52 protein-coding genes and 1 tRNA gene (1 of these 53 only partly in view) are annotated in these 57,027 nt (G+C 62.7%); 20 read left to right on the top strand and 33 right to left on the bottom strand.

Annotated features, from left to right (window positions below; all coding sequences use genetic code 11):
- On the top strand, positions 1-1,078 hold the 3' portion of the coding sequence (locus QRN42_RS16025; RefSeq protein ID WP_284980133.1) for an alpha-hydroxy acid oxidase. 254 nt of this gene lie to the left of the window's left edge; only the last 1,078 of its 1,332 coding nucleotides appear in the window; its start codon lies off the left edge, out of view; it ends in the stop codon at positions 1,076-1,078.
- Between the two features lie 166 nt (positions 1,079-1,244).
- Here QRN42_RS16025 and gdhA read toward each other — a convergent pair whose 3' ends face one another.
- The 3 genes from gdhA to QRN42_RS16010 all read right to left on the bottom strand — a co-directional run bounded on the left by gdhA (position 1,245) and on the right by QRN42_RS16010 (position 4,579).
- On the bottom strand, positions 1,245-2,582 hold the full coding sequence (gene gdhA / locus QRN42_RS16020) for an NADP-specific glutamate dehydrogenase (protein WP_284980132.1): 1,338 nt from the start codon (positions 2,580-2,582) through the stop codon (positions 1,245-1,247).
- A 115-nt stretch (positions 2,583-2,697) separates the two neighbouring features.
- Entirely contained in the window at positions 2,698-3,285 is a 588-nt protein-coding gene (locus QRN42_RS16015) for a metalloregulator ArsR/SmtB family transcription factor (RefSeq protein WP_284980131.1), read from the bottom strand.
- 67 nt (positions 3,286-3,352) lie between these two features.
- Complete coding sequence (locus QRN42_RS16010; protein WP_284980130.1) at positions 3,353-4,579, bottom strand: acetoin utilization protein AcuC; 1,227 nt, start codon at positions 4,577-4,579, stop codon at positions 3,353-3,355.
- Between the two features lie 101 nt (positions 4,580-4,680).
- On the opposite strand from QRN42_RS16010, the gene QRN42_RS16005 reads away from it, so the two are divergent.
- Positions 4,681-6,114 carry a TrkH family potassium uptake protein gene (locus QRN42_RS16005; RefSeq protein WP_284980129.1) on the top strand — a complete coding sequence of 478 codons (1,434 nt, stop codon included), beginning with the start codon at positions 4,681-4,683 and terminating at the stop codon, positions 6,112-6,114.
- Between the two features lie 40 nt (positions 6,115-6,154).
- On the top strand, positions 6,155-6,793 hold the full coding sequence (locus QRN42_RS16000; RefSeq protein ID WP_410550918.1) for a potassium channel family protein: 639 nt from the start codon (positions 6,155-6,157) through the stop codon (positions 6,791-6,793).
- Between the two features lie 26 nt (positions 6,794-6,819).
- On the opposite strand, the gene proC is transcribed toward QRN42_RS16000, so the two are convergent.
- The 7 genes from proC to QRN42_RS15965 form a co-directional block, all read right to left on the bottom strand.
- Complete coding sequence (proC, locus tag QRN42_RS15995; protein ID WP_284980128.1) at positions 6,820-7,650, bottom strand: pyrroline-5-carboxylate reductase; 831 nt, start codon at positions 7,648-7,650, stop codon at positions 6,820-6,822.
- A gap of 338 nt (positions 7,651-7,988) precedes the next feature.
- On the bottom strand, positions 7,989-8,822 hold the full coding sequence (locus tag QRN42_RS15990; protein ID WP_284980127.1) for a sugar phosphate isomerase/epimerase family protein: 834 nt from the start codon (positions 8,820-8,822) through the stop codon (positions 7,989-7,991).
- Position 8,823: 1 nt separating this feature from the next.
- Positions 8,824-9,942 carry a Ppx/GppA phosphatase family protein gene (locus QRN42_RS15985; protein ID WP_284980126.1) on the bottom strand — a complete coding sequence of 373 codons (1,119 nt, stop codon included), beginning with the start codon at positions 9,940-9,942 and terminating at the stop codon, positions 8,824-8,826.
- A gap of 110 nt (positions 9,943-10,052) precedes the next feature.
- Positions 10,053-10,535 (bottom strand): SseB family protein, encoded by a 483-nt coding sequence (locus tag QRN42_RS15980; RefSeq protein ID WP_284980125.1) that lies wholly within the window; start codon positions 10,533-10,535, stop codon positions 10,053-10,055.
- Positions 10,536-10,611: 76 nt separating this feature from the next.
- Positions 10,612-13,335 carry a type I DNA topoisomerase gene (topA, locus tag QRN42_RS15975; RefSeq protein ID WP_284980124.1) on the bottom strand — a complete coding sequence of 908 codons (2,724 nt, stop codon included), beginning with the start codon at positions 13,333-13,335 and terminating at the stop codon, positions 10,612-10,614.
- A 125-nt stretch (positions 13,336-13,460) separates the two neighbouring features.
- Positions 13,461-14,171, bottom strand: coding sequence for an ArsR/SmtB family transcription factor (locus QRN42_RS15970; RefSeq protein ID WP_284980123.1), 711 nt, complete (start codon positions 14,169-14,171; stop codon positions 13,461-13,463).
- Positions 14,168-15,856: a DUF7059 domain-containing protein gene (locus QRN42_RS15965; protein WP_284980122.1), complete on the bottom strand. Its 1,689-nt coding sequence runs from the start codon at positions 15,854-15,856 to the stop codon at positions 14,168-14,170. Before QRN42_RS15965 ends, QRN42_RS15970 begins: the two co-directional genes overlap by 4 nt.
- A gap of 92 nt (positions 15,857-15,948) precedes the next feature.
- Between QRN42_RS15965 and QRN42_RS15960 the strand changes: the two genes are divergently transcribed.
- A complete protein-coding gene (locus QRN42_RS15960; protein ID WP_284980121.1) occupies positions 15,949-16,392 on the top strand; it encodes a DUF6023 family protein in 444 nt (147 codons plus the stop codon).
- A gap of 48 nt (positions 16,393-16,440) precedes the next feature.
- Positions 16,441-16,968: a DUF6023 family protein gene (locus tag QRN42_RS15955; protein ID WP_284980120.1), complete on the top strand. Its 528-nt coding sequence runs from the start codon at positions 16,441-16,443 to the stop codon at positions 16,966-16,968.
- Here QRN42_RS15955 and trhO read toward each other — a convergent pair.
- Positions 16,965-17,873, bottom strand: a complete 909-nt coding sequence (trhO, locus tag QRN42_RS15950) for an oxygen-dependent tRNA uridine(34) hydroxylase TrhO (RefSeq protein ID WP_284980119.1) — start codon at positions 17,871-17,873, stop codon at positions 16,965-16,967. The genes QRN42_RS15955 and trhO overlap by 4 nt on opposite strands.
- Before the next feature lie 159 nt (positions 17,874-18,032).
- On the opposite strand from trhO, the gene QRN42_RS15945 reads away from it, so the two are divergent.
- Both QRN42_RS15945 and QRN42_RS15940 read left to right on the top strand, forming a co-directional pair.
- Positions 18,033-18,728, top strand: coding sequence for a GNAT family N-acetyltransferase (locus tag QRN42_RS15945; RefSeq protein WP_284980118.1), 696 nt, complete (start codon positions 18,033-18,035; stop codon positions 18,726-18,728).
- 115 nt (positions 18,729-18,843) lie between these two features.
- Entirely contained in the window at positions 18,844-21,186 is a 2,343-nt protein-coding gene (locus QRN42_RS15940) for a DEAD/DEAH box helicase (protein ID WP_284980117.1), read from the top strand.
- 17 nt (positions 21,187-21,203) lie between these two features.
- Here QRN42_RS15940 and QRN42_RS15935 read toward each other — a convergent pair whose 3' ends face one another.
- The 7 genes from QRN42_RS15935 to ssd all read right to left on the bottom strand — a co-directional run bounded on the left by QRN42_RS15935 (position 21,204) and on the right by ssd (position 26,355).
- On the bottom strand, positions 21,204-21,578 hold the full coding sequence (locus tag QRN42_RS15935; protein ID WP_284980116.1) for an Rv3654c family TadE-like protein: 375 nt from the start codon (positions 21,576-21,578) through the stop codon (positions 21,204-21,206).
- On the bottom strand, positions 21,575-22,012 hold the full coding sequence (locus QRN42_RS15930; RefSeq protein ID WP_284980115.1) for a TadE family protein: 438 nt from the start codon (positions 22,010-22,012) through the stop codon (positions 21,575-21,577). The genes QRN42_RS15935 and QRN42_RS15930 overlap by 4 nt, the downstream gene beginning before the upstream one ends.
- A complete protein-coding gene (locus QRN42_RS15925; RefSeq protein WP_284980114.1) occupies positions 22,009-22,323 on the bottom strand; it encodes a DUF4244 domain-containing protein in 315 nt (104 codons plus the stop codon). Before QRN42_RS15925 ends, QRN42_RS15930 begins: the two co-directional genes overlap by 4 nt.
- A gap of 183 nt (positions 22,324-22,506) precedes the next feature.
- On the bottom strand, positions 22,507-23,133 hold the full coding sequence (locus QRN42_RS15920; protein ID WP_502869523.1) for a type II secretion system F family protein: 627 nt from the start codon (positions 23,131-23,133) through the stop codon (positions 22,507-22,509).
- Positions 23,133-23,921: a hypothetical protein gene (locus QRN42_RS15915; protein WP_284980112.1), complete on the bottom strand. Its 789-nt coding sequence runs from the start codon at positions 23,919-23,921 to the stop codon at positions 23,133-23,135. The genes QRN42_RS15920 and QRN42_RS15915 overlap by 1 nt, the downstream gene beginning before the upstream one ends.
- Positions 23,918-25,162 carry a TadA family conjugal transfer-associated ATPase gene (locus QRN42_RS15910; protein ID WP_284980304.1) on the bottom strand — a complete coding sequence of 415 codons (1,245 nt, stop codon included), beginning with the start codon at positions 25,160-25,162 and terminating at the stop codon, positions 23,918-23,920. Before QRN42_RS15910 ends, QRN42_RS15915 begins: the two co-directional genes overlap by 4 nt.
- A 74-nt stretch (positions 25,163-25,236) precedes the next feature.
- Positions 25,237-26,355: a septum site-determining protein Ssd gene (gene ssd / locus QRN42_RS15905; protein ID WP_284980111.1), complete on the bottom strand. Its 1,119-nt coding sequence runs from the start codon at positions 26,353-26,355 to the stop codon at positions 25,237-25,239.
- A 206-nt stretch (positions 26,356-26,561) separates the two neighbouring features.
- Here ssd and QRN42_RS15900 point away from each other — a divergent pair, with 206 nt between their 5' ends.
- A complete protein-coding gene (locus QRN42_RS15900; RefSeq protein WP_284980303.1) occupies positions 26,562-28,250 on the top strand; it encodes a bifunctional 3'-5' exonuclease/DNA polymerase in 1,689 nt (562 codons plus the stop codon).
- 8 nt (positions 28,251-28,258) lie between these two features.
- On the opposite strand, the gene QRN42_RS15895 is transcribed toward QRN42_RS15900, so the two are convergent.
- The 3 genes from QRN42_RS15895 to QRN42_RS15885 are packed head-to-tail and all read right to left on the bottom strand — an operon-like array spanning position 28,259 to position 30,920.
- On the bottom strand, positions 28,259-28,936 hold the full coding sequence (locus QRN42_RS15895) for an NUDIX hydrolase (protein WP_284980110.1): 678 nt from the start codon (positions 28,934-28,936) through the stop codon (positions 28,259-28,261).
- Positions 28,933-29,727 (bottom strand): endonuclease III, encoded by a 795-nt coding sequence (gene nth, locus QRN42_RS15890; RefSeq protein ID WP_284980109.1) that lies wholly within the window; start codon positions 29,725-29,727, stop codon positions 28,933-28,935. The genes QRN42_RS15895 and nth overlap by 4 nt, the downstream gene beginning before the upstream one ends.
- A gap of 11 nt (positions 29,728-29,738) precedes the next feature.
- On the bottom strand, positions 29,739-30,920 hold the full coding sequence (locus tag QRN42_RS15885; RefSeq protein ID WP_284980108.1) for a hypothetical protein: 1,182 nt from the start codon (positions 30,918-30,920) through the stop codon (positions 29,739-29,741).
- 387 nt (positions 30,921-31,307) lie between these two features.
- On the opposite strand from QRN42_RS15885, the gene acs reads away from it, so the two are divergent.
- Positions 31,308-33,362 carry an acetate--CoA ligase gene (gene acs, locus QRN42_RS15880; RefSeq protein WP_284980107.1) on the top strand — a complete coding sequence of 685 codons (2,055 nt, stop codon included), beginning with the start codon at positions 31,308-31,310 and terminating at the stop codon, positions 33,360-33,362.
- A gap of 141 nt (positions 33,363-33,503) precedes the next feature.
- The gene (locus QRN42_RS15875; RefSeq protein ID WP_284980302.1) at positions 33,504-34,331 is read left to right on the top strand and encodes a DeoR/GlpR family DNA-binding transcription regulator; all 828 of its coding nucleotides are present in this window, start codon (positions 33,504-33,506) and stop codon (positions 34,329-34,331) included.
- Here QRN42_RS15875 and aroQ read toward each other — a convergent pair.
- Both aroQ and QRN42_RS15865 read right to left on the bottom strand, forming a co-directional pair.
- Entirely contained in the window at positions 34,310-34,774 is a 465-nt protein-coding gene (gene aroQ / locus QRN42_RS15870; RefSeq protein WP_284980106.1) for a type II 3-dehydroquinate dehydratase, read from the bottom strand. The two genes, QRN42_RS15875 and aroQ, sit on opposite strands and share 22 nt — an antisense overlap.
- A gap of 48 nt (positions 34,775-34,822) precedes the next feature.
- Entirely contained in the window at positions 34,823-36,007 is a 1,185-nt protein-coding gene (locus tag QRN42_RS15865) for a MarP family serine protease (protein ID WP_284975579.1), read from the bottom strand.
- A gap of 269 nt (positions 36,008-36,276) precedes the next feature.
- Here QRN42_RS15865 and QRN42_RS15860 point away from each other — a divergent pair, with 269 nt between their 5' ends.
- Positions 36,277-36,954 (top strand): Crp/Fnr family transcriptional regulator, encoded by a 678-nt coding sequence (locus tag QRN42_RS15860; RefSeq protein WP_011775987.1) that lies wholly within the window; start codon positions 36,277-36,279, stop codon positions 36,952-36,954.
- A 72-nt stretch (positions 36,955-37,026) separates the two neighbouring features.
- Here the strand turns inward: QRN42_RS15860 and QRN42_RS15855 are convergent, their stop codons facing one another.
- From QRN42_RS15855 to sp36, 3 genes are read right to left on the bottom strand one after another with little or no spacing between them, the layout of a single operon-like run.
- A complete protein-coding gene (locus QRN42_RS15855; RefSeq protein WP_284980105.1) occupies positions 37,027-37,938 on the bottom strand; it encodes an NUDIX hydrolase in 912 nt (303 codons plus the stop codon).
- 17 nt (positions 37,939-37,955) lie between these two features.
- Positions 37,956-38,492, bottom strand: a complete 537-nt coding sequence (locus QRN42_RS15850; protein WP_284980104.1) for a RidA family protein — start codon at positions 38,490-38,492, stop codon at positions 37,956-37,958.
- Positions 38,493-38,494: 2 nt separating this feature from the next.
- Positions 38,495-38,650 carry a Sp36 family protein gene (gene sp36, locus QRN42_RS15845; protein WP_011775990.1) on the bottom strand — a complete coding sequence of 52 codons (156 nt, stop codon included), beginning with the start codon at positions 38,648-38,650 and terminating at the stop codon, positions 38,495-38,497.
- 37 nt (positions 38,651-38,687) lie between these two features.
- Here sp36 and QRN42_RS15840 point away from each other — a divergent pair, with 37 nt between their 5' ends.
- From QRN42_RS15840 to QRN42_RS15820, 5 genes are all read left to right on the top strand, one after another.
- A complete protein-coding gene (locus tag QRN42_RS15840; protein WP_284980103.1) occupies positions 38,688-40,940 on the top strand; it encodes a transglycosylase domain-containing protein in 2,253 nt (750 codons plus the stop codon).
- Positions 40,941-40,948: 8 nt separating this feature from the next.
- On the top strand, positions 40,949-41,890 hold the full coding sequence (locus QRN42_RS15835; RefSeq protein ID WP_284980102.1) for a metallophosphoesterase: 942 nt from the start codon (positions 40,949-40,951) through the stop codon (positions 41,888-41,890).
- Positions 41,891-41,986: 96 nt separating this feature from the next.
- Positions 41,987-43,786, top strand: coding sequence for an ABC transporter ATP-binding protein (locus tag QRN42_RS15830; RefSeq protein WP_284980101.1), 1,800 nt, complete (start codon positions 41,987-41,989; stop codon positions 43,784-43,786).
- The gene (locus QRN42_RS15825; RefSeq protein ID WP_284980100.1) at positions 43,783-45,615 is read left to right on the top strand and encodes an ABC transporter ATP-binding protein; all 1,833 of its coding nucleotides are present in this window, start codon (positions 43,783-43,785) and stop codon (positions 45,613-45,615) included. The genes QRN42_RS15830 and QRN42_RS15825 overlap by 4 nt, the downstream gene beginning before the upstream one ends.
- 99 nt (positions 45,616-45,714) lie before the next feature.
- Positions 45,715-45,791, top strand: a tRNA-Pro gene (locus tag QRN42_RS15820).
- A gap of 86 nt (positions 45,792-45,877) precedes the next feature.
- On the opposite strand, the gene QRN42_RS15815 is transcribed toward QRN42_RS15820, so the two are convergent.
- Complete coding sequence (locus QRN42_RS15815) at positions 45,878-46,096, bottom strand: hypothetical protein (protein WP_502868775.1); 219 nt, start codon at positions 46,094-46,096, stop codon at positions 45,878-45,880.
- A gap of 122 nt (positions 46,097-46,218) precedes the next feature.
- On the opposite strand from QRN42_RS15815, the gene QRN42_RS15810 reads away from it, so the two are divergent.
- A complete protein-coding gene (locus tag QRN42_RS15810) occupies positions 46,219-47,484 on the top strand; it encodes a helix-turn-helix domain-containing protein (RefSeq protein ID WP_284980099.1) in 1,266 nt (421 codons plus the stop codon).
- Positions 47,485-47,511: 27 nt separating this feature from the next.
- Here QRN42_RS15810 and QRN42_RS15805 read toward each other — a convergent pair whose 3' ends face one another.
- Complete coding sequence (locus QRN42_RS15805) at positions 47,512-48,450, bottom strand: phosphoribosylaminoimidazolesuccinocarboxamide synthase (protein WP_284980098.1); 939 nt, start codon at positions 48,448-48,450, stop codon at positions 47,512-47,514.
- Between the two features lie 2 nt (positions 48,451-48,452).
- Positions 48,453-49,763 carry a phosphoribosylamine--glycine ligase gene (gene purD / locus QRN42_RS15800; RefSeq protein WP_284980301.1) on the bottom strand — a complete coding sequence of 437 codons (1,311 nt, stop codon included), beginning with the start codon at positions 49,761-49,763 and terminating at the stop codon, positions 48,453-48,455.
- Positions 49,764-49,896: 133 nt separating this feature from the next.
- On the opposite strand from purD, the gene QRN42_RS15795 reads away from it, so the two are divergent.
- Both QRN42_RS15795 and QRN42_RS15790 read left to right on the top strand, forming a co-directional pair.
- On the top strand, positions 49,897-50,913 hold the full coding sequence (locus QRN42_RS15795) for an asparaginase (RefSeq protein ID WP_284980097.1): 1,017 nt from the start codon (positions 49,897-49,899) through the stop codon (positions 50,911-50,913).
- 63 nt (positions 50,914-50,976) lie between these two features.
- A complete protein-coding gene (locus tag QRN42_RS15790) occupies positions 50,977-51,378 on the top strand; it encodes a sterol carrier family protein (protein ID WP_284980300.1) in 402 nt (133 codons plus the stop codon).
- A gap of 92 nt (positions 51,379-51,470) precedes the next feature.
- Here the strand turns inward: QRN42_RS15790 and QRN42_RS15785 are convergent, their stop codons facing one another.
- The 4 genes from QRN42_RS15785 to QRN42_RS15770 form a co-directional block, all read right to left on the bottom strand.
- Entirely contained in the window at positions 51,471-52,958 is a 1,488-nt protein-coding gene (locus QRN42_RS15785; RefSeq protein WP_284975589.1) for a cation:dicarboxylate symporter family transporter, read from the bottom strand.
- A gap of 256 nt (positions 52,959-53,214) precedes the next feature.
- The gene (locus tag QRN42_RS15780) at positions 53,215-53,982 is read right to left on the bottom strand and encodes an SDR family oxidoreductase (protein ID WP_284980096.1); all 768 of its coding nucleotides are present in this window, start codon (positions 53,980-53,982) and stop codon (positions 53,215-53,217) included.
- Between the two features lie 19 nt (positions 53,983-54,001).
- Positions 54,002-54,748, bottom strand: coding sequence for an aspartate/glutamate racemase family protein (locus tag QRN42_RS15775; RefSeq protein WP_284980095.1), 747 nt, complete (start codon positions 54,746-54,748; stop codon positions 54,002-54,004).
- Positions 54,749-54,823: 75 nt separating this feature from the next.
- The gene (locus tag QRN42_RS15770; protein WP_284980094.1) at positions 54,824-56,389 is read right to left on the bottom strand and encodes an NCS1 family nucleobase:cation symporter-1; all 1,566 of its coding nucleotides are present in this window, start codon (positions 56,387-56,389) and stop codon (positions 54,824-54,826) included.
- A 310-nt stretch (positions 56,390-56,699) separates the two neighbouring features.
- Between QRN42_RS15770 and QRN42_RS15765 the strand changes: the two genes are divergently transcribed.
- Positions 56,700-57,027, top strand: a 328-nt coding sequence (locus QRN42_RS15765) for a pyruvate dehydrogenase E1 component-related protein (protein ID WP_502869520.1), incomplete at its 3' end; no start/stop codon positions are given.

The raw sequence follows: 57,027 nt of genomic DNA, 5'->3' as shown, positions 1-57,027 counted from the left end.
TCCTTTTGATTACACCGACGGTGCTGCTGAGGAAGAAATCACCCTTCGTCGCGCCCGTCAGGCCTTCCAGGACATCGAATTCCGGCCGGGCATCCTGCGGGACGTTTCAAGAATTGATCTCCGCACGGACATTTTGGGCCAGAAATCACGGCTTCCGTTCGGCATCGCGCCAACCGGCTTTACCCGCATGATGCAGTCCGAGGGCGAATACGCGGGCTCACAGGCAGCCGAAGCCGCCGGGATTCCTTACACCCTCTCCACCATGGGCACCGCCTCGATCGAGGATGTGGCAACCGCTGCCCCGAACGGCCGGAACTGGTTCCAGCTGTACTTGTGGACGGACCGCGAGCGCTCCCTTGGGCTGATCGAAAGGGCCGCAAAGGCCGGTAACGACACCCTAATGGTCACCGTGGACACCGCTGTTGCAGGTGCGCGACTGCGGGACGTCCGAAACGGCATGACCATACCGCCGGCGTTGACACTGAAAACGATGGTGGACGCGTCCTACCGCCCGGCGTGGTGGTTCAACTTCCTCACCCACGAACCCCTGACGTTTGCCTCACTGTCGCGCTACACCGGGACTGTGGCTGAGCTCATCAACTCCATGTTTGATCCGACACTGACGTACCAGGACTTGGACTGGCTGCGTGAAACTTGGAAGGGCAAGCTCGTGGTCAAAGGCATCCAAACCGTGGAGGACGCCCGGCGCGTGGTGGACCACGGCGTCGATGGCATCGTGTTATCCAACCATGGGGGCCGCCAACTGGACCGCGCACCCATCCCGTTCCACTTGCTTCCGGAGGTCACAACGGCACTGGCGTCGGACAACAGCAAGGCTGCCGTCATGTTGGACACGGGCATCATGAGCGGTGCGGACATCGTGGCCGCACTGGCCTTGGGTGCTGACTTCGCCCTGATTGGCAGGGCGTATCTTTACGGTTTGATGGCGGGCGGCCGCGCGGGTGTGGACCGTGCCATCCAGATCCTCGAGAAAGACATGACCAGGACCATGGCGTTGCTTGGCGTCAGCAAGGTTTCGGACCTGAATCCGGACCACGTGCGGCTGCTGCAGCGCTAGCCTCCACCCAACCAGAGGACAGCACCTGTTCGCTCTGAGCGCTCAGAACGGCATGATCTGTCCCCTGGTTGGGCAGGAACCTCAGTTGGGTAGGAACCTCAGTTGGGCAGGAACCTCAGTTGGGTAGCAACCTCAGTTGGCTAGGAACCTCAGTTGGGTAGCAACCTCAGATGAGGCCTTGGGCGAGCATGGCGTCCGCTACCTTGACGAAGCCGCCGATGTTGGCGCCCACCACGTAGTTTCCAGGCGCACCGTACTCGTCGGCGGTTGCTGCGCAGCGATCGTGGATGCCCACCATGATCTCCGTGAGCCTCTGCTCGGTGTGCTCGAAGGTCCACGAATCACGGCTCGCATTCTGCTGCATCTCCAGCGCTGACGTGGCAACACCACCTGCGTTGGCGGCCTTGCCCGGTCCGAACAGGATGCCTGCCTCGTGGAACACGGACACGGCTTCCCTGGTGGAGGGCATGTTGGCGCCCTCAGCTACAGCGATCAGTCCATTGCTGACCAACTTGGCGGCAGCATCGCCGTCGAGCTCGTTCTGCGTGGCGCACGGCAGCGCCACCGTGCCGTTGACGTCCCACACGGAACCACCGGTTACGTGGGTTGCACCCCCGCGGCGAGCGGCGTACTCGGTGAGGCGCCCGCGCTCCACTTCCTTGATGTGGCGCAGAAGCTCGACGTCGATCCCCGCCTCATCCACGACGTATCCGGCGGAGTCGGAACAGGCAACCACGGTGGCCCCCAAGGATTGTGCCTTGGCGATGGCATGGATGGCGACATTGCCTGAGCCCGAAACCACCACCCGCTGCCCATCAAAGGACTGTCCCCGGGTCTTGAGCATCTCTTGGGCAAAGATGACAGTGCCGTAGCCGGTGGCTTCGGGACGAACCAGAGACCCGCCCCATGAGATGCCCTTGCCCGTGAGGACCCCGGATTCGTAGCGGTTAGTGATGCGCTTGTACTGGCCAAAGAGGTAACCGATTTCACGGCCTCCCACCCCGATGTCCCCCGCCGGCACGTCGGTGTACTCGCCAATATGCCTGTACAGCTCAGTCATGAAGGACTGGCAGAAACGCATGATCTCGGCGTCGGTGCGCCCCCGGGGGTCGAAGTCCGAGCCGCCCTTTCCGCCACCGATGGGCATGCCCGTCAATGCGTTCTTGAAGATCTGCTCAAACCCGAGGAACTTCACGATCCCCAGGTAGACGGAGGGGTGGAAACGCAGGCCGCCTTTGTAGGGGCCCAGCGCTGAGTTGAACTCCACACGGAAGCCACGGTTGACATGGACCCGGCCCGCGTCGTCGGTCCACGGAACACGGAAAATGATCTGGCGCTCAGGTTCGCACAGGCGCTCAAGGACCGCGCCCTCGAGGAATTCGGGGTGCCTGTCGTGGACCGGGCCCAAGCTTTCAAAGACCTCGATGACGGCCTGATGGAATTCCTTTTCACCCGGGTTCCGCGCAAGCACGGTGTCCCGGATACCTTCGAGCCTTGAATCCATGGGGGGTTCCTATCCTCAGTGCGCCCAGCTGTAGCGGACGGTGTTCAGTCCCGCCCATGGTTGCACTTGCTTCCCCGGCATCTCCATCCGGGGGGAATGTGACCCAACCCGTCAGCTAGCGCTTCCGGCCGAACTTTGGCAGGTTGGGCAGATTCGGAAGGTTGGCCAGCAGATCAGCGGCCTTGGTGGCGGCCCGGCCCACGGTGCGTCCGATGTGTTGGGGCATGGTGTCATCCGGGGCCTCAAGAATCCCTGATGATTCGGTGGCATGCGCCATCACGGCCTGGCCGACGGCGTCCACCCGGGTAGCAGGCATGTCAGCCGCCGATTCGGTCGTCCCGGATCCGGGCACCGCGCCAGCGGGGGCGGTGACGGCCGCAGGCCCGTTGACGGCGGCTGCTGGCTCCCCTCCGGAAGGCGCGACGACGGCGGGCTTGGCCTGTCCGACGTCGAACGTTTCCAGCCACGAGGCGATGCCCGCGAGCGGCTTGGTGTTCAGGGTGTAGAAGCGCTTCTGGCCCTGTGCGCGCATGGTGACGAGGTCTGCCTCGCGGAGCACCTTCAAGTGCTTGGAAATAGTGGGCTGGCTCGCCGCCAGCTCCGCCACGAGTTCCCCTACAGCCTTATCCCCAGAGCGGAGGGAGACCAGGATGTCGCGTCTGGTTGCCTCAGCTATGACGGCAAATACGTCGTCAGTCACCATGCCTCCCACCCTAGCGACATATACGCCTGTTGGCATCCTGTTTCATGCCGCCCGAGTGCGGGACACGTCAGTCGAACCAGGGATCCAAGCCATACAGCGGGAATATCTGCTTACGCGTAGCGATGACGGCGCGGTCCACCTCGTCCGCGGGATCGTAGCCGACCTCCCAGGAACGCCACCAGATGTCCACGTCGTCTCCCATCAACGCGGGGGTGGGCTCGCCGTAGGTTTCCTTCACATAGCTTCGCCACTCCTCCGGCACGGGTTTTGAGAGCGGTACGGGTCGCTGCGCGACCATACCGATCAGATGGCTCCAAGCGCGCGGCACAACGCCAGTGACCTCGTAGCCGCCTCCCCCGGTGGCAATCCAGCGGTTCTCGCAGTAGCGGGCGGCAAGGCCGGCGACGGCGGCAGCGGCCTCACGCTGGCAGTCGACGCTGAGGTTGAGGTGCGTCAGGGGATCAAGCCGGTGGGAATCGCAGCCGTGCTGGCTGACGATGACCTCGGGCGCGAAGGCGGCCACAAGCTGCGGCACCACCGCGTGGAAAGCACGCAACCATGCCGCATCTCCGGTAAAAGCCGGAAGCGCCACGTTGACAGCGGTCCCGACTGCGTTTGGTCCCCCCGTTTCGTTGGCGAAACCCGTTCCGGGGAATAGCGTGAGGCCGGATTCGTGGAGGGACACTGTCATGACCCTGGGGTCGTCCCAGAAGATGCCCTGCGTCCCGTCGCCGTGATGGGCGTCGACGTCGATGCAGACCACGCGCTGCACACCGCCGTCGAGCAGCCGCTGGATGGCAATGGCGACGTCGTTGTACACGCAAAAGCCGCTGGCCTTCCCACGCGCCGCATGATGCATTCCGCCACTGAAGTTCACCGCTCGAACGGACCTGCCGGAAAGGACGGACTCGGCGGCCAGCAGTGAACCGCCGGCAAGCCGTGCGCTGGCCTCGTGCATTCCTGAGAACGCGGGATCGTCTTCGGTCCCCAACCCGCGGGCGTCATCGGGGCGAGAAGGATCCGCACCGACGCGACGCACAGCCTGGATGTACTCCCGGCTGTGAACGGTCAAAAGCTCGACGTCGGTTGCCACCGCCGGCGCCTCCACTGCCACATGGCTGTGGTCAAAAAGTCCGAGAGCCTTGGCCAACCGTGCTGTTAGCTCCAGCCGCCGGGGCGCCATGGGGTGACCCGGGCCGAAGTCGTAAGCCGTCATCGCGGGGTCCCACACCACCGTCGTTGGGAGTGCGGACCGCGTAATGCTGGAAGCTGATATCCCAACTCTGGAGTTCACCCTGAACAGGCTACCGGAGGCTGAAAGGCCACATCGCCCGGTCAGGCCCGGGAATAGTGGTTTACTACTCAGGAAAGCTTGTTCAACCGAGGAAGAGCGCCATGTCCCAAAGCCAGTCGAGGTCCCAGAGCCCGGCCAACTGGCAGCCCACGCACCAGGACCGTCAGGGCCTCTGGATTTTCACCCGCGTCCGCGACTTCATCGACAACGTTGCAAACAGCTCACCGGCCCGTTTGGCCTTGGTCATTTTCGCATCCGTCATCGTGCTGTTCACCGGGTTGTTGTCGCTGCCCGCCGCCTCTGCTTCAGGAGAATCCACTCCCCTGCACCAAGCCTTGTTCACGGCGGTGTCCAGTGTTTGCGTGACCGGCCTGACCGTGGTTTCAACAGCTACGTACTGGTCATTCTTCGGGCAACTGGTCATCCTGCTCGGCATCTTCGTGGGCGGCCTGGGTACCCTCACCTTGGCTTCGCTCTTGGCGCTGATGGTGAGCAAGCGGCTGGGCGTTCGCGGCAAACTCATCGCCCAGGAAGCGATGAACCACGCCGGCAGGCTTGGCGAAGTGGGTACCCTGCTCCGGATCGTGATCGTCACCTCGGTGGTCATCGAAGGCGCCCTGGCTTTGTCCCTAATTCCCCGTTTCCTGGTGTTGGGCGAGCCTTTCTGGGAGGCGGTGTGGCACGGAATCTTCTATGCCATCTCTTCCTTCAACAACGCGGGGTTCACCCCGCACTCGGACGGCGTAGTCCCCTACGAGACCGATCTCTGGATACTGGTCCCGCTGATGCTTGGCGTCTTCCTTGGAAGCCTGGGTTTCCCCGTGGTGATGGTGCTCCAACAAAACGGGCTCAACTGGAAGAAATGGAACCTCCACACCAAGCTCACCATCCAGGTATCCCTCATTTTGCTGGTGGCCGGTGCCCTGCTGTGGGGCCTCATGGAGTGGGATAACGTACGCACCATCGCCAACATGAACTTCGGCGATAAGGTGATCCACTCCATCTTTGCCTCTGTCATGACACGCTCCGGCGGTTTCAGCCTGGTGGACCAGAACCAGATGGAGCCCACCACCAAACTCCTCAGCGACGCGCTCATGTTTGCCGGCGGCGGTTCAGCCTCGACTGCCGGCGGCATCAAGGTAACCACCATCGCCGTCATGTTCCTTGCAATCATCGCCGAAGCCCGCGGCGATGCCGATGTGAAGGTGTACGGCCGCACCATCCCCCAAGGCACCATGCGGGTGGCCATCTCCGTGATCGTTGCCGGGGCCACCTTTGTTTCCGTGGCCGCGTTCCTGCTGCTCTCCATTAGCGGAGCGTCCCTGGATCGGGTACTTTTTGAAACCATCTCCGCCTTCGCCACTGTGGGCCTGAGCACCAACCTCAGTGGTGAGTTGCCGCCGTCGGGCGTCTACGTCCTGGCCCTACTCATGTTCGCCGGCCGCGTGGGCACAGTAACCCTCGCTGCCGGTTTGGCCCTGCGCCAGCGCAGCCAGCTGTACCACTACCCGGAAGAGAGGCCAATCATTGGCTAAGACCACGGGGGCGGCCAACCGCCCCGCCCACAACGCCCCGGTGCTGGTCATCGGCCTTGGCCGCTTCGGGTCCGCCACTGCCGAGCAGCTGGTCAAGCAGGGACGCGAAGTCCTCGCCATCGAGCGGGATCGCACCCTGGTCCAGAAATGGGCACCCGTCCTCACCCACGTGGTGGAGGCCGATGCCACCAATATTGATGCGCTGCGCCAACTCGGCGCACAGGAGTTTAGCTCCGCTGTGGTGGGCGTGGGGACATCGATCGAATCCTCCGTGCTGATCACGGTGAACCTGGTTGACCTGGGCATTGAACACCTCTGGGTTAAGGCCATCACGCCCTCGCACGGCAAGATTCTCACCCGAATCGGCGCCAACCACGTGATCTACCCGGAAGCCGACGCCGGGGTCCGCGCGGCACACCTGGTCTCCGGCCGGATGCTTGACTTCATCGAGTTCGACGACGACTTCGCGATCGTCAAGATGTACCCGCCCAAGGAAACCGTGGGCTTTACCCTCGACGAGTCCAAGGTCCGGTCAAAGTACGGCGTGACCATTGTGGGGGTGAAGTCCCCCGGCGAGGACTTCACGTACGCCCGCCCCGAAACCAAGGTGTCCAGCCACGACATGCTGATCGTCTCCGGCCATGTGGACTTGTTGGAACGGTTCGCGGCACGCCCCTAGGCGGCTCCCCGCGGCTGGCCGGAACCTTAGCTGAGCTGCTTCGTGATCTCCGCTGCCCGCGCGGCTGCCGCGCGGGCGCCGTCGGCGATGATCTTGGGAATCCCGGCGTCGTCAAAAACGGCGATGGCGCGCTCGGTGGTGCCGTTGGGACTGGTCACTCCCACACGGAGGGCAGTGGGGTCCGCGCCCGGTTCTGCAAGCATGAAACCTGCTCCGGCCACGGTCTCCCGCGCCAACATCACGGACAGCTCAGGATCGAGCCCCAGCTCGGTTCCCGCTGCGGCCATCGCCTCGGCCAGGTAGAAGGCATAGGCAGGCCCTGAGCCGCTGATCGCGGACAAAGCATCCACCTGGTCCTCGGGGACCTGCACTACCTTGCCGGCACCGGCCAGAGCGGTCTTCACCATGTCCAGCTGTTCAGCTGTGCAATGAGTCCCCGGTGAGACAGAAATGACGCCGCGTCCCAACCGTGCCGGCGTGTTGGGCATGGTCCTGATGACGGGCTGCCCCTCCGGCAACGCCGCTTCGAGCTGGGCGATGGAAACAGCGGCCGCGACACTGACCACAATGGTGTCCTTAGCCAGCGCCGGGCTGATCTCACGGGCAAGGTCCGCAATCCCCACGGGCTTGACGCCGAGGATGACCATCCCCGCGCCCTTGGTAGCCAATTGGTTGTTATCCGGCTCCTCATCACCGGCGATCGCCATGACTCCGTGACGGTGGGCAAGTTCCTCCGCACGGCCAGGCCGCCGGACAGTTGCGACGACGTCGGACGGGTCTTTCCCGGCGGCCAGCAGGCCGCCCAGGATAGCCTCGTTCATGGATCCACAGCCAAGGAATGCGATTCGGTTGCTCATTGGTCCATCATTGCAGTTCGCCAAGGATCGGGTCTAACGGTCTCTGGATCCCGGATTCCCAGCTTGTTCCCAAGGTTATTGCAGGGGACACCCATGCTTGGTCCCTAACGTTGGTACTACCTCATTGAGGGTGCGAGTGATGAGGCGGGCATGGGGATGTCCGCCAGCAGCACCGGTGGCCGGGCGGGTTTTCCCCCATTTCCCGATTCGGCCGCCGGTGCTTTCGCTTTTTAACCCGCCCACTCGACGCGGGGCCGGGCCGACCCAGGAACGGGCGCACCCCCTTACTGGTCTGCGCTGCCTTACTGATCTGCGCTGCCTTACTGGTCTGCGCTGCCTTACTGATCTGCGCTGCGCACCAGCGGCACGCTCAAGTGCTGCCGCGCGAAGCGCAAGGTCTCAGCCAGCATCTCCTCGCGTTCCCCGGCTACCTTCGCTTTTCGGGTGGAAATCTCCGCCACTACAACGCCGTCAAAACCGCTCGACGCCAAATGCTGCAGCGCGTCCGCGCACTGCTGGGTGCCGGTACCTGGAACCAGATGCTCATCTTTCCCGGACCCCGAACCATCTGTGAGGTGGACGTGCCGGAGTTTGCTGCCCAGCGACTTGATGGCTTCCAAACTGTTGGCCCCCGCTGTGGCGGCGTGCGAGAAGTCCCATGTGACGTCGTCGTAATCCTGGCCCAGCGGGTCCCAGTGCGGCAGGTAGGCCACGGCTTCCCGCCCGCGAACGCGCCACGGGTACATGTTCTCCACCGCGATGCGTACTTGGTATGTGTCCGCGAGTTCCTTGACGCCCTCAACGAAGTTTTCGGCGTAGTTGGATTGCCACCTGAACGGCGGGTGCGCCACCACGGTGTCACACCCGACTTCCACGGCCATCTGGCAGGATTTTTCGATCTTGTTCCACGCCGTACCCCACACTTGTTGCGTCAGCAGCAAGGTGGGTGCGTGGATGGAGACAATCTCCTGATGGTATCGATGGCTAAGTTGAATAAGGGCCTTGGGGTTCTGGCTCACAGCATTGTTGGTGACCATCACCTCCACGCCCTCGTAGCCCAGGTCCTGGGCCACGGCAAAGGCATCGTGGACGCTGAGCGGGTAGACGGAGGCGCTGGACAGCGCGACAGGGATCTGGCGGTCATTCAGTTCGGGTTCGACGTCGTTACTCATCTCAGGAGACCAGCCCGCCTGCAGCAGGGGCTGGGATAGGGGCAAGGGGCGGGGTGTCTGCGGGGGCCGGGAAGTCGAGTGACTCGTGGCGGGATTGGTCGATATCCAATATCTTCTTGGCTTCCTTGGCTGCTTTCTTTTTGGACTTGTCCTTGCGTTTTCCAACGTGCGGGGCGGGGTCCAGCGCTTCTTCGAATACCAACTGATCCAGGCGGCGGAGGATCAAGCCCTCACGCAAAGCCCACGGGCAAATCTCCATCTTCGGGAACTCAAAGAGTTCCAAGGCCGCCTCGGCAACCAGTGCACCGGCCAAGAGCTGGTGGGCGCGGGCGTCCGAAACGCCCGGCAGATATAGCCTGTCCTCCACCCTCATCGCCGAGATCCGTTGCGCCCACAAGCCGAGGTCGGCTGCGTGCAACTCCCGCTTGACGTAGGGTCCAGCGGCACTGGGGGCAGCCCCGGCGATCCGGGCCAGGGAACGGAACGTTTTGGACGTCCCGGCCACCAGGTTTGCCCGTCCAACCTCCTGGAAGCTGCGGGCAACGGGCTTCAACGTAGAGCGGATGTAACGCCGAAGTTCCTTGACGCTCTTGGCCGTGGGCGGGTCATCCTGCAGCCAATCCCTGGTCAAACGGCTCGCACCTAGCGGAACAGAGGTGGCAAACTCAGGCAGCTCGTCAGTTCCATACGCCATTTCGAAGGAGCCGCCGCCGATGTCGAGGTCCAGGATCGGACCGGCGCCCCAGCCGTACCAACGGCGGACTGCGAAGAAGGTCATGGACGCTTCTTCGCTTCCCGTCAGTTCCTGGAGCGTCACGGTGGTCTCGTGCTTTACCCGGGCCAGGACATCGGCGCCGTTGGTGGCCTCACGGATGGCTGATGTACAGAAAGCCAAGAGGTCCTGGGCTTTGTGGGCGGCCGCGAACTCCCACGCCTCCAACACGAACTCAATGAGCTCATGCTGGCCAGCATCGCTGATATTGCCGTCGCCGTCCAGGTATTGAACCAGCGAGAGTGGCCGTTTGTGCGAAGCGAACGGTACTGGGCGCGCGCCGGGGTGGGCGTCCACCAGCAGGAGGTGGACGGTGTTTGACCCGATGTCGAGAACGCCAAGACGCATTCTGCCATTATTCACCGATTCGAAGCCCGGGAAGTAACTTGCGGCCACGTTTCGCGCCTCCGGTGGCATAGCTGTGCAGGTCCGGGCGGTGGGGGCTGATGCTTGCGCGCCTATTCCGCAGGCTCTCCGGCGTCGTCTGCCCGTTTGAAGTCCCGGCGGATGTTCGCGATGCCCTCGGGGTCGATTTCGAACCCGTACTCGCTGCCCGGGTTGATGACCATGCCCAGCTCATTGCCAATGTTCCCAAGAATGGCCGAACCCAACGTACCCAGGACATGCGGGGCAGCCTCAAGGAACCTCTCGTCCACCCGGCTGGGGTGGCTGAAGACCGCCAGGACCGGCTGCCCGTCCGCGTTCGCAAGAACCAAGGGTTCCACAGAGGAATCCGGACCGTCTACAGCTTCGGAGCTCACCAGGTAGACCTCGTTGTTGAGGAAGGCAAGGATGACCTCCACGGGGTTCGCATCCGGCTGCTCGGCGGCGGCCAGCTTCAGCTCCAGTTCGTTCAGCGGCTGCGCGTCGTGCTGGCCGCCCCCTGTTGCCTCGGTGCCGCCTGCGGGCTCGTTTTCCGGTGAAACGGTCTGTTCAGTCATAGTCCTACTCGACCACGATGCCGGCCGGGACGCAATTCACGGGAACCGGCCCGCCAGCCTCTGGGACCGGGAAATCCTATTTCCGGGCCACGGCTTTCTTGGCCGGAGCCTTCCGGGTGGTGGTGCGCTTGACAGGCCCCTTGGCACGTTTTTCCGCCAAAAGTTCGACGGCGCGTTCCCGGGTCAGCTCCTCCAGTGAGGTGGAACGAGGCACGGTGATATTGGTGACGCCATCGGTGATGTAAGGACCGAAACGGCCTTCCTTGACCACGATGTTCTTCTCGGACACCGGATCAGGCCCAAACTCCGCGAGCGGTGGAACTGCGGCACGCGCGCCACGCTGTTTGGGCTGCGAATAGATCTCCAGCGCTTGTTCCAACGTGATGGTGAAGATCTCTTCTTCGGACCCGATGGAGCGTGAATCGGTCCCCTTCTTCAGGTAGGGACCAAAACGGCCGTTTTGAACCGTGATCGGGTTGCCATCCACATCTTCACCCAGGACGCGCGGCAAGCTCATGAGCTGGAGCGCCTCGTCAAGGGTCACAGTGTCCACGGTCATGGACTTGAAGAGGGATCCCGTGCGCGGCTTGGCCTTGACGGGCTTCTTGGGCGGTTTGGGCTTGCCGTTCTTGTAATACTCCACCGGCTGGTTGGCCAACTGCTCTTCGGTCATCTCGGGGATGATCTCGGTGACGTAGGCTCCATACCGGCCGTTCTTGGCCACTACCGTGTGTCCTGTGTGCGGATCGGCACCCAAGACGCGCTCTTCCGGGGCAGCGGTCTCCATGAGTTCCTTGGCTTTAGCCGCTGTGAGCTCGTCCGGAGCGAGATCTTCGGGCACGTTCGCCCGGGCCGACTCCACTACCTCGCCGGTCTTCTCATCCAGGGTTGGAATTGAGCTTTCCAGGTAGGGGCCGAACTTACCGACGCGCAGCGTGATGCCTTCCGCGATGGGCACGGAGTTAATCTCCCTGGCGTCGATTTCACCGAGGTTGTTCACGATGCTCAACAGGCCGGGGTCTGCGTCTTCGCCGTAATAGAAGTGCTTGAGCCATGCAGTTCCGGCTGCTTGGCCGTTGGCGATCTTATCCAGATCGCCTTCCATATCGGCCGTGAATTCATAGTCCACGTAGTCCGTGAAGTGCTGCTCGAGCAACCGGATCACGGAGAAGGCGATCCAGCTGGGAACCAGGGCGGACCCTTGTTTCCGGACGTAACCGCGGTCTTGGATGGTGGAAATGGTTGAGGCGTAAGTGGATGGGCGTCCAATGCCGCGCTTTTCCAGCTCCGCGGTCAGCGATGCTTCCGTGTACCGGGGTGGCGGGGAGGTCTCGTGGCCCACGGCCAGGATTTCCGAGGCCGTCAGTTCATCATCTTTAGCGACGTTCGGCAGGCGTCGTGCTTCGTCGGAATCGTCATCCCCGCGGCTTTCGTCCTTGCCCTCTTCGTAGGCGGCCAAGAACCCCGGGAAAGTGATAACGGTGCCGGACGCGGAGAACTCGGCGTCGCGGCCATCCGCGGCGGTCGCACCGAGACGAATGGTGGCCGTGGAACCCTTGGCGTCTGCCATCTGGGAGGCGACTGTGCGCTTCCAAATGAGTTCGTAGAGCCGGAACTCGTCGCCGCTCAGCTGCTTGGCCACCTGTGCCGGGGTGCGGAAGGAGTCACCGGCGGGGCGGATAGCCTCGTGGGCTTCTTGCGCGTTTGCCGCTTTGTTGGCATAGACGCGGGGGCTCGTGGGGACGTACTCGGGCCCATAAAGCTCAGACGCCTGACGCCTCGCAGCCGTGACGGCCTCGTTGCTCAGGGCTGACGAGTCGGTACGCATATAGGTGATGTAGCCGTTTTCATACAGGCGCTGCGCTACCTGCATGGTGCTCTTGGACGAGAAGCGAAGCTTGCGCCCGGCCTCCTGCTGCAGCGTGGAGGTGGTGAACGGCGCTGCGGGGCGGCGGGTATACGGCTTGGTATCGACGGACCGGACGCGGAAATCCGCGTTCTCAAGGCCGGCAGCCAAGGACGTTGCCCGTTCCTCGTCGAGGTGTACGGCGTTCGATGAGGTGAGCTGGCCGTTGTCATTGAAGTCACGGCCGCTGGCAACTTTGGCGCCGTCCACGGCCGCAAGCTTGGCCTTGAAGGATCCAGAGTCCGCACCGAACTGCCCGGTCAAGTCCCAGTAGGAGGCTGCCCGGAAGGCCATGCGTTCACGTTCACGGTCCACCACCATGCGGGTGACCACGGACTGAACGCGTCCGGCAGAGAGGCCGCGGGCCACTTTTCGCCAGAGGACCGGGGAAATCTCGTAACCGTAGAGACGGTCAAGGATGCGCCGGGTTTCCTGGGCGTCCACCAGTGCGGTGTCGACGTCGCGAAGGTTGTCCATGGCGCGGTGGATTGCTTCCTTGGTGATTTCACCGAAGGTCATCCGGTACACCGGAACCTTGGGCTTCAAAACCTCCAGCAGGTGCCACGCAATGGCTTCACCTTCGCGGTCCCCATCGGTTGCGAGGTAGAGCGCGTCGGCGTCTTTGAGTTGGGCCTTGAGTTCGGCGACCTTTTTCTTCTTGTCCGGCGAGACAACGTAGTAAGGCTTGAAGTCGTTTTCGACATCGACGGCGAACTTGCCCAGCGAGGTCTTCTTCAGTTCTGCAGGAAGGTCCGAGGGTTGGGGAAGGTCCCGGATGTGGCCGATCGAGGCCTCGACAATGAAGCCCTCACCAAGGTACTTGGCGATGGTCTTACTCTTGGCGGGAGACTCCACGATCACGAGTTTCTTGCCGGTTTTTGCCTTGCTGGGCACGGTGCTCCTACAGAAAAAATGTGTGATTGGGCTGGTGCCCATACTGGCCTAGTTCACCATAGATTGCAGAATCCTGCGTTTTCGGCCGGGAACCAGGAGGGTCTTTCAGAGGTCCATCCGGGCAGTTATTGCCCCGGTGCCACGCGGTCATCCGGGATCATCGACCACAGGGTGGCCATGCGCTCGGCGCCCTCAGGTATACGACTGGGATCCTCAAGTTCGTACTCGCGCAAGACCTCACGAATGCGTTCCGAAAGCTCCTTGCGCTGCGCTTTGGTAAGGTACAGCAAATTGCTCGCCAAGACCACCGCCGCCGCTTCCTCGGCCGCTTGTCCCTTTTGCTTACGTTCCCCGCGGGCCTTGGCAAATGCGGATGCCCGACGGCGGAACGCGTCGAGCTCTAGGTCCACAACTGCAATTTCCGGGCTGGCTATGCTGCCTCCCGAAATAGTGAAATCGGTGCCGGCAGCTCTCCAGCGGCGTTCCCGGGCATCACCGGAATTTTCGGCCGGCGCCACGATACCCCACTTCTGGAGTGCACGGAGGTGATAGCTCATGGCGCTGGGGGTGAGTCCCGTCCTCGCTGCCAGTTCCGTGGCGGTATGGCTCACCTGTGTGGCGTAGAGCTCCGAGATCACCTCGAGGCGGGCAGCGTGGGCCAAGGCGCGGATAGCTTTTGGATCAGTGATCTCAACCGTCTTCTCGGCGCGCTTGCCCCGAGGCACCTCGTGGTCCGGCTGGGATGCTGGGTTGTTGGCTATCACTCCCTCAGTGTAGTCAGCGTCACACCGAAGGAGGCGGGTACCTACCGGCAGCGGCGGTGCGTTGCCGGTCATGCGGTGGCCTGAGTCGCGGTGACCTGAGTAGGGGTGACCTGACTCGCCTGATCTGTGTCGGGGAGCAGGAAGCCCTCCAGGACCAGGTTGGTGACGTCCTGCAGCAGGCGGTCCCGGAAGCCTTGCTCGTCGAAGTCCTCCGCACCTCCCAGAAGCGCTACCAAGGCCGAGATGATCTGGCCAACGGTGAGCTGGCCATCACATGCGGAGACAAATCCGGCGAGTTCGGTGCTGAGCAGGTTGGTCCGGCGCAGGCCGGCGCCTTGGCGCAAAAGGATGACTCCTGGATGCTCCGCCCCGGGTCGTTGATGGCGTTCCTCGGTGACGTCCTCGGCAACCAGCAGATGGGCTTCCGCCAAGGTGTTGGCCACCACCCAATCTGCGCGGTGCACAGCTGCTCCAAGATGCGGGCCCACCGGCTGCTCGATCGGATGCGTGATTTCTTCAAAGCGATCAATGATGGGGCCAGAGGACGCGAACGGCCTGCGCAGAAAGATCATGCCGAACCCGATGCCCTGGACACTCCTGGAGGCGAAGTCGTCAAGGTAGGCCGCGTACGACGCCTTATAGTGGCCGTCGTCGCGGTTTTGGGAGGCATCCTGCAACCACGTCTCCGCGTATTGTTCAGGCCCTACCTGCTCCCGTTGGATAAACCAAGCATCCTGGCCGGAGTCCCTTACCCAGTCTGTGGGGCGGTCCATCCATCGGTTGCCCGAAGGGATCTCCCAGTTGCCCAGCATCTGGGCGATCCCACCAGGTTCAAGTACGTGGGCCAATGACGTCACAAGGGCAGCCACGATTCCGTCCCCTGCAAGCCCGCCGTCCCGGTACGTGAATTGGTCAGCAACTGATTCGCCGCCCGTACGTGGCGTGATGACAAAGGGAGGGTTGGAGACGACGAGCCCGAAGTGTTCCCCCGCCACTGGTTCCAGAAGAGATCCAGGGCGAAGCGTGACACGCCTGTCCAGATGATCCGGATCCAAGCCCAGTTCCCGAGCGTTCAACAACAGGTTGAAGCGCGTGAAAGCAAGGGCCCTCTCCGAGATGTCTGTGGCTGTGACATGTTCGCAGTGATGCAGCAAGTGGAACGTTTGGATGCCGCACCCAGTGCCGACATCCAGTGCGCGCTTGACGTTTTCCCTGATGGTGGCCTGCACGAGGGTGGTGGACGCACGCCCGATCCCCAAGACGTGGTCGTGCCGGAGCACACCCGGTTGCTGATGCGCGGCAAGATCGCTGGCTACCCAGAGATTCGCTCCCCCGCTCCCATCCGAATTGGCGTCCCAGCCATAGGGGCGAAGATCTACCTTGGCGCGCACGATCCCCGAATCCACTGTCGCAAGGCCCAAATCCGCCAGCCCTCGCGTAAGCACGCCCGGGAGCGCAGCATCAACGTCTGCCTCGGATTGAGGGACTGCCAGCAGCCACAACCCCACCAACACCGCGAGGGCGCGGACGGCCGGGTCCTCCGACGTTGAGCGCCGTTCCGTCACCACCAGAGCGGGGACCAATTGATCCCGGCTGAGCGCCTCCGAGGCCGATTCTCCGAGGAACTCGGCGACGCCATCCACCGTGTAAGAAAGGGTGCGAAGGTCCGAAGCCAGAGCGGCCAGAAGGCCCGGCTGGTCGCCGCGGGGGGCATCGGGAGTATTGCCTGAAGTAAACGAGGTGGCTGCGTCAATCACCCTGCAAGTCTAGGGCGGGTACGCCGTGCCCCGGCTCCCGGCCATGGCGTATGTGGACAAAGGACCAGATCCAAAACCGGTAGCGTTAACACATGCTCAAATTCTCCTTGTCCCTGCGGCGCATCGGCCTTGTCGGCATAGCTGCGGCCACCGTGCTGGCTGCCAGCGCGTGCCAAGCACCGGCCACGATCGAAAAGGCCGACGTTGCTGCCTGGAGGGCAAAGGTTCTCCCCACCGTGAGCGGCACCGTAGTAGAGGACGCCGGGAAGATCCTGAACAGGGAACCCTTGACTAAAAAATCTGCCCGCATCCCGGCAGGGACCTACACGTTCACCATGATCTGCGACGGCGGCGGCAAAGCCTTTTTCGCTATTTCGGCAGGCAGCAGCAAAATCGCAGACGCGACCGCGGCCTGCAACGCGAACTCCGACGTTGTGAAAATCAAAGTCCCCAGTGCCTCGGCGCTCACCATTTCGACAACCAGCGTGGACGTGCCGCAAATCTTCGCGTATCGCCTTGTTCCGGCAGCCGGCTAAAGCCGCTTAGCCTTTATGGCAGAGCTGACGCGGGCGTAAAGTCGGTGCATGGGCAGCAACGCAGCTCGCTCGGTAACCATTCAGCGCCTGGTGCGGGCCGCCGTCGGACTCTTAATCGTGGCGTCCATGGTCAGTGCCTGCGAGTATGCCTACGACGAGTCCGGTGGCCCAGGAGCAGCCGTGAGCACTGCTGCTGTTAGCCCTACCGTTCCACCCGACCCGACGCAGGAACAAGCAGTCACCGGTGAAGACTTGGACGCATGGGCTCGGGCCGCGCTGCCGGAATCCCAAGGACAATCGCTCTACGCCAGCAGCGGGTATGTGAACGCCGGGGAATCAGCGTCGGGGCAAACCGTTTCACTGCCTGCGGGCACCTACGCGGTCACCATGGCTTGCCGCGCTACCCGCAGGGTGTCCTTTACTGTCAAGGCCGGTGACTCCACGCTGTTGAACCTCACCTTGAGCTGCACCTCTGCGAGGGTCAGCGTTGTCCAGGTGGTTAAAGACGGCGTACTTTCGATCACAGTCGCCTCGAAATTCGAGGCGAATTTTGCTTACCGGGTGAGCCGGCTCTAACCGGCCACTTCGACAGCTTTGCAGCCCTCCGGGCAACGAAGAGTTTCCGGACTCGAGGCACAGTCGCCGCAGTACAGGGTCAGGGTCCGGCAACTGGGATTTGAGCAGTTCTCGAACTTGTTGGTCGGCGCCGAGCAACGGACGCACTCCCCGATGGTCTTGGCTTCCTCGCTGAACTCGACATGCATGCGCTTGTCGAAAACGTAGAGCGATCCTTCCCACAGGCCCTTGTCCTTGAACGTCTCGCCATAACGGACGATGCCGCCGTCGAGCTGGTACACCTCTTTGAAGCCGCGATTCACCATCAGGCTTGAAAGTACCTCGCATCGGATCCCGCCGGTGCAGTACGTCACCACGGGCTTGTCCTTCAGGGCGTCGTACTTTCCGGAATCCAGCTCCTTGATGAAATCGTGGGTCGTCTCCACGTCCGGCACTATGGCGTCCTTGAACTTGCCTATTTGGGCCTCGAACGCGTTCCGGCCGTCGAAAAACACCACGTCCTCGCCACCGGACTTTTTTGCTTCCACGAGTGCGTGAAGTTCCTCGGGCTGCAGATGGGTGCCGCCGCCGACGACGCCGTTCTGGTCCACTTTCAGTTCCCCGGGAGCTCCGAACGAGACGATCTCATCCCGCACCTTGACGCTAAGCCGCGGAAAGTCAGCCGCGCCTCCCTCGGACCACTTGAAGTCGATGTCATGGAAGCCTTTGTACTCCCGCGTCGTCTTGACGTACTGCTTCATGTCCTCCAGACGGCCGCCGACCGTAGCATTAATGCCGTCTTTCGAAATGAGGATCCGGCCCCTCAGCCCCAATTTCTCGCACAGGGCACGCTGCCACAGACGCACAGCGTCCGGGTCCGCGATCGGGGTAAAACCGTAGAAGAGAACAATCCTGTTTAAAGCCACTATCCAAGGGTACTGGGTGGGCCAAAATCGGCGGCTTCCAAGGACCGGTTCCCGAAGCCCCCGGCGGCCGTCAAAAGAAGAAGTCACAATTGCATAAGCAACACTCACTCCGATGACAACGCTCTGTTGATTCCCGGAACGCTGGCATAGTCTCTCTACATGAATCCAGATGCCTTGGTAGAAGACATTGCGCACCTCTTGGAAGTGTGGGTGGCCGGCTGGTCCGGGTGCCGGGGTTACGAAACACGCGCGGAGGGACGCTTCACTGCGGCACTGCGGGCCGACAAAACCGGTGACTGGGAGTACTTCGCCCACGATCCTTCCGATGAAGAATTCGCGGCGTTGGCAGCCACGACCGCTGAAGCGAAGAACCGGATACTGACCGTCCTCACCAACGACGTTCAACGCTACAAATACCTGGCCGGACTCCACGGCCTCAAGGTCACCTCAGCCTCCCAAACGATGATGATCGTGGACATGCAAACGCAGGACGCCGAGGACCCCTGGCTGCCGGACGACGACCTGCAGCTGGCCACCTCGCAGGCCAAAGGCGTTCACCACGCAGTGGTCCATGCGGGTGAGCAAGTCGCCGCCAGCGGACGAGTCTTCGTGGTCAATGGAACCGCAGTCTTCGACAAGATCGTCACCGAGCCTGCCTTCCAGCGGCGCGGGCTGGGAACCTTCATCATGAAGGCGCTCGCAGCACAGGCGTATGCGAACGACGTCGAAAACGGGCTCCTCCTCGCCTCCTTGGACGGCCAAAAGCTCTACTCCCACCTGGGTTGGGACGTTGTTTGCCACGTGCTGATGATGTCTGCCGGCACTGATGAGGATTCTGACCTTTCGGGCGCGTAGCCGGTAGCACGCGTGGCCGGTAGGCCCGCAGCCGATAGCGAGTCAGGAGCGCCCGGCGAACGGGTGACTGCCGCCGTCGGCATGGGTTGCCACCGCACAGTGACAGAATGATTCGGTGGCTGCACCTCATTCCCTGATCTCCTTGCTGGGCCGGACCCCGGACCCCGAACAGTTGCGCCATGTCCACACCATTCCGGCCAGGAAGGCCGTGAACGAACCTTGGCCGGGTTGGGTCCACCCCGACGTCGTGGGTTCCTACCAGTCCTTGGGCATCCATGAGCCCTACCGGCACCAGATCCAAGCAGCCGAACTCGCCCATTCCGGTCAACACGTAGTTATCGCCACCGGTACGGCTTCCGGAAAGTCCCTCGCGTACCAACTGCCGGCGCTGGACGCGATACACCGGTCCGAATTGCGCGTGCTCGCCGATCCGGGGAAGATCCACGACGACGGTGCTGTGACGCTGTACCTCTCCCCTACGAAAGCCTTGGCGGCGGACCAATTGGCCGCGATCCGCGCGTTGAAGTTGCCGACCGTTCGCGCAGAGACTTACGACGGCGACACGGACCCCGCGTCCCGGCGCTGGATTCGCGACCACGCCAATTTCATCCTGGCCAATCCCGACATGCTGCATTTTGGCATCCTTCCCAACCACACCTGGTGGGCACGGTTCTTCCGGCGACTCCGATACGTGATCGTGGACGAGGCACACAGCTACCGAGGAGTTTTCGGCTCCCACGTAGCCAACTTGATGAGGCGGCTCCGCCGGATTTGTGCGTACTACGGGGCTGACTCGTCCTTCCCTGAGCCCGTATTCATCGCAGCCTCGGCTACGGCCTCCGAGCCCGGTGTTTCCTTCGGCCGCTTGATCGGCGCACCAGTCCGGGAAGTATCGGAGGACTGCTCGCCGCACGGGTCCACCACCGTAGCTTTCTGGGAGCCCGCGCTTACGGAGGTCAAAGGCGAGAATGACGCCAAGCAACGCAGGACGGCAGTGGCAGAAACCGCAGACATCCTTGCCAACCTCGTTTCCTCCCGGGTGAGGACCATTGCGTTCATCAAGTCCAGGCGTGGTGCAGAATCGATAGCGTCCATCACCAAGAGATTGTTGGACGAGGTGGATCCGAGCCTGCCCGGCCGGGTGGCCGCTTACCGTTCCGGCTACCTCCCCGAAGAGCGGCGCGCGTTGGAACAGGCTTTGAGGTCCGGGGAGCTTTTGGGAGTGTCCAGTACCTCGGCCTTGGAACTCGGAATCGACATCTCGGGACTTGATGCCGTCTTGATTGCCGGTTGGCCGGGCACGCGGGCCTCGTTGTTCCAACAGATCGGACGCGCGGGCCGGGCAGGACAAGATGCCATCGCTGCTTTTGTTGCCAGCGACGATCCCTTGGATACGTACTTGGTAAACCATCCCGAGGCCGTGTTTGACGTCTCGGTGGAGGCCACGGTTTTCGATCCTGGGAATCCTTATGTCTTGGGGCCGCACCTGTGTGCAGCCGCGGCCGAGCTGCCCATCGGTCACGCAGAGCTCAGCCTCTTCGGTCCGTCGGCGGAGGGTCTCCTTGATCGCCTCGTGGACCAGGGGTATTTGCGGAAGCGCCCGGCTGGATGGTTTTGGACCCACCCGGAGAGCGCCGCCGGCATGGTGAACCTCAGGGCCGACGGCGGCGGACCCGTAAGCATCGTGGATGCGGAAACGGGTTCTTTGTTGGGGACGATGGATTCGCCGCAAACCCACTACCAGGCCCACACCGGGGCCATCTACGTCCACCAGGGCGAGAGCTACCTTGTAGAGGAACTCAACGAGGCTGACCACTGTGTCATGGTCAGGCGCGTGAACCCCGACTTCTACACGACGGCACGGGACGTGACCCAGATAGAGGTCCTCGAAACATCCCGATCGGCACAGTGGGGCGACATCACGGTGCATTTCGGTGATGTGAAAGTGACGACGCAAGTGGTTTCCTTTCAACGTAAAGCCCTCATTTCCAATGAGATCCTGGGTGAAGAGCCCTTGGATCTTGGCGCCCGTGACCTTTTCACGAAAGCGGTCTGGTTCGTGGTGGAGAACCGTTCCCTGCACGCTGCAGGCCTTGTGGAGGCACAGTTCCCCGGGGCGCTGCACGCTGCCGAGCACGCCGCAATCGGGCTTCTGCCCCTGGTGGCGTCCAGTGACCGCTGGGACATTGGTGGTGTTTCCACGGCTTTGCATGCCGACACGGGAGTGCCGACGATCTTTGTCTACGACGGCCACCCCGGTGGGGCCGGGTTTGCCGAGCGCGGCTTCGAAAAGGCGAAGACATGGCTAACCGCTACCAAAGACGCGATTAAAGCCTGCGAGTGTGAAGCCGGCTGCCCGTCCTGCGTCCAATCCCCCAAGTGCGGAAACAAGAATAATCCGCTGGACAAGGCAGCCGCCATCACCCTCCTGGATGTCCTGCTCCGGGATGCCAGCTGATCGGAGGCCGTGTAGGTCTAGGGCGGAGGTCCTGCGCGTGCGCGTCCAGTTGCCGGACCCCACAGGAACGATGGCTGGGCGAGTTCTGTCACCACGTCCACCACCTCCTTCCCCGCCACTGAGCACGATGAGAGCTTTGCGCCTTCGTGCTCAGCGACATCCGCGGCGACACTACACGGTTCCCCCGGTGCGAGCCCGCGGGCAGCATCGGCCGCCGCTAGTGCCGCGAGGTCGGCAGCAGACTCCGCCCGGGCTGTCATCACCCCTGCTTGGGCAAGCATCAACAACCCGGCTGTCAGCACCAACACCACCATCCCCAGGACCAAGGCCAGCACAGTTCCCGAGCCACGATCGCCGTGGTCCTGGGCCGCCCCGGCTCTCCGACATGTCATGGGATGGCTGACTCTGCCTTGGCCGAAGCTGCGGCAGTCAAGGTCCACGGGATGATTGGCCCCAATGCACCTCCCACCCGCGCCGAGGCCCTGACCGTCACCCAGCCGGCGTCGTTGGCCACCGCTAAATTCGCACTTTCGCCCGCAAGACGACGAACGGTACCTTCTACTGCCGTGGAGCTGTCACCGCGGGCGGAAGCCCGCGCTCCTGCCCTCACGGCTTCCTCCAGCCGCAGTTGCGTAATGCCCGCAGCTCCACCTGCCAAAAGGAAGGACAACAGCAACACCACCGCGGGCAACGCGACCGCAAACTCCGCTGTGACCGCGCCGAGCTCCTTGGCCGAAATGAGCTGTTGTGCCGGGACCGGCGTCCGGACCGGGCACAACCGTGGCGTCACACCGTCCCCGCTGCTTGCGGCTACCACTGGAATCATGGCAAAGAAAGTGCGGTGCGAACCAGGTTCAGCAGGAAACCACGAACTTCCTCGCTCCGAAGGATGACCACCAAGAGGCCCGCAAATCCAACTGCCGCGAGGGTGGCGATGGCATATTCCGCCGTGGCCATGCCCGCTTCGCCGCACAACAGGTGGCCCCGACGTGGGGCACTCCACGGAGCGAGTACCCTACGAACGGCTGTCAGCTTAGGGATTCTCCGGTGGCCTCCGCCCGCAGCGTGACGCCGGCCGCTGATCCGGCCGAAGAGAATCCTCGATGTGGCGAATAGGATCTTTGCCGGGATTTTCATGGGTTTCCTTTCGTGGTTCTTTCAGTGGTTAGCTCAGGCTTTGTTTTCACGAACTGACTCTCAGTGGCTCGCAGGCTCAACTCTTCCGTTGCTGGCTCCTCGTTCACAGGGCCGGATTTTCGCAAGTGGATAACTGCTGAGATTCGTCGGATGTGGAGGGAAGGTAAGAGCGCCTTACTCCGCTCAAGCCGGGGGCAGCATGGCAATCAAGACCGGAACGATGCCCAGGCAGATAAAGGCAGGCAAGGAGCACAAGCCCAAAGGAACCACTAGCTTCACACCTAGCGCCGCAGCCCGTTTCTCGGCAGCCCGAAACTGCTCACGGCGTTCCCTTGCCGCTTGCGCATACAGGAGTGAGGCGGAAGGTGCCCCTGTCAGCGCCGCAAAAGCCAGGGCATCTTTCAGGCGGGAAACTTCAGGCGTTGGCTGTGTGGGCGTTCGCCAAGCTGTCTCCCAGTCGGCTCCGATGGCGAGGGCTGCTACAACGGGACGTAGCGATCGGCTGACAGGGGGCGAAGCGCACCTGGCCACCAGTTCCAGTGCCCGGCCGATACCCGCGCCGGCGTCGAGCATCGACGCCACAAGTTCCAGCATCATCGCAACATCACTAAGGCCGTCCAAGTCACTAAGGCCGTCGAGGGAAACGTCCAACTCGAGAAGGGCTGCGGAACTGCCCAAACCGGGCGTGCCTTGCCGGGCGGACGGACCACCGGAGCGGGCAATCAACTGCCTTCGAACATGCGACGGCGATGCGAACCACAGGAACGCGGCAACTGCCAAGAGCGCCACCATTGCCGCGGGCAGAAGCATCATGCCGACCCTTGGGCTGCTGATGACACCAACCGCGTGGACCACACCCGGCCGGCCACAGTCAGCACAAGCCCTGCTGCAAGCGTGGCTGCTCCGAAGATGTTGCCGAGCAGGATTCCCAGAGGGTCCACTCCCAAGGCCATCCCCAGCACCAGCCCCACGACCGGTAGCCATGAGAGCAAGCGCACCGTGGCCTTGGGGCCTGCGAGCGCCGTTTGGCGGGCTGCTTCGGAATCTTCTTCGGCTTCAAGCTGGGCGGCAAACCGTGTCAGTAGGCCGGCGAGTGGGCAACCACTTGTTTCGGCGATATCGAGGCAGGCTACAAGCTCCATCCAAACTCTTCGTTCAAGGCTTCTTCTCCGGGGGTAACCCTTGGCTGCAGCCGCGCGGATCGCTTGGGCCGGAGAGCTTCCCACAGTTGCCGCTGCCCTTGCCGCGGCAAGTACTTTCAATGCTGTCGGGGACAACGCGGCCCTGCTGCAATCCATCTGGTGGTAGTCCTCTTCCGGAGAGGAAGCGTGGACCACCCATAGTTCCTCCCAAAGCCTCGACGATCCACGCCCACCCCGCAGCAAGGCGGCTAATTGTTGGACCAAAACCACCAGAGACAGGGGCTGCGGCGCGCCTGCCGAGAAACGGAGTCGTCGCACCATCCGGATGAAACCTGCCGCTCGTCCACGTTGTGGGAAGTCGACTCCGCGGCTGGCGCTGATATGCCGGAGGTCGATCCGGGGACGGCGGAGCTGCAGCCATGCGGTGAGCGCTACCAGAAGGATTGTTGCTGTCACCGCGCCGCGCCGTCGCCATGGGCCGGGTGCGTTCCACGAGGGGCTCCTTGGGGGAGGTGGAAATCATCGTTAGGCTTATCCAAGGAAAGCCTGGCCGCGAGAACCTCCCACGCCGCTTCGCGAGTGAATCCGTGGGAGCCCCACCGTAGTGCCGCGACCACCGTTTGTTCGCCAGCGGAATCCACGAGAACACCGATCGACGTGATTTTCCGTCCGGACTGTGTCCGATCCACATGGATGACGACCTCCAAGGCACTGGCCACTTGTAGCCGTACTGCTTCAGCATTGAGGCCAGCAAGTGCTCCGAGGGCCACCAGCCGCGCCGGGACCGCTTCAGCAGTGTTGGCATGGATAGTCCCGCCACCACCGGTGTGTCCGGTGTTCAGTGCCGTCAGCAATTCCCGAACTTCCGCGCCTCGACATTCGCCGACTATCAGCCTGTCCGGGCGCATGCGCAAGGCCTGACGGACCAGGTCTCCGAGGTCCAGGGCGCCTCCGCCCTCGAGGTTCCCGTGGCGGGACTCAAGCGTCACCACGTGCGGATGGACGGGGTTAAGTTCTGCGGCATCTTCGATCAGCACGAGCCGCTCGGCCGGGTGGCTCAACCCCAGCATCGTCGATAGCAAGGTGGTCTTTCCGGAGCCGGTTGCACCCGAAATCAGGAAGCTGAGCCTACGGTCAACGATCGCTCGAAGCACAGTTTCAACTTCCTCCGTGAACATGCCCAGCTCCCGCAATTCGGCCAAAGTGAAGACTTCCTCCCGCCGGATTCGGACGGAGAGCAGAGTCCCTGCCGTGGAAATGGGTGGGAGGACGGCATGGACCCGGTATCCGCCCGCGAGCCGTACGTCCACGCAAGGGGAGCCATCGTCCAAGCGACGTCCACCTGCGGCGACCAGGCGGGCAGCAAGAGCCCTGACCTGGTGTTCGTTGTCGAAGCGGATGGATGCCCGTTCCAAGCCATGGCCACGATCCAGCCACACAGAGTCCGGCCCATTCACGAAGATGTCCGTGACCGACCGATCTTGGGCGACCTGCTGCAAGGGTCCCAAGCCGTTCAACTCGGCGTTGATGGACTCCGCAGCTTCCAAGGCACCAGCCGTTCCCAGCAATCTGCCGCTGGCTTGGACCGCGGCGGCGACCACTGATGGCGTCACAGGTCCAGCGCCAGCGAGGATCGACTCCCGCACGGTCTCAAGTAGGCCTGCATCAATCCGGAGGCCCGGTAGGCGACGATCCACTCTCCCCGCGCCCCGACGCCAGTCACTCGGTTCAAGGAGTGCCCGGCCCGCGCGGCGCGGGTTCACTGTGGGACTCACTGCCTTGTACCCTTCAATTCAAGTACGTCCTGAACAAAGCGATTCACCTGTTTACGCCGGCCCAACTCCAAGAGGCGTCCCAACTCTGTTCCGGCCGCGACGCCCCGCACCTCGGGCAGGAGCCCCGACAGCGGTAGCCCCAGGGATTCCGCTATCAGCGGGGCGTCCACGGCCGAAGTGCCAGAGCCACGGACAATCAGCCCGGTATCGACCGGCGGAAGATCGCTCAGGAGGCGAGCCGTGGCAACTGCGGATTTGAGCTGGGGTGTGGACAGAATCAGCATCCTGTCGCATTCCCACGCGAGCGCCATCAGCCCCTCTCCGCTGCGTCCTACATCCACGAGGATCAGTTCGAAACTTCTCCTGGCAGCATCAAGGACGGCGGCCACAGCGCTGGCATCAGCGGTGGTAACGGCTTCGCGCTTTCCCGGCCATGACAGGTAGGCGAATCCTCCGGAGACCGGCAGCGAATCCCGGAACTGGGTGGGATCGAGGCTCCCCCGCGTTTCAAAGAAGTCCGGCCACCGGAGTCCGGGAACGTCCTCCGTGGTGATTGCCAGCTCAATACCTCCGCCCCAAGGGTCCCCGTCGATCAGCAACGTGCTGATTCCTTCTCCAGCGGCACCCTGGGCCAGCCAGATTGCAGCCGTGGTTGCTCCTACCCCGCCGCTACCGCCAATAAGTCCGAGGACCTCCCCTCCGGGTTCGGGGGCGCCAGACATGCTGAGGTGTTCGGCCAACCACGCTGCAGCTTCGGGGAGAACAGCTACTCTCTCAGCCCCCAAGGCGGTGGCCAGCCGCCAAAGCCCGTCCCCCTCCGAAGCCCTGCCAATCAGCGCGGCCGGGGCCCTGCGTCGTGGGGGAATCTCGCGGATGTCGCTGCCCACCAAGACGACATCAGCGTTATCCCATTCGCGCATGGCAGCTGCCACGTCGGGTGCTGTTCGCAGGCTCCCACCAGCGGCCGCCACAACACGTTCAACCTCTCCCCGCAGATACGGGTCAGCAGTGACCAGGAGTATCTCCGCGTTGCCAGGCGGTGGCCATGACCCGGCCGTGTCCTCTATTGCGGGGTGGTTGCCGGATGAGAAGTGCCGAAGTTCTCGCCTGCTCATGCAGCTACTCTGTCCAAGCCCACGGATGTTGGTAAATGCCGGCCGGCGCTATGTGCATAAACAGCGTGTCCGGGCTCTTGTTGAGGGAAGGTGGTCCGTCCCCCACCGGGGCACCGCCGGGTGAGCTAGCGGGTGGTCCCCGCTGGCTCGCCCTGCTGCCTGGTCTCGGGCCAAAAAACCCCCATCAACAAGGCAGAATGGAACGCATGTATCTGCTGCTCGCTCCCCACCCTGAAGGGGCAGCCATACAAAGGATCTCCCCCGCCGGGACAGCCACGAATGACGCTCGCGTGGTCACGCTGGGTGAGTTGGCCGGCGTCGTACGTGAATACGAGAACCAACGTCCGCGCTGGGTCTGGCACCGCGCGCAGGACTGGTACCCCGGGCTTGTGGCCGAGGGCGTTGAGCTCGAGCGTTGCCACGACCTGACCCTCTGCGGAGCCATCCTGGCGAACTCGGAATTCACTGCCCATACCGACTATCCACGCCAGGCCGCGCATGCGAGGTTCGACGAGGATATTGTTCCCGCACGGGCCTTGCAACCACCTGCCGTCCCGTCAGAGCAGGGAGCCCTCTTCGAGGAAATCGCCCCTTCCCGCCCAACCCTCGGATTGGCGGAACTGAGGGAAGAGTTCGCGGCCCAGCAGCGGGCGGTGGCACAGGTGACAAACGAGGGCCAACGCCGTCAACGCCTGCAGCTATTGCTCGCAGCAGAATCGGCGGGCGGCATGATCGCCGTCGAAATGCAGCACACCGGTGTCCCGTGGCATGAGGACGCGCACCGGCAGATACTTGCGGACGTCCTCGGGCAGCGTCCGCATCCCGGCCACAGGCCACCCGCCTTGGAAGAGCTGTGCAGGGAGTTACGGATCATCCTGAACTCCCCGGCGCTGAACCCGGACTCGCCCCAAGAGCTCATGCGGGCGCTGCATCGGAACGGCATCGAGGTTAAGAGCACCCGGAAATGGGAGCTCCAGGAATCGAACCATCCTGCCATCGCCCCGCTGCTGGCCTACAAGAAGCTCTCCCGCCTGCACACAGCAAACGGGTGGGCGTGGTTGGACGCATGGGTGCACAACGGCCGCTTCCACCCCGAGTACGTGGTGGGCGGCGTCGTCTCTGGCCGCTGGGCCTCCCGCGGCGGCGGGGCCCTCCAGATTCCTCGCAACATCAGGTCGGCGGTGCGGGCCGATCCGGGCCATAAGCTCATCGTTGCCGATGCCTCGCAGCTCGAACCGCGCGTGCTGGTGGCTTTGGCCCAAGACACCAAAATGGCCGAAGCTGCCCGGGACAAGGATCTCTATGCCGGCATCGCCGCCCAAGGTTTTGGTGGCGACCGGGCGAAGGCAAAGGTGGCACTCCTCGGTGCCATCTACGGCGCCACAACCGGCGAATCCGGCAGGCTCATGCCACAGCTGACGCGCACTTATCCCCGGGCCGTGGGTTTCGTCGAGCAGGCGGCGCGGGAGGGCGAAGCTGGGCGGACTGTCACCACGCGCCTCGGGCGGAGCAGCCCGGCACCGTCGAACGGTTGGTTCCTCAGCCAGCAATCCACCACAGCGGAAGAGCAACGGCGCGCGGACAACCTCGCGCGGTCCCGCGGAAGATTCACCCGAAACTTCGTCGTCCAAGGCTCGGCCGCCGAATGGGCAGCGTGCTGGTTGGCAGAATTACGACGGCGGCTGCGCGCCCTGCGTGCGGACGGCCGCCATGCAGAGCTCGTCTTCTTCCTGCACGACGAAGTAATGGTGCACGCCAGGGAGGACACGGTGGATGCGTGCATCAGTGCGATCGAGGAGGCCGCCGTCGCAGCCAAGGAACTCATGTTTGGCCCAATTCCGGTCGAGTTTCCGGTGAGCGTCGCCGTCGTCGACTCTTATGACAAGGCCAAGTAGCCTCCCCGCTACAGGGAGATCTCGTGCGTTCGGTCCTTATCCCACGGAACGGTCCATCCAAGTTCCTCGAACAGTCCGCTGAGCACCATCCCAGTGAAGCCCCACACCAGGAGGCCATTGATGGTGAATGCCGGGCTGCTGAAAGTCCGCCCGAACCGCGAAATGGTTGCTGTGACCCTGTTGGCAGGATCGAGCAGGTCCCGCACGGGCACGCGGAACACCTGGGCGGATTCGGCGTAATCCACAACACGGACGGGTGAGGGCGAGTCCCACCACGCCAACACCGGAGTGACCCGGAAATTGCTGCGGATGAGCCCCAGTTCAGGGATCACACCCAACACCCTCACGCCACTGGCATCGAGGCCGGTCTCCTCGACCGCTTCACGAAGGGCGGCGTGGACCACCGATTCATCGCCCGGATCCACGCTCCCTCCCGGAAACGCCACCTGGCCGGGATGCTCACCCAAGGTATGGGCACGCTCCAGCAAAAGTACGTCAAGATCCGTGGGCGCAATCGCTCGGCGCGGATCAGCTGCAGCGCCGTCCAGCATGCCGAAAAGCATCAAGACCGCGGCGGGCCGGGTGGTTTCCGGGCTGACTGCCAGTTGCGCCCAATGGGAGGAGACATGGTCCTCGCCCAGCTCGAAGCGCGTCACGAGTCCGGCCAGGTCCTCAAGGGCGCTCACTCGGGCCTCCTTTGTGATTCCATCCGAATATCCGCCGCACGATGGGTTTCCGCCAAAAACTTCTCAAGCAATGCCTCGTTGCCGGGGGCGAGCTCGTACTTCAGGAGCTTGGCTGCCTTCACGGGATCCGTTTCACCGTCCCCGTAGCTGGGACAGAGGCTTGCTACCGGGCAGGCCCCGCACGCTGGTTTCCGGGCGTGGCAGACCCTGCGCCCATGGAACACCACGCGGTGGGAAAGCATGGTCCAGTCCCTGGCCTCGAAGAGCTCGGCGACGTCGAATTCGATCTTCACGGGATCATCGGATTCGGTCCAACCGAATCGACGGGCCAAACGGCCAAAGTGGGTATCCACCGTAATTCCCGGCACGCCGAACGCGTTACCCAGCACTACATTGGCGGTTTTGCGCCCGACGCCGGGAAGCGTCACCAGATCTTCCAGACGACCCGGGACCTCGCCGTCGTACTCATCAACCAAACGGTTGCTCAGTGCCAGAACGTTGCGGGCCTTCGCGCGGAAGAAACCCGTGGGCTGGAGGATTGCCTCCAACTCCGCCGTGTCTGCCTCAGCCAAGGTACGCGCATCGGGGTAGCGGGCGAACAGGATTTTTGTGACCTGGTTGACCAACACGTCCGTGGTCTGCGCCGAGAGGACAGTGGCTACAACCAGCTCAAACGGATTCCTGAAATCCAGCTCCGCATGCGCGTACGGGTACTTGTCCGCAAGAATCCTGTTGATCTTGCGGGCCCGGCGCTTGAGGGCGAGCATCGAACCAGCTTGGGCAGCGGCCATGGCGTCCCTGCTTAACCGCGCTCGATGTTGCTGAGTTCGCGAAGAACCCCAACCTTGCCGTCGGTGTCCTGGACCAGGAATTCATGGCCGCGGTCTTCCAAGGCGAGCACCCAACCTCCTGGGTCGATAGTGAATGCGGGCGCACCGGAACGCTCATCGTAGGCCGTGCGTGGTTGGGCAACAGCGAACCAAAACGCCTCGTAGGCCGCCGGAGCGGACTCGTCCGGGCGGTTGGCGGGATCAACGGTGGCGCCGATGGAATCCGCCACGGCGGCGGTGCTGCCCGACACGATGGGAGTCGCCATGGTGGCCGCCCAAGGACGCTCACCGGGCGCCTGGGGAACTGTTGGTTGCGGAACCACCGGTTGTGGAACTACAGGCTGCGGCACCACGGGCTGCGGCGGTGCAGCTTGACCTGAACCGGACGCTTTGGCGGCTGGCGACGCCCCTGAAGTAACGCTGGGAGCGGGCGACGTCGGGCTGGCTCCGCCTCCTGCCGTTCCTGAAACAACGGCCGCCGCAGGCGCCGATGACGCAGGCGCCGATGACACAGGCGCGGAGGGTGAAACAACGGTAGCAGCGGGCGCGGCGGCCGGTTTCGGTGTCTTTGGTGCTTTCGGCGGACGCGGCGATACCGGCTTTCGGCTCGGTGTGGCGGCTTCACGTGCCACGAGGTGCGCAGGCACTTCCACACGGCCCTTGAAATCGGTGGAAAGCAAGGGCAGGTGGGGAGCCAGCACCGTAGCGACAAGCAAGCCGACAGAACCCACCAGGCCCACCAGGACCCCGGTGTTATAGGAATTGGCGATAGTCAGGAAAAACAACGGAACCGCGAAAGACGCCGTGACCGAGGCAAATTGATCGATCGAGAGCGAACCGATCCGCAGGTGCACATTGGGTCGCAGCCGGCGTGCCACAAAGAGGGCCACCACCACCAACGGCAGGATGATTCCCAACAGCAAGAAGAAGAGGTTGCCCACGTTCCAGAGGTTGTAGACACCAGCGAACATAGGCAGCAAGGACGCGACAAACATCAGGAGTGCGGAACCAAAAACCGTCACGTCGCGGACGGTGAAGGGGCCCACAACGGCGTCGTACTTCTGTCCACTACCGGCCGTGGAATGGGGCGTGCCAGCCGTGGTGTCCGGTCCCGTCGGCTGTGAGTCGTTCGGGTCAGGGCTCAGCTGGGTCATGTATTTCTCCTTCGTACGGCGACGCCTTGGACAGTCAGGTCCAGTAATCCCGCCGAATTGCGCGGGCGGACAGGACACTCCTCTGATGAGTCCCAAGACCACTTCAGCCTATGCCACCCCTCAGACACTGTTCCAGCGCAAACCCCTCCGATGGCCTCGCCCACAGCAAACTCCAAGCTGGCGCACAGACCGGCTTCGCGGAAGGACACTGCGACTCCGCCCGCCTTTGTGACGACGCACACGTGCGATGTCCCCCAAAGCGATAGTGTTGATGACGGACAGAGCACTACGGAACGTCCTCTGACCGCACGACGCCGGACGCCGGCCCGGGTGCGGGCGCAGGGCAGCGTCCGTGGCAGCAAAGATCGATGAATGATGAGGTTCACCATGTCTCAGGACACCACCGGATCCACGGCCACCGCTGCAGCTTCCACCGCTCAAGGCCAAGCCCCCCACGTCGATGCCTTCGAAAACCTCCTCCACGAAAACCGCCACTTCGCGCCATCGGCTGAGTTCGCAGCGAATGCGGTGGTCTCGGCCGGGATTTACGCAGAAGCAGACGCCGACCGTCCCGCGTTTTGGGCCAAGCAGGCCCGCGAGCTGCTGAGCTGGGACAAGGACTTCACTGAAACCCTGGATTGGTCCAACCCGCCCTTTGCCAAGTGGTTCGTCGGTGGTGAGGTTAACGCGGCCTACAACGCGCTGGACCGTCACGTCGAGAACGGCCTCGGTGACCGGGTAGCGATCTACTTTGAGGGCGAACCCGGCGATACCCGCACGTACACATACGCGCAGCTCACCGAAGAAGTAAAGAAGGCCGCCAACGCCTTCGAAACCCTCGGAGTCGCAAAGGGCGACCGCGTGGCCGTGTACCTGCCGATGATTCCCGAAGCAGTCATCACCCTGCTTGCCTGCGCCAGGATCGGCGCTGTGCACTCAGTGGTGTTCGGCGGTTTCTCCGCGGACGCACTGCGTTCCCGCATCGAGGACGCCGAAGCCAAACTCGTAGTCACCGCGGACGGCACATACCGCCGCGGCAAGCCCAGCGCCCTGAAGCCGGCCGTGGACGAGGCGTTGTCCTCCATGGAAAGCACCGGCGAACACTCTGTGAACCACGTCGTGGTGGTCAAGCGCAACGGCGAGGACGTCAACTGGGTGGAAGGCCGGGACCTGTGGTGGGACGACACTGTGGGCAACGCATCAAGCGAGCACACCGCCGTCGGGCACGATTCCGAGCACCCGCTCTTCATCCTCTACACCTCCGGCACCACCGGCAAGCCCAAGGGCATCCTGCACACCACCGGCGGCTACCTCACCCAGACCGCATTCACCCACAAGGCGGTGTTCGACCTCCACCCGGAAACGGACGTGTACTGGTGCACGGCCGACGTCGGCTGGGTCACCGGGCATTCCTACGTCACCTACGCACCGCTCATCAACGGCGCCACCCAAGTCATGTACGAGGGAACCCCGGACTCCCCGCACCAGGGCCGCTGGTGGGAAATCGTGGAGAAGTACAAGGTTTCCATCCTCTACACCGCCCCCACCGCGATCCGGACGTTCATGAAGTGGGGCCGGGAAATCCCCGCCAAGTACGATCTCTCTTCCATCCGCGTGCTGGGGTCCGTGGGCGAACCCATCAACCCTGAGGCGTGGATGTGGTACCGCGAGGTCATCGGCGGCAACGCCGGCAAGAACGGCGAACGCAAGGAAAACCCTGCCCCGATCGTGGACACCTGGTGGCAGACCGAAACGGGCGCACAAATGATCGCGCCGCTGCCCGGCATCACGGCCACCAAGCCCGGCTCCGCGCAGGTGCCGCTGCCCGGAATCGCCGTGGACGTGGTGGACGAAGCCGGCGAGTCGGTGGCCAACGGTGAAGGCGGCTACCTGGTGGTCCGCGAACCGTGGCCCTCCATGCTCCGCGGTATTTGGGGCGACCCCGAGCGCTTCAAGGACACCTACTGGTCCCGCTTCGAGGCCATGTACTTCGCAGGTGACGGGGCCAAGAAGGACGACGACGGCGACGTCTGGCTGCTGGGGCGGGTGGATGACGTCATGAACGTCTCCGGGCACCGCCTCTCCACCACCGAAATCGAATCCGCGCTGGTCTCGCACCCGTCCGTCGCTGAAGCAGCGGTGGTGGGCGCCGCCGACGACACCACCGGGCAGGCCATCGTCGCCTTCGTCATCCTCCGCGGTGACGCCGTGAACAACGGCGACGAAACCGTCCTGGAACTGCGCAACCACGTGGGCAAGGAAATCGGCCCGATCGCCAAGCCCAAGCAATTGCTGATCGTGCCCGAACTGCCTAAAACACGCTCCGGAAAGATCGTCCGACGCCTCCTCAAGGACATCGCAGAAGGCCGCGACACCGGCGACGCCACCACTTTGGCCGACCCCGGCATCATGGCCCAGATTGCCGAATCGCTCCGTAAGTAGCGTCCGGCGCTTTCCGCCAAGCCAAGAACGTTCGACGACGACGCCGCTCGCCACCCGTGGTGGGCGGCGTCGTCGTGCGTTCGGTCCTAGACTGATGCCAGAGTCAAGCAAGTGTCTGACGAACTGTCCAGAAAGGACCCGATGCTCCAAGCAGCCCGCCATTCGGCCATCATCGACGCCGTCCAACGCGAACGCGTGGTCCGGGTCTCGGACTTGGCGCTGATGCTGGGTGTCTCCGCCATGACGGTGCGCCGGGACATCGAGGCCTTGGAGGACTCCGGGCGTGTGGAGCGCATCCACGGTGGTGCCAAGCTGCCTGGCGATTCGAGCACCCACGAGCCCGGCTTCGAGCTCAAGTCGACTCAGCTGACCGAGGAAAAGCACGCGATCGCCGTTGAGGCCGCTCGGATAGTGCAGGAAGGCATGGCTATTGGCTTGGGCGCCGGCACCACCACATGGGCCCTGGCCAAGGAACTGGTCCACGGTCCACGCATCACGGTGGTAACCAACTCCGTGCGGATCGCCGATCTCTTCCACCACGGCGCGTCGTCGGGCGCTGGCCGTTTCGGATCCACGGTCATCCTGATCGGCGGTGAGCGAACGCCGTCGGATGCGTTGGTTGGACCTATTGCGACGTCCGCGTTGAAGCAGCTCCATTTGGACGCCTTATTCTTGGGGGTTCACGGCGTGGACACCCAGGCCGGTTTCACCACCCCGAACCTCTTGGAGGCTGAAACCGATCGCGCCTTCATGGCCTCCGCCCGGAGCACCATCGTCCTGGCCGACCACAGCAAGTGGGGCGTGACCGGCATTGCTTCGATCGCGCAGCTGGAGGAGGCAGACGAGCTCATCACGGATTCATTGCTTGGCGAGGACGCCCGGCGGGTGCTGGCTGAGAATGTTGCCAAGCTGACGATCGCGGGAAAGCCGTCGCCGCCAGACGGGCGTCAGGCCGTTTCCGCCAGGTAATCGATGGCGAGCTTATATCCCAGCACGCCTGCTCCGACGATGATCGCGCTGCAGACCCCCGACAAGTAGGAATGGTGGCGGAACTCTTCGCGCTGGTGCACGTTGGTGATGTGGACCTCGACGGCGGGCAACTGCACTGCCGCCAGCGCATCACGCAGCGCCACCGAGGTGTGGGTGAAGGCCCCGGCGTTGATCACGATTCCGACGGCGGTCCCCCGCGCCGCGTGGATGGCGTCCAGAAGGTCACCTTCATGGTTGGACTGAACGCAATCCACGGTGAACCCATGGGAAGCGGCGGCCGCCATGGCAAGCTGCTCGACGTCGGCCAAGGTGGAGGTGCCGTACTTCTCGGGCTCGCGGTTGCCGAGAAGGTTCAGGTTGGGTCCGTTGATCACGAGGATGGTACCGCGACCGGCTTCAGTGGCGGGGGTGGCTTCAGTCATGACTCCCAATCTATACGGTGCAGGAACTTACTTCCGGGTGCGGGGAATTTACTTCCGGGTGCACTGGCCGGCCGATACCGGGCTGCTGAGCCCGGCCGCCTTTTCCGCAACCGGTTCCAGGTCAGACATCGTCAGCGCGAAACCCAGGGCTGCGTTGGTCGTGGTCTTGGCAAAAACCAAACCTGCCACTTGGCCTTGGGCTGTCAGGAGGGGGCCACCCGAGTTACCCGGCTGGACATCGCCCGCCAGCTTGTAGACGGACTCCAACGACGGGTTGTTTCCGTAGATATCGGGGACCAGGACTGGTGAGATTCCTTGGACGGTGGCCGGTTTTGATTGAAACGGACCACCGTGCGGATAGCCGGCGAAGGCCGCGTTGCTGCCGTCCGGCAAGTCAGAACTCAGGGGCAGTGGAGATGAGGCCAGCCCGTTCACTGCAAGGACTGCGAGGTCGCGCTGCGGATCGAAATACACCACGCTGCCCGGCAACGCACCGCCGTCGGGAATCTCAACAACCGGCTGCGACACGCCCGCCACGACGTGCGCGTTGGTGACGACGCGCCCGGGGGAAACAACGAATCCGGATCCAGTCTGGTTCTGGCCGCATTCGAACGCCGTCCCCGTGATTTTGAGGACCGACTTTGCGGCCTGGTTCAGCGCGGGGGTGTCGGTGGATTCATTGGGCACTTGGACGGGAGCTGAGGGGCTGATGCCCTCAAAGAGCTGGGGTATGCCATCGCCGATGACCGTCGAGCGCAATTGCGCCATGGTGCTCTTGACCGGGGTGGGCGTCACCGAATCGATGTAGCGGATCACCCGCGATTCAGCCAGTTGCTGTGACACGAACGGAACACCCAGCGAACTGATGCTGAAAGCGAGCATGGACATCACCAACGCCGCAACCACCACGCTGACCACGCCACCGATCAACCGGTCCACCGTGTGCAGGGGCTTGATCCGCACGGCATGGCGGACTCTGCGGCCGATCATGGTGCCCAAGCCATGGCCCAAAGCGATCAGCACGACGGCGGCCCCCACCGTGGCGGCAAGCCTCCAGCCGCTGTCGGTCACCCAGCCGCTGACGAGCGGAACTGCGACGAAGGCCGCAATGGCACCCACCACGAAGCCTGCAATTCCGCCCAAGGTGACAACGAAGCCATTGCGCAGCCCGTAAATCAGGTAGGACAGCAGCATCAAGATCAGAGCCAAATCCAATATCGTCAAGCCAAACACCAATGCTCCTCTATGCCGCCTTGCGCCAATTGTAGTTGGGCACCCTGACAAGCAACCGCCAGGAAGGCTCGCCGACAGCCGGTGATTCGTAGCTCCCGCAGTTCAGCCTGCGGTGATTTCAGCTTGCTGTTTCAGCATGCTGATACGGTGTTGAACGCCCGGAACCCGCGCCGTTTCAGCGTTTCGCATGCCAACTACGTCACAGAAGCCCAAAAATTCTGAAACAATGGCTGGAGCGCCACGACCGAAACTTATACTCAGGAGACTTCATGGACATCGAGGTACTGCGCCGCGCACCCCTCTTCGCCACCCTTGACGACGACGCATTCCGCCTGCTGACGGACGAACTCACAGAGGTGGACCTTTCACGTGGAGCCTCGGTGTTCCGCGAAGGCGACCAGGGTGACCAGCTCTACTTCATCGTTTCCGGAAAGGTGAAGCTCGGCCGCACCTCCCCGGACGGCCGCGAATCCCTGCTTGCCATCCTCGGCCCGGGCGAGCTCTTCGGCGAGATGGCACTGTTCGACCCCAGCCCGCGCACTGCCACGGCTACCGCCGTTTCGGAAACCCGCCTGGCTGGCCTCAAGAATGAGAGCCTCAACGCTTTGCTCCGGACCCGTCCGGAGGTTTCCGCCCAGCTGCTGCAGGCCCTCGCCCGCCGTCTCCGCCGCACGAACGACTCGCTATCGGACCTCGTCTTCTCAGACGTTCCGGGCCGCGTTGCCAAGGCCCTCCTGGACTTGGCGGATCGCTTTGGCCGCCCGGCTACCGACGGCGTGCTGGTCGCCCATGAGCTGACCCAGGAAGAACTGGCCCAACTGGTGGGCGCTTCCCGCGAAACCGTCAACAAAGCCCTGGCCGAATTCGTCCAGCGCGGATGGCTCCGGCTGGAAGCCCGCGCCGTGGTCATCCTGGACATGCAGCGCCTCCGCCAGCGTTCGCGATAACCAAAGCTCAACAAAAAGAGCCGCCCCGTTCCCTGTAATCCAGGGAACGGGGCGGCTCTTTTTGTTGAGTGTTTAGCGTTCGCGCTGCGGTTCACCGGCAACGGTCCGGGCAGCGGCAACCTCAAGCATCAGTTCGCCGTCCTCATTGACGAGACGGGATTGGTAAACGTGGGCTTTCCGCTTGTAACTGAGGTAAGCGATGCAACCATTGGCGGCCGCCATTTTCTCCAGCATGATTTCGGACCCGGGCACCAACAACTGTCCCAGCGTGAGCCCCACGGTGTTTTCCTGGTTCACTTCGTCGCCCAAGGCCGTGGTGTCCCGCAGTGCGATGGCATCGGCCACGCACACCCAACGCCCCCACACACCCTTGCTCGCTAGGATGCTCGGCTGCTGATTCACGGGAACAGTAGCCGCGAAGTAGCGCGTGTTGAACCGGGTATGCGCAAAGTCAGGGCTGACCCAGTTCACCAAGGATTTCAGGAGGTCCGTGCGCAACGACAGTCCGCGCTTGGTCAGGATGTCGGTGAACGATTTCTCCTGAGCCGCGACGGCTTCACGGGCTTTCATCCACTCCACGGTGGAGTTGGCCTCCACTGTGGATGAGGCATCAGGACCGGCCAGCAGCACGCCGGTTTCCTCAAAGAGCTCCCGGATAGCGCCTACGACGTGGCGGCGAGCCAGTCCGACGTCGTCCGTTCCCAATACCTCGGCCCAATGCTGGGGCGAGGGCCCCAGCCAGCCGACGGCATTGTCATCGGACGGCTCCAGGGACCCGCCCGGAAACGAGATAACTCCCAACGGGGAGGAGCCTGGCCGGTACCCGAGCCAGGTCTCCAAACCGGTCGGGGAATCCCGAAGAAGGACCACGGACGATGCATAGCGGGCGGCCCTGGGGGTCCGCTCGCCCAAATCAAGCCAGTTCCGTGCTGCCCCTTCGAGGTGAGGAGGAAGTGCAAACAGACGGCGGGAAAGCTGAGGCAATTGGGTGAACCGGTTCCTTAGCTGAATTCAGCAATGAGTTCGACCTCAACAGGAGAGTCGAGGGGGAGGACGGACACGCCGACGGCGGAACGTGCGTGCTTGCCGGCGTCGCCCAAAACCTGGCCGAGAAGCTCGGATGCACCGTTGATGACTCCGGGCTGGCCAGTGAACGTGGGTTCTGAAGACACGAAGCCCACCACCTTGACGATTCTGGTGATGCGGTCGAGGTCACCGATGACGCTCTTGACCGCTGCCAGGGCGTTGATGGCACAGACGGCGGCGTAGCGCTTGGCCTCTTCCGGATCCACAGTCGGTTCATCCGAGGTACCCAACTGGCCAACGGAGACCTTGCCGGTAGCTTCGAGTTTGCCGTTAATAAACGGCAGCTGCCCGGAGGTGTAGACGTAGTTACCGGACACGACGGCGGGAACGTAGTCGGCGACTGGTGCGGCGACCTCGGGGAGGGTCAGGCCGAGCTCTGCAAGGCGCTGCTCCACGGCCGAGGCAGGGGCGCCCGAATCCGCGGGAGATGTGGTTTCTGCGGGGGTTGTCATGATTACTGCTTCTCCCTCTTCAGGTATGCGACAAGGCCTTTGCCATCGGGGCCGCCGACGACCTGGACAAGCTCCCAGCCGTCCTCACCCCACTGATCCAGGATCTGTTTCGTGGCGTGGATAATGAGCGGAATCGTGGCGTACTCCCATTTGGTCATGACAGAAAGCCTAGCCCTTGCCGGTAAAGTGGAAAACATGGCGACTCGCACGAACCCGTTTTTCGACACTGCCACCACCCTCGGAAAGATTCTAGGCTTCCTTGGCGTGAGTGCGATTTGTGGCGTCCTGGTGGCCGGCCTTTTGGTCCCCGCCGCGGCCGTCTCCGGCAGTGCCGCAAGTGGTTCCATCCAGTTCTTTGATACCCTCCCGGCCGAACTCCAGGTAGATCCGCCCAGCCAGAACACCACGATTCTGGCGAAGGACGGCTCCCCGATCGCGTCCATCTATGAGGAGAACCGGACCAAGATCCCCTTGAACCAGATGAGCCCGTATGTCAAAGATGCGGTCATCGCCATCGAAGACAACCGGTTCTACGAGCATGGCGGAATCGACACCACCGGTATCTTGCGGGCACTGGTGAGCACCGCTCAAGGTAACAAACAAGGCGCGTCAACCATCACGCAGCAGTACGTCAACAACGTGATCAACGAGTCACTGGTCGCCTCCGGCCAGAGCAGCGACGTCAAGCTGAACGGTGTCAACAAAGGCATCGGAGACAAGCTCCGCGAGATGAAGCTTGCCATCGCTTTGGAGAAGAAATTCACCAAAGACCAGATTCTTGAGGGCTACCTCAACATTGTGTTCTTCAACAGGGACGCCTACGGCATCGAAGCCGCATCGAAGCTGTTCTTCAGCACCAGCGCCAAGGACCTGACGCTTCCACAAGCCGCCCTCCTGGCAGGCCTCGTGAACAGCCCGGCAGCCTTTGATCCGGTGGTCCACCCGGACGCGTCCAAGCAGCGCCGCGACCTGGTGCTCACGGCCATGTATAACCAAAAGAAGATCACCAAGGCCGAGTACGACCAAGCTGTGGCTACTCCCATCACCACCAAGGTCACTCCGGCCCGCCAAGGTTGTGCATACGCTTCCACCGCGCCGTACTTCTGTGATTACGTGCTGCACTTGCTCTTCAACAACCCGGCGTATGGGCAGACGCCGACGGATCGCCAGAACACTGTCATGCGGGGTGGGTTGACTATCAAGACCACCCTGGACCCTACCGCGCAGAACGTCGCCCAGCAGCAGGTTGACGCCACGGCCGGCGCGAACCCTGACAAGTGGGGGGCTTCCATCATCTCCGTCCAGCCGGGTACAGGCCAGATTGTCAGCATGGCCCAGAACACCGTGATGCTGCCCCAACCCGGTAAGTTCGACCAGACCCAGAACTTCAACGTCGATGTCCTGGACGCCAAGGGCAATGACCTCAATGGCATTGGCGGCTTCCAGCCGGGTTCCACCATGAAACCGTTCACATTCGCGGAATGGCTCAATGAGGGCAAATCGATGACCACGACGATCAACGCGTCGGTCAGGAAATATCGGCAGGGGTTCCCTTGGCGAAACACCTGCCCAACTCCGGAGGACGGTTTCTACGATTCATCAGTACCGGGGAGCTTCGATCTGCAGAACTCGGACGAAGGCTACTACCGCCCCATGACGGTCCTCTACGGCCTCATGAACTCCATCAACACCGCCACCTTCGCCTCCGCTTCCCAACTGGACCTCTGCGGCATCCAGGGCATCGTTAACGCGACAGGAGTGCACAGCGGCCTGCCGACGCGGGACCAAGCTGGAAACGTCACTGATCCGAATCCCAAGGTCTCCATGACCACCCTGGGTAACCTCATCGGATCCACACAAACCGCTCCCTTGACCATGGCCAGCGCCTTCGCGACCTTTGCAGCTGACGGTAAGTACTGTGAACCCATCGCCATCACCTCCGTCAAGGACCAAGCGGGGAAGGACTTGCCTGCCCAGTCGTCCTCCTGCAAGGACGCCATCAAGCCTGAGGTTGCCCGTGGCGTTGCCTACGCAATGCAGGAAGTACTGAACCATGGTTCAGGCTCCCTGATCCGGCCCGCGCTGAACACCAACAACAACTTCCCGGTGGCAGCGAAGACCGGTACGAACGATATGAACAGCTCAACTTGGGTGGTCGGATACACGTCCGGACTGGCAACGGCATCATGGTTCGGTGACCCGCTGGATGCCCAGCAGCGGCCAGGACGGAACATCACGGTCAACGGCAAGTTCTACCCGTCCATTGACGGTTACATGATCGCCGGTCCGCAGTTCACCAACTACATGCTCTCGGTTGCTCCCGCCTACGGAACCAACCCCTTCCCCACGCCGCCGTCGAACCTGCTCGGCAGTGCCCCTCCCCAGCGGAGCCCGAGCACCCCCAACAGCAGCGGTGCGAGCAACAGCGGAACGCCCGGTCACGACTAATGGCGTCCATGATTGACTCGTTGGCAGACCGCGCCCGTACCCTCGGGCGCGGTCTTGCCGCAACCACCGCCATCGGCGCAGCAGCAGGTGTAGCGGCGGCAGCTTACGGCTGGTGGGAGAAGGACCAGTTCGAAGTCCGGCGCGAGACGCTGCCTATCCTCCCCGAAGGCTCCGCGCCGTTCCGGATCCTGCACCTCAGTGACATCCATTTCGTCCCGGGTCAGGACAAGAAGGCTCGGTGGTTGCAGTCCTTGGCTGAACTGAAGCCGGACCTTGTGGTCAACACTGGCGACAACCTCAGCCACACCCAGGCCATCGATCCGCTGATCCAAGCGCTTGAACCGTTGATGGACTTTCCCGGCGTGTTCGTTCCGGGCTCCAACGACTATTTCGCGCCCAGGTTCAAGAACCCGGCGGGCTATTTCCGCGGACCTTCCCGGCCGAAAACAGAGCCGATCAAGCTCGACTGGCCCAAGTTGCGCACGGCATTTGGGATGGGCGGCTGGATCGACCTCACCAACCGTGCCCAGTCCATCACGCTTAACGGCCTGCGCTTTGATTTCTCCGGGGTGGACGATCCCCATTTGAAGCGGGAACGGTACGCAGACTGGCATCGCGGCACGGCCAACCAGGACACGCGTCCGCATGTCCGGGTCGCCGTCGTCCACGCCCCGTACCAGCGCGTGCTGGATCATTTCACGCAAGCCCAAGCCCACCTGATTCTTGCCGGGCACACCCACGGCGGCCAGATCTGCATCCCCGGCTACGGCGCTTTGGTCTCCAATTGCGACCTCCCCACCTGGCGTGCCAAAGGCCTCCACGATTGGGAAAGCAACGGACTGACGACGCCGGTCAACGTCTCCGGCGGAATCGGCACCTCACGCTTCTCCCCGGTCCGCATCGCCTGCCGGCCGGAAGCGGTACTGCTCACCCTCACGCCCCGCACATAGGCCCCCAGCTACAGGCCTGCAGGGGCATGGCATAGGGTAGTTGCTACGGGAAACTATCTCCGCACCATCTGAAGATCCAGCTGTTGAGAAGCGGGCATGTCCAAGCAAACGTCATTCTTTAACTCCATCCGCCGCCTGTACCCCCATGTACGGCCCATCCTCCCCCGCCTATTCATGGGCTTGGTGTCTGCTTTGCTGGCGAGCATTGTGGCACTCACCATCCCGCAGGTTTTCCGGGTGCTGGTCAACAACTCCTTGCAGCGCGGCGGTGACCCGGCCGCGGTGTGGACCGCCGCCGTCGTCATCCTTGCTTTAGGCGTGGCGGAGGCTGGACTGGTAGCCCTGCGGCGGCAGTTCGTGATCAATCCGGCCACCACGGTGGAGACCAGGATGCGTGTCACTTTGTATGGGCATCTTCAGGAGCTCACGGTGGCGTTCCACGATCGTTGGGGTTCGGGGCAGCTGCTTTCCAGGGCCATGACCGATCTCAGCTTCCTCCGGCGCTGGATGGCGTTCGGAGCGATCATGCTCGTTGTCACTACCTTGACGGTGATCATCGGCGTGGGCGTGATGTTCTCCATGAGCTGGCAATTGGCGCTCATTTTCCTGGCCGCCGCCGTGCCGATCATGGTCAACTCCTTCCGCTTCCGGCGCCGTTTCAGCCGGGTGACCCGGCTCAGCCAGGACCAGGCCGGGGACCTTGCCACCACCGTGGAAGAGTCCGTCCACGGCATCCGGGTATTGAAGGCTTTCGGCCGCAGCCGCGAGGCCTTGGAAAATTTCAACGGCCAAGCCGAGGAGCTCCGGCAGACGGAGATCATGAAAGCCAAGCAACAGGCCGGTTTCACCCTGGTGGTGACGCTCCTGCCTGAACTTGCCTTGGGCTTTGGGTTGGTGACGGGGGTGCTGCTCGTCGCCAGCGGGCAGCTGAGCATCGGATCTTTGGTGGCCTTTTTCGCCACGGCCGCCGTGGTGGCAACTCCAGTGGAGTTCTCCGGGACCTTGCTCGCGATGGCGCTGACCGCCAAGACCGCAGTGGACCGGCACTTCGAAGTCATGGATACCCGGAACACGATCACCTCTCCCGAAGAGCCCGTGTTCCCGGAAAACGGCAAGGGCGCCTTGCGCTTTGAGCAGGCCGGATTCGGGTTCGACGACGGCGGTTCGCTCCTGCGCGATGTCTCCCTGGAGATCCGTCCGGGCGAAACGATGGCCCTCGTGGGGATCACCGGCAGCGGCAAGAGTGCGTTGCTCCAACTCGTCCCCCGGCTCTACGACGTGACCGAGGGCGCTGTGACCATCGACGGCATAGACGTCCGGAATTACGACCTCCATGAACTTCGCAGGATCGTCTCCGTTGCATTCGAGGACACCACACTGTTCTCCAGTTCAGTGCGGGACAACGTCCTGCTCGGCGCCCCTGATCCCAGCGAAGCAGCCCTGGACGAGGCACTCGATGTAGCCCAGGCGCAGTTCGCCTATTCCCTGCCTGACGGTGTGGACACACTTATTGGTGAGGAAGGCCTCAGCCTGTCCGGTGGCCAGCGTCAGAGGATCGCCTTGGCACGCGCCATCGCCGCCAGGCCAAAGGTCTTGGTGCTGGACGATCCGCTCTCCGCCCTCGATGTCAACACCGAGGAACGCGTTGAAGCCCGCCTGCGCGACGTCCTGCGCGAGACCACCACGTTGATCGTGGCGCACCGACCCTCCACCGTTGCCTTGGCGGACCGTGTGGCCTTGCTCGAAAACGGAACCATCACCGCCGTCGGAACCCATACGGAACTGTTGGCGGGCAACGATCATTACCGCTACGTCATCGCAAGCCTCGATTCCGGTCCGAAGGACCTCGATAGCGAACTGGACGAGCTCGAAGAAGCCGAGGAGGCCCGCCGGTGAGTGCCACAACCTTTGGAACGGCCAACGAGGACAACGCGCTCCTCACCAAAGCAGACAGTAAAGCCGTACGACGCCGGTCCCTCGCCTTGCTTGCCTCGCTGATCCGTCCGGTCAGGTTGCGTTTCTGGATGACGATCGTGATGGTGGTGGTCTCCCAACTCACCCGTGTAGCCGGGCCCGCGTTGATCGCGTTCGGCATCGACCATGCCCTGCCTACGCTCAAAGCCGGCAACAACGGTCCCTTGATGCTTGCCGGTGTCTTGTACCTCGCGGCCGCCATTGCCACGGCGTCAATGACGGCCCTCTATGTCACTTCGACAGCCCAACTCAGCCAGTCCATGCTGCTGGACCTCCGGGTCCGCGTCTTTAGGCACACCCAGCGGTTGAGCTTGGAGTTCCATGAGAAGTACACGTCCGGACGCATCATTGCCCGTCAAACCTCGGACCTCGAGGCACTGCGGGACCTGTTGGATTCGGGTGTGAGTTCCTTGGCCTCCGGTCTGTTGTTCATGGTCTTTACGGCCTTCACCGTATTTGCGCTGGACTGGCGGACTGGCGTCATCATGCTCGCCGCGGGCGTACCGATGTTCCTTCTGTCCCGCTGGTACCAGAAGCACTCGCAGGTGGCTTACCGTGAATCGCGCGTGGTCTCGGCGGGGTTGATTGTGCACTTTGTGGAAACCATGACCGGAATCCGCGCCGTCAAGGCGTTCCGCAAGGAGAAGGAGAACGCGGCACAGTACGGCGAACTGGCTGAGGAATACCGGAAAAACAGTGTCCGCTCCATCAATCTGAACGGCATCTTCCAACCGGGCCTGGTGTTGATCGGAAACGTTTGCGTCGCCGTCGTCCTGCTCATGGGAGGCTTCCGCGTGCTCAGCGGCGAGCTCGCGGTCGGTGTCCTGTTGGCCCTGATTCTTTCCACCAAGCGTTTCTTCCAGCCGGTGGACCAGATGGCGATGTTTTACAACTCCTTCCAAAGCGCCCAAGCTGCGCTGGAGAAGGTGTCAGGACTCCTTGAAGAGGTCCCAACAGTCCGCCCGCCCAAGAATCCTGTTCCGTTGAAAAGCTCACGCGGGGAGATCGATTTCGCAGGAGTGGAGTTCGGCTACGGAAGCGGGACAATCGTTGTTCCCCCCATGGACCTGCACATCCCTGCAGGCCAGACCGTGGCCTTGGTAGGCCAAACCGGGGCCGGAAAGTCCACGCTGGCCAAGCTCATTGCCCGCTTTTACGATGTCACCTCAGGCGCCATCACCTTGGACGGCATCGATCTGAGGGACCTCTCCACCACCGACCTCCGCCGGGCCGTGGTGATGGTTACACAGGAGGCATTCCTCTTCAGCGGTTCGGTCGCCGATAACATCGCCCTGGGCCGACCCGAAGCATCCCGCGAAGACATCGAAAAAGCGGCGAAGGCCGTTGGTGCGCACGAATTCATCTCGGGGCTGCCCGAGGGATATGACACCGACGTCAATAAGCGTGGTGGTCGCGTTTCCTCGGGTCAACGCCAACTCATCGGATTTGCCCGCGCTTTCCTGGCTGCCCCTGCCGTCCTGATCCTGGACGAGGCGACCTCGTCCTTGGACATACCTTCCGAACGCATGGTCCAGCAGGGCCTGGCCAATCTGCTCGAAGGGGTGGCCGGCAAGAATTCGGCACGGACGGCCATCATCATCGCACACCGCCTCTCCACCGTGGAGACCGCGGACAGGGTCCTCGTGGTTCACGACGGACGCATCGTGGAGGACGGCTCACCGGCGGAACTGATCAGCGGTGGGGGACGCTTTGCGCAACTGCACGGGGCCTGGAAAGACTCATTGGTCTAGCGTTTCTGTGGCTGGTCGCTGGGAGCAGCGACCACCGCCCGTCGATTTCGCATCAGGAAGCGATTCAGCTATCCTTGAACAGTTGCTTTCGCAGCGGATCGGGATGTAGCGCAGCTTGGTAGCGCGCTTCGTTCGGGACGAAGAGGTCGCAGGTTCAAATCCTGTCATCCCGACCAACAAAAAGAGGGTCTTCCAAATGGAAGACCCTCTTTTGTTTCTCTTCAGGCTTTCAGTGCCTCTGGTTTACAGAGGATCGGATGGCTTACATGGGGTCGGGCCAGTTACCAATGGACGACGGCGTGTACGTGGTGCCGGACGATTTGGTAGGCGCCACGATGCGCATCGGATCCGGCCAGTTACCTATGGCGCTTACGGTGCCCGTGCCCGAGGCCGGTGCGGCCGACACCACTGCGGGAGCCGCAACTGAAAGTGTCAGTGCGCCGGCAAGGGCAACGGAAGCGGCGATTTTCTTGAACATCATGTCCCCAATACACGTCGGATTTTACTGCTGTCATTACTCGGTCTCTGTTGACATACATTGTAAAATGTTGTCTACAGACACTGTCAAGGATTTGGTGGAAAAGACACCTGCAGGAGGACCCCGTGGGAAACGGATTCGGCGAGAAGCTACGTGCCGAACGGCTCGAACGCGGACTGACGCAGGCGGAACTGGGCAAGAACCTGTACTCACCCAGCTACATCTCCCTGCTGGAGACCGGGCGGCGTGAACCCACAGCAGAGGTCATCGAGGAACTTGCCCGGCGCCTTGAACTCGCGCCGAAGGCCTTGGAGGCGTGGAGCCAGCCCGTTTCCATGAGCGACGCAGAGTACGTCCTGGCAGGCCTGTACGCCCGCCAGGCATGGGACCTACGGGACTACCCGCTCGCCTCGAGCCACGCCGCAGCGGCCGCCCAAATCGCCCTCGAAGCCAAGAACAACAGCGCTTGGTGGAACATGACGTACATGCAGGCCGAGTGCATGATGAAACAAGGCCAGCTGAAGGAATGCCAGCAGATCGTAGAGCACCTCCTTGAGCACCCCATGGCTACCGAGTCCGCAGGCCTGGGAGTCCGGGCGTGGCAGATGCTTGCCGCAGTGTGCCACGGACAAGGTCAACTGGCCACCGCCGTCGAGCATGCCCTCCATGCCGTGAAGCTGAGCGAGCAATTACCCACAGGATCCACGCTGATCATCGGTGCCCACAGGGCGCTGATAGGGGCCTTGGCGGAGAGCGGCAAGCTCGATGAAGCATGGACGTATTGTTTGGCCATGATCGAGCATATGGACGAGCATTCAATGACCCAGCTGGCCGGTGAAGTCTCCTGGGTGGTGGGCAATGTAGCGTTCATGCGCCACGATTACTCCGAGGGAGTCAAGCACCACGAGCGTGCGGCCCAACTCCTCTCCCCCGCCAATGACATCGAGCTCTGGGCGCGATTCAACAAGGCGTCGGCCGCTGTGCGGTTGTCCTCAGGCATCGTGGAGCCGGAGACGCTGTCCGCCATCGAGCGCGCCGAACTGGCACTGTCCATTGTCGGCGGCAACAAGACGGACCAACTCGAGGTCGCCTTCATTCGCGCCCGGTGGCTGTACCTGAACGGTGACATTCCCGCCGCCGTCGAGAAGCTCCGGGAGATCTACGAGGACCGCAAGGTCTTGGCGCGGCACACCGCGGGTGAAGTTTCCCTACTGCTGGGCAAGTCCCTCAAGGCTGCGGGCGAAACCACCGAGGCACTGCGGTTCCTGGAAGAGGCCCAGCACGACTTCAGCGCGGCGGGCGCATCGGACAGGGTTCAGCAGGCCATGGATGCCGTGCTGGAAATCCGCCTCGCCGAGCGCCGCGCCGCCAAGGAACACCAAGCCAGCTAACCCCATTGATCGAGCGGGGTGGCCGGGCTAGGCGAAGGTGCGCCCCGTAAGTTTCTCGTAGGCCTCCACGTAACGGGCGCGGGTGCGCTCCACCACGTCGGCCGGCAAGGCAGGAGGAGGAGTGTCTGAGGCTTTGTCCCAGCCGGATTCCGCGGACGTCAGCCAGTCACGGACATACTGCTTGTCATAGGATGGCTGCGACTTGCCGGGCGCGTACGTCGCAGCGTCCCAGAACCGCGAAGAGTCGGGAGTGAGCACCTCGTCGCCCAGGGTGATGATGCCCGTGGCGGTGTCGATGCCGAATTCCACTTTGGTGTCGGCCAAGATGATGCCACGTTCCCGGGCGATCTCCTCGGCACGTGTGTAGATCTTCAGGGTAAGGTCGCTGAGGCGGGCGGCGATATCGTCCCCCACCATCGCTACGACGTCGTCATAGGTGATGTTCTCGTCGTGCTCGCCGACTTCGGCCTTGGCGGACGGGGTGAACAGCGCCTTCTCCAAGCGCGAACCATCAACGAGGCCTTCGGGCAGCGGGATGTCGCAGACGGTGCGGGACACCTTGTATTCAGCCAACCCGGAACCTGTGAGGTAGCCACGGGCGATGCACTCCACTGGAAACATTTCCAGCTTCTTGCAGATCATGGCACGGCCCTCGACGGCGGCCGGCACGCCAGCCTCCACAGTGGACGCGAGCACGTGGTGCTCCACCTCCAGCTGGTCGAACCACCAGAGGCTCAGTTGAGTCAGGACCCTCCCCTTGTCAGGGATCTCGCTGCTCAGGACGTGATCGTAAGCACTGATGCGGTCGCTGGCGACAACCAGGACGCACTCCTGGCCGAACTTCTCCGTTATCGCTTCTTCGGCCGGTACGTACAGGTCGCGGACTTTGCCGGAGTAGACGTGGGTCCAGCCGGGGAGTTGCAGGGCTTCTGTTTCAAGGCCGCCTGTGGGAAGTGAATCGGTCATGGTCAGGCCTGCACTTTCGGGATGGTGCCGGTAGCCGCATGGGGCACCCGGATTTCGCCGCGGGCGGCCTTACCTGCGATGTCGGTACGGAACTGTGAGCCTTCAAGCTGAACCAGTTCGACGCCGTCGTACGCCCTTTCTCGGGCCTCCACCAGGTCCGAACCGAGCGCCACCACCGCGAGGACACGACCGCCGGCTGAAACGACCTTGCCTTCTTCGTCCAGTTTGGTGCCGGCGTGAACCACGTGGACGCCGTCCAAGTCTTCGACCTTCTTCAGGCCGCGGATCCGGTCGCCGGTGCGGGGAGCGTCGGGGTAGTTTTCGGCAGCAACGACGACGGCGACCGCAGTGTCCTCGGACCAGCGCAGATTTTCGATGGTGTCGAGTTCGCCCTTGGCAGCTGCCAGCAGCAGGGTACCGAGCGGCGTCTTGAGGCGGGCGAGGACGGCTTGCGTTTCCGGATCACCAAACCGGACGTTGAATTCAATAACGCGGGTGCCCCGCGAAGTGAGGGCCAACCCGCAGTAGAGCACGCCCACAAAGGGTGTGCCGCGGCGGGCCATTTCGTCCACGGTTGGCTGGGCTACCCTGTCGATGACCTCTTGGACGAGTCCTTCGGGTGCCCATTCAAGGGGCGTGTATGCCCCCATGCCGCCGGTGTTGGGGCCTTCATCATTGTCGAAGATACGTTTGAAGTCCTGCGCCGGGGACAGCGGGACCGTGGTGCGGCCGTCGCAGAGGACGAACAGGGACACTTCGGGGCCGTCAAGGAACTCTTCGATGACCACCGTTCCGCCGGCGTCGAAGCAGGTCTGCGCGTGGGCGAGGGCTTCGTTACGGTCCTTGGTGACCACCACACCCTTCCCTGCCGCCAGGCCGTCGTCCTTGACCACATAGGGAGCACCGAAAGTGTCCAGCGCATCGGCTGCTTCCTCGCCGTTGGTGGCAACCCGGGCCATCGCGGTAGGAACGCCTGCCTCGGCCATGATCTGCTTGGCGAAAGCCTTGGAGGCTTCGAGCTGGGCGGCCTCCTTGCTGGGGCCGAACACCGGAATGCCGGCCTCGCGGACTGCGTCGGAAACGCCCGCGGCAAGTGGGGCTTCCGGGCCAACCACAACCAGGTCCACGCCAAGCTTGCCGGCAAGGGCAGCCACGGCTTGGGCATTGTTCCCATCAATGGCGTGCGTGGGGACGAGCTTGCTGATGCCCGCGTTGCCGGGCGCCGCGTGGACCTCGGAGACGTTGGGGTCTTCAAGCAGAGAGCGGACAATGGCGTGTTCGCGGCCGCCTGGGCCAATGACGAGTACCTTCACAGTCTTCAAGGGTACTTTGTGAAGGGCGCGGGTCCTAAGCTGTGTCACTGGATGGGCAGGTTCATGGGCACGCGATGCCTGTGCCCGCGCGGTGCGGCCCGGGAACCCCGCGGCTGAGCAATAGACTTGCTTCATGCCCATGAGTTCGCACGAAACGTTCAACGCTGAGTCCGCCGTCGAACTTGCAGTGATCGAACGCAGCGGCTTTATCGAGTCCCGCCACGTAGGTGCCGCGGTACTTATTGCCGGCGATGGCTCCGTGGTGACCCGGCTGGGCGACATCGACGCCCCCGTCTTCGCCCGCTCCACCCTTAAGCCCTTCCAAGCCCTCGCCTCCATGCAGTCCGGGGTTCCGCTGAGAGGCGCGCAAGTGGCCGTCGCCTGCGGAAGCCACACGGGTTCGCTGGACCACATGGATGTTGTGGAGGGAATGCTGAAAGCGGCCGGCGTCCGGGAAGAGCACCTTCAATGCCCTGCAGCCTGGCCCCAGGACGAAACGGCGCGCAGCTGGCTTGTTCGCTCCGATCGCGGGCAATCCAAGCTCGCCTTCAACTGCTCCGGTAAGCACGCGGCGTTCCTTTGGGCGTGCACTGAAAACGGGTGGGACCTCCGCAGCTACCTGGAGCCCAACCATCCCTTGCAACAACGTGTGCGTTCGGTTATTGAGGAATACTGCGGCGAGCCAATTTCCCATTTGGGGATCGACGGCTGCGGGGCTCCCGTTGCCGCGATCTCCCTGATCGGATTGGCCCGAGGCTTCTCCCGGCTGGCGAAGTCGCCCGGCGATCCGTCCGCGAACGCCCGTGCTGCCACCATCGCTACGTCCATGCTCGATTACCCCTGGGCCGTCCAAGGCAGAGGTGAGTCCAACACGATTGTCATGGAAGAACTGGACGTACTGGCCAAGATCGGAGCCGAGGGTGTGCTGGTCCTTGCGACGCCAACGGGTGCGGCAGTGGCAGTCAAGGTACTTGACGGCAACGTCCGCGCCACGTCCCTTGTCGGTTTAACACTGCTCGCAGCAAGCGGAGCCGTGGACGTAGCTGCCGTTTCCAGCGTCCTCGAACGGATCGTTGAACCTGTGCTCGGCGGTGGCCGGGCCGTGGGCCGGATCCGCTTGGGCCACGCCGTCTCCGCCCTTCTTGACTAGTTCTTCTCGATAATTCGCCTCGATAATCCGTCTCGACAATTCATCTCGATAGGGAGGTTCATGATGGCCGTTGCACGTCGCCGCGTTGATATCCACGAGGGCCAAGCGGCGCTGGCAGCCTGGCAAGCCGCCGTCGAGCCCTCAACAGACGCTGGTCCGACCTCCGACGCCGGGACCCCGCCGTCGCGGGCTGTGATTGCGACGGCGGTGCGCTATTCGCTCGAGGAAGTCACCGCCCGTGCACCCGGGAACTCGGTCGAGGTCCGCGTACCGCCATTCGGTGTAACGCAGTGTGTGGAGGGCCCGCGCCATACCCGGGGCACTCCCCCGAACGTGATTGAGTGCGACGCCGCCACCTGGCTGTCGCTGGTAACCGGCCGGATCTCATGGGCCGACGCTGTTTCGGCCGGGCGGGTTGCCGCCTCCGGGTTGCGGGCCAACCTCTCCGAGTTACTGCCGCTGTAAGGGGAACGTTTCGGCGCGGTTTCCTGTGTTTCCGACAGGGCTGATGCCCCCGGACCATGGCCTGGGGGCATCAAACTGCAGGAAGGTGTGGGCTATTCGGAGCTGCTCGGGGTGGTTGTTTGCCGGGGTTTGCTCATCTCAAACTGTGGAACCCCATCCACGGCCGGACCCCCGCGGAATTTCGGCGACGGCTCCTGTCCCTTGCTGAGCCGTTCAAGCTCTTGCTGCTGAAACAGGTCTTCCTTGCCGAGCATGATCGCGGTGTCCTCGTTGGTGATTTCGCCATTGAAAGCGCGGACCATGACGCTGCGGTCAAACTGCCCTTCCCACTTGGCCACGATGAACGTCGCTACGCAGTTGCCCAGGAGGTTCACCACCACCCGCATGGAGTCCATGAGCCGATCGGCTCCGAGAAGGAGGGCGACGCCGGCCACCGGGAAGATACCGAGCGCGGCGGCTGTGGCTGAGAGTGCCAGGAATGAGGACCCTGGAACGCCGGCCATGCCCTTGGAGGTCAAGAGCAGCACTCCCAGTGCGGCCAACTGCTGACCGAGGTCCAAGTGGTGGCCAAATGCCTGGGCCAAAAAGAGCAGCGAGATCGAAAGGTAGATCGCGGCGCCGTCGAGATTGAACGAGTAGCCGGTAGGAACCACTAGTCCGGTGGTGGCCCGGGAGCAGCCGGCGTTGGTCAGCTTGGTCATGATGCGTGGCATGACAGCTTCGGTGGAGGCCGTACCGAGTGCCAAAAGGAATTCTTCGCGGGTGTACTTCAGGAACTGCCATAGCGGCACTCGGGCGAAGCTCCACGCCACTAGGAACAGCAGGCCGATGAAGATGAGCGCCGCACCGTAGCAGGAAGCAATCAACAATGCGTAGGTACCCAGGGTGCCTACACCGTATTGCCCAATAATGAAGGCCATGGCACCGAAGGCGCCTAGAGGTGCGACCTTCATGATCCAGGACATGATCTTGAAGATCAGTTCCAGCAGCGTTTCCATGAGGCTGATGACGGGCAGGCACCGCTCACGGCCGATGACTACGATGGCCGCCCCGAAAAAGACGGAGAAAAACAGGACCTGGAGCAAACTGTTGCTCGCGAACGCCCCGATGACGCTGGTGGGGATGATATCCAGGATGAACGCTGCCGCATCCTTGGGAACTGCGGTACCGGTCTTCGCGTTCAGGGCATCTTGGGACAGCGTGGACGGGTCAATGTTCAGGCCTGCGCCCGGTTGAACCAGGTTGCCCACGATGAGTCCGAAGACAAGGGCGAAAACGGTGGCGCAGGTGAAGTACAGGAGTGCTTTGACCCCGACCCTACCGACCGCCTTGACGTCGCCGACTGCTGAAATTCCGGTGACGATCACCAGGAAAATCAGCGGGGCGATGATCATTTTGATGAGTTGAATGAATCCATCACCCAGTGGTCGGAGGGCGGACCCGATGTTCGGCCAAAAATGACCGATGAGCACACCTGCGACGACGGCGATCAGGATTTGAAAAAAGAGCGACTGGTACAGCCGCTTTTTCTTCTGCGGGGCCGAACTCGCCTTCAGCGCCGCGGGGTCTGGGATCTTCATTGATCTGAACCAATCAGTTTGGGAACAGCCCCACATTTTCGGTGGATGATTTCAATGTAATCCGGCTCACATCATTCCGCAAGGGGAAATCTAGTTTCCATATTATGGAAGTTGTATTTGGTCGGGAAGGTCGGGCGCGAACCTCCACCACCCACTTTGACGCCGAAAAAGCCCGCGACGCACTCCTTCTCAGGCGCGCCGCGGGCAGGCGGGTTTCAAAGTGGGTGGTGGCGGTACAGGAGGGTGGCTGGGCGGGCTAGCCGCGGCCGACGAAAGGCATGCCGGCGGCGGTTACCACCAATGAACCAATACTCGCCGACGGCGGCATATCCGCCATCATCAGCACGGCCCGGGCAGCGTCCTCCACGGGGAACATCGGCTCCACGCGCCTGCTGCCATCGGCTTGGAGCGCGCCGGAGCCGACCCCAATGGTGTCCATGATCTCCGTGCGGGTGTTGCCGATGTCGATCTGCCCGCAGGTGATCCCGAATTCACGCCCGTCCAGCTCAATGCTCTTGGTCAGCCCCGTCATCGCATGTTTGGTCACTGTGTACGCAACGGACCGAGGACGCGGTGAATGGGCAGATATGGAGCCATTGTTGATGATGCGCCCACCTTGGGGCACCTGGGCCTTCATGGTTCGCACGGCCTCGGCGGCACAGAGCATGGACCCCGTGACGTTGACGCGCAGGGTGGATTCCCACTCATCACGGCCGATCTCCCCCACGTCCCCGGCCGGTCCGAAAACGCCGGCATTGTTGAACAGAACATCAACCCGGCCCCAGCGTTCGCGGACAAGGTCGAAGAGCCGCTCGACGTCGTCGGACTCGGTCACGTCGCACGGAACCGTAAGCGCGTCCGGGTGATCCCCTGCCGTTTCCAGTAGCTGGGCCTCCCGCCGCCCCGCCAAAGCAACGCGATATCCTGCGGCCAGCATGAGCCGGGCGACGGCCCTACCGATACCCGAACCGGCTCCGGTAACGACGGCGACCCTCGGGGCCGCGGGCGGGCGTGGCTGATTCATACGTCTGGCTCCTGCGGACTTAGCGTGCGGCTTGTGCTGACTGGGCCGCTGTTATGGGCCACCCTATGACAGCCTTAGGCCGCGGTGTGGCGTAGGTTCGGACCTTGGACGTGGTCAGCCCGAGTCGAACCAGTGACTCTGCGATGGTCACCGCGGCGGCTACCCCATCCACGACTGGAACGCCTGTCCGCTGGCGGATCTGCTCATCGAGACCGGCCATGCCACCGCAGCCAAGAACCACAACCTCAGCCTTGTCCTTGGTCACCGCCTCCTCGGCCTGCCCAACGATCGCCTCGACGGCGCGTTCGGGGAACTCTTCAAGTTCCAGCACCGCCATGCCGCTTGCCCGCACAGAAGCGCAGCGGGCATCCAGTCCGGCCAATTTCAGCCGGTCTTCGATCAAGGGAACGGCACGGTCCAAGGTGGTTACCACCGAATACTTGTGCCCGAGGAACATCGCTGTGCTGGCCGCGGCCTCGGTGATATCCACCACGGGCACGTCGAGCAGTTCCTGGAGCCCCTCGCGCCCGTGCTCGCCGTACCCGGCCTGGATGACGGCGTCGAACGGTTCGGGGTAATTCACCACCGCGTCCATGACGGCGATGGCTGCAAGGTAGCTTTCGAAGTTGCCTTCGCACGAGTCGGCGCCGAAGCGGGGGGTTATGCCGATGATCTCAGTTCCCGGAGCCGCGACGGCGCGGGCCTGGGCTGCAATGGAATCGGTCATCGATTGGGTGGTGTTGACGTTAGCAACGAGAATGCGCATGGGTTTTCCTTTCAATGGCTGCGCCCGCCCCGGCCGGTGAGGGCGGGACGGGCGGCGCGCTGGTTATCGGACGGGTCAGTGGTTGCTGGCGACGGCGATCGGCTCGCCGGAAACGTCGTGGTGGATTTGCTTCTTGTCCGCGACGGCGAAGTACGTGAGAGCCCCGACGCCGGCTCCAATGAACCAGGCGAACGGTGCCGCTCCCGCCAATCCGGGAACAAACGCGATGGCCAGCGCCAGGGCTGCTGCCGGAAGCAGCGCGATGATGGCCTTGGGATTGACGCCACGCTTATAGAAGTAGGCGCCCTGTGGATCATCGGTGTAGAGCTCAGGGACGTTGACTTTGCCCCGACGCACCAGCCAGTAGTCGGCCATGACCACTCCGAACAACGGGCCCAGCAACGCGCCTAGACCGCCCAGGAAGTACACGATGACGATCGGGTTGTTGTAGAGGTTCCACGGGAGGATGACCAGGCCAATGGTTCCACTGACCCAAGCCGCCTTGCGGAAGTTCAGGTGCCGCGGGAACAGGTTGGTCAGAGCATAAACGGGAGCCACGAAGTTCGCCATCAGGTTCACGGCGATGGTCAGGATCAGCAGTGCCAGGCAGGCCAGGACCAGCAACAGGGTGTTGGGAATGCTCTGAACAATGTCCGACGGGCTCTGGATGATGGTGCCGTTGATCTTGTACTGGCCACCGGCCATGACCACGACGATTGCACCGAAGACGAGCATGTTGATCGGGATCCCCCAGAAGTTCCCCTTGACGATCGACTTCCTGGTCACCGAAGACCGGGTGAAATCGCAGAAGTTCAGGACGAACGTGCCATAAATGGAGACCCACAGTGCGCCGCCGGCGAAAATAGTGAGCCACATTTCGCCGCCTTCCAGGCCTCTGATCCCGGACCATTGGATAGCGCCGCCGGCGTTGATGAGGACCCAGACGGCGATTGCGGCCATGGTGGCCAGGATAATGGGCCCCGCGAACGCCTCGTACTTACGGATCATCTCCATGCCGAAGCTGACGATGACCAATTGCACGATCCACAGCCCCACGAAGGCAAACCAGCCCAACGTGGACAGGCCGAGGATGGAGTTACTGTCCAGATGCTTCAAATCCGGGGAGATTGCGACGAGCATGACCCGGAGAACCACCGAGGCCAGGTACGTCTGGATACCGAACCATGCGACCGCGACGGCGCCGCGGACCAGGCTGGCAATTTGTGCTCCGCGAATGCCGAAGCTGATGCGGCTCATGACAGGGAACGGGACGCCGGTCTTTTGTCCCATGAACCCGGAGAAAGTGAGGAGGGTAAAGAGCAGCACGGCACCAATGCCGAGTGCCACGAGAATCTGCCAACCTCCCAATCCCAAGGAGAAGAGGCCAATGGCAAAAGCATAGTTACCCAGGCTGTGGACGTCATTGGCCCAGAGGGTAAAGATGCTGTAGCTCGTCCATTTGCGGCCTGCGGCCTTAGTGGGAGCGAGGTCGATGTTGTAAAGGCTCGGGCTGATGGTACGGTCTGTGGCTTCGGAAGCAATGGCACAGAGGTCCGTGTTGCCCACCGAACGGTGGATGGGTGCGGCCCCTGTGCTGTCGTCCGGAGTCTCAGAGACGCCGACTGATGAAGTCGTCTGCATCGTGGATCTCCACTTCGTACTGTTTCCACATTGCGGAAACTAGTTATTGAATAGTGAAATCACTCTATGACTCAGGTCACGTGCAGTCAAGGTTTGCCGACAAGGTTTGCGCTGTAGGGCGGGTCACATTTCGTTGTCGAGGCTTGCCGCGTGAGCTTTCCGCTTCGCAGGCAGTGACCATGTTGACGCCGTCGAACGCCCTGCGTAATCTCGAATTACAGAATTTTATTCTCACAATACGAGATTACTGCGAGACCATTGAGCGCTCCACACTAAAAGCGCCCATACATTCAATGAAGAGAGGTTGGACGTGGCTGTAGGAGAAGAGACCTCAGACATCCTCAGCGGGTTGACTGCCCAGCTGCCTGATCGTGATCCGGAAGAGACTGCTGAGTGGATTGAGTCCCTTGATGCGTTGATCGCGGAGCAGGGTACCGAGCGTGCCCAGTACATTATGCGGAGTTTGTTGCAGCGTGCTGGTGCGAGGTCGGTGGGTGTGCCGATGGTGACGACCACTGATTATGTGAACACGATCCCGGTGGATCAGGAGGCTGAGTTCCCGGGGAACGAGGAGTTCGAGCGCCGGTACCGGGCGTATATGCGGTGGAACGCTGCGGTGATGGTTCATCGTGCGCAGC

The sequence above is a fragment of the Arthrobacter sp. fls2-241-R2A-200 genome, from assembly GCF_030209745.1.
Taxonomy (GTDB): domain Bacteria; phylum Actinomycetota; class Actinomycetes; order Actinomycetales; family Micrococcaceae; genus Arthrobacter.
This window is presented reverse-complemented; position numbering and strand designations above follow the sequence as displayed.

What these genes read in the sequence shown, in the direction of transcription:
- gdhA (WP_284980132.1), bottom strand. Translation starts at nt 2,582, where the DNA reads ATGGATTCAAGGCTCGAAGGTATCCGGGACACCGTGCTTGCGCGGAAC.
- QRN42_RS16015 (WP_284980131.1), bottom strand. Translation starts at nt 3,285, where the DNA reads ATGGTGACTGACGACGTATTTGCCGTCATAGCTGAGGCAACCAGACGC.
- QRN42_RS16005 (WP_284980129.1), top strand. Translation starts at nt 4,681, where the DNA reads ATGTCCCAAAGCCAGTCGAGGTCCCAGAGCCCGGCCAACTGGCAGCCC.
- proC (WP_284980128.1), bottom strand. Translation starts at nt 7,650, where the DNA reads ATGAGCAACCGAATCGCATTCCTTGGCTGTGGATCCATGAACGAGGCT.
- QRN42_RS15990 (WP_284980127.1), bottom strand. Translation starts at nt 8,822, where the DNA reads ATGAGTAACGACGTCGAACCCGAACTGAATGACCGCCAGATCCCTGTC.
- QRN42_RS15985 (WP_284980126.1), bottom strand. Translation starts at nt 9,942, where the DNA reads ATGCGTCTTGGCGTTCTCGACATCGGGTCAAACACCGTCCACCTCCTG.
- QRN42_RS15980 (WP_284980125.1), bottom strand. Translation starts at nt 10,535, where the DNA reads ATGACTGAACAGACCGTTTCACCGGAAAACGAGCCCGCAGGCGGCACC.
- QRN42_RS15970 (WP_284980123.1), bottom strand. Translation starts at nt 14,171, where the DNA reads ATGACCGGCAACGCACCGCCGCTGCCGGTAGGTACCCGCCTCCTTCGG.
- QRN42_RS15960 (WP_284980121.1), top strand. Translation starts at nt 15,949, where the DNA reads ATGCTCAAATTCTCCTTGTCCCTGCGGCGCATCGGCCTTGTCGGCATA.
- QRN42_RS15955 (WP_284980120.1), top strand. Translation starts at nt 16,441, where the DNA reads ATGGGCAGCAACGCAGCTCGCTCGGTAACCATTCAGCGCCTGGTGCGG.
- QRN42_RS15945 (WP_284980118.1), top strand. Translation starts at nt 18,033, where the DNA reads ATGAATCCAGATGCCTTGGTAGAAGACATTGCGCACCTCTTGGAAGTG.
- QRN42_RS15935 (WP_284980116.1), bottom strand. Translation starts at nt 21,578, where the DNA reads ATGACATGTCGGAGAGCCGGGGCGGCCCAGGACCACGGCGATCGTGGC.
- QRN42_RS15930 (WP_284980115.1), bottom strand. Translation starts at nt 22,012, where the DNA reads ATGATTCCAGTGGTAGCCGCAAGCAGCGGGGACGGTGTGACGCCACGG.
- QRN42_RS15925 (WP_284980114.1), bottom strand. Translation starts at nt 22,323, where the DNA reads ATGAAAATCCCGGCAAAGATCCTATTCGCCACATCGAGGATTCTCTTC.
- QRN42_RS15920 (WP_502869523.1), bottom strand. Translation starts at nt 23,133, where the DNA reads ATGCTTCTGCCCGCGGCAATGGTGGCGCTCTTGGCAGTTGCCGCGTTC.
- ssd (WP_284980111.1), bottom strand. Translation starts at nt 26,355, where the DNA reads ATGAGCAGGCGAGAACTTCGGCACTTCTCATCCGGCAACCACCCCGCA.
- QRN42_RS15900 (WP_284980303.1), top strand. Translation starts at nt 26,562, where the DNA reads ATGTATCTGCTGCTCGCTCCCCACCCTGAAGGGGCAGCCATACAAAGG.
- nth (WP_284980109.1), bottom strand. Translation starts at nt 29,727, where the DNA reads ATGGCCGCTGCCCAAGCTGGTTCGATGCTCGCCCTCAAGCGCCGGGCC.
- QRN42_RS15885 (WP_284980108.1), bottom strand. Translation starts at nt 30,920, where the DNA reads ATGACCCAGCTGAGCCCTGACCCGAACGACTCACAGCCGACGGGACCG.
- acs (WP_284980107.1), top strand. Translation starts at nt 31,308, where the DNA reads ATGTCTCAGGACACCACCGGATCCACGGCCACCGCTGCAGCTTCCACC.
- QRN42_RS15875 (WP_284980302.1), top strand. Translation starts at nt 33,504, where the DNA reads ATGCTCCAAGCAGCCCGCCATTCGGCCATCATCGACGCCGTCCAACGC.
- aroQ (WP_284980106.1), bottom strand. Translation starts at nt 34,774, where the DNA reads ATGACTGAAGCCACCCCCGCCACTGAAGCCGGTCGCGGTACCATCCTC.
- QRN42_RS15860 (WP_011775987.1), top strand. Translation starts at nt 36,277, where the DNA reads ATGGACATCGAGGTACTGCGCCGCGCACCCCTCTTCGCCACCCTTGAC.
- QRN42_RS15850 (WP_284980104.1), bottom strand. Translation starts at nt 38,492, where the DNA reads ATGACAACCCCCGCAGAAACCACATCTCCCGCGGATTCGGGCGCCCCT.
- sp36 (WP_011775990.1), bottom strand. Translation starts at nt 38,650, where the DNA reads ATGACCAAATGGGAGTACGCCACGATTCCGCTCATTATCCACGCCACG.
- QRN42_RS15840 (WP_284980103.1), top strand. Translation starts at nt 38,688, where the DNA reads ATGGCGACTCGCACGAACCCGTTTTTCGACACTGCCACCACCCTCGGA.
- QRN42_RS15835 (WP_284980102.1), top strand. Translation starts at nt 40,949, where the DNA reads ATGATTGACTCGTTGGCAGACCGCGCCCGTACCCTCGGGCGCGGTCTT.
- QRN42_RS15830 (WP_284980101.1), top strand. Translation starts at nt 41,987, where the DNA reads ATGTCCAAGCAAACGTCATTCTTTAACTCCATCCGCCGCCTGTACCCC.
- QRN42_RS15815 (WP_502868775.1), bottom strand. Translation starts at nt 46,096, where the DNA reads ATGATGTTCAAGAAAATCGCCGCTTCCGTTGCCCTTGCCGGCGCACTG.
- QRN42_RS15805 (WP_284980098.1), bottom strand. Translation starts at nt 48,450, where the DNA reads ATGACCGATTCACTTCCCACAGGCGGCCTTGAAACAGAAGCCCTGCAA.
- QRN42_RS15795 (WP_284980097.1), top strand. Translation starts at nt 49,897, where the DNA reads ATGCCCATGAGTTCGCACGAAACGTTCAACGCTGAGTCCGCCGTCGAA.
- QRN42_RS15790 (WP_284980300.1), top strand. Translation starts at nt 50,977, where the DNA reads ATGGCCGTTGCACGTCGCCGCGTTGATATCCACGAGGGCCAAGCGGCG.
- QRN42_RS15785 (WP_284975589.1), bottom strand. Translation starts at nt 52,958, where the DNA reads ATGAAGATCCCAGACCCCGCGGCGCTGAAGGCGAGTTCGGCCCCGCAG.
- QRN42_RS15780 (WP_284980096.1), bottom strand. Translation starts at nt 53,982, where the DNA reads ATGAATCAGCCACGCCCGCCCGCGGCCCCGAGGGTCGCCGTCGTTACC.
- QRN42_RS15775 (WP_284980095.1), bottom strand. Translation starts at nt 54,748, where the DNA reads ATGCGCATTCTCGTTGCTAACGTCAACACCACCCAATCGATGACCGAT.
- QRN42_RS15770 (WP_284980094.1), bottom strand. Translation starts at nt 56,389, where the DNA reads ATGCAGACGACTTCATCAGTCGGCGTCTCTGAGACTCCGGACGACAGC.